Source organism: Microbacterium sp. ZW T5_45, from assembly GCF_044987415.1.
Classification (GTDB): Bacteria; Actinomycetota; Actinomycetes; order Actinomycetales; family Microbacteriaceae; genus Microbacterium.
Genome location: NZ_JBJDRJ010000012.1, coordinates 55833 through 113503, shown reverse-complemented (window position 1 = coordinate 113503; position 57671 = coordinate 55833). Strand labels below are relative to the sequence as shown.

The 57671-nt window shown below is 67.1% G+C and carries 48 protein-coding genes (2 of these 48 cut by a window edge); 27 read left to right on the top strand and 21 right to left on the bottom strand.

Annotated features, from left to right (window positions below; genetic code table 11):
• From ACI3KS_RS08710 to dnaA, 12 genes are all read right to left on the bottom strand, one after another.
• On the bottom strand, positions 1-150 hold the 5' portion of the coding sequence (locus tag ACI3KS_RS08710; protein ID WP_404917269.1) for a DUF4097 family beta strand repeat-containing protein. 729 nt of this gene lie to the left of the window's left edge; 150 of the gene's 879 nt are visible here — the first part of the coding sequence; its start codon is at positions 148-150; the stop codon falls past the left edge of the window.
• On the bottom strand, positions 147-836 hold the full coding sequence (locus ACI3KS_RS08705) for a LuxR C-terminal-related transcriptional regulator (RefSeq protein WP_404917267.1): 690 nt from the start codon (positions 834-836) through the stop codon (positions 147-149). The genes ACI3KS_RS08710 and ACI3KS_RS08705 overlap by 4 nt, the downstream gene beginning before the upstream one ends.
• Positions 837-876: 40 nt before the next feature.
• Positions 877-2154 carry a sensor histidine kinase gene (locus ACI3KS_RS08700; RefSeq protein ID WP_404917266.1) on the bottom strand — a complete coding sequence of 426 codons (1278 nt, stop codon included), beginning with the start codon at positions 2152-2154 and terminating at the stop codon, positions 877-879.
• A gap of 177 nt (positions 2155-2331) precedes the next feature.
• Positions 2332-2736 carry a DUF3566 domain-containing protein gene (locus tag ACI3KS_RS08695; RefSeq protein ID WP_404917264.1) on the bottom strand — a complete coding sequence of 135 codons (405 nt, stop codon included), beginning with the start codon at positions 2734-2736 and terminating at the stop codon, positions 2332-2334.
• Positions 2733-5285 carry a DNA gyrase subunit A gene (gene gyrA, locus ACI3KS_RS08690; RefSeq protein WP_404917262.1) on the bottom strand — a complete coding sequence of 851 codons (2553 nt, stop codon included), beginning with the start codon at positions 5283-5285 and terminating at the stop codon, positions 2733-2735. The genes ACI3KS_RS08695 and gyrA overlap by 4 nt, the downstream gene beginning before the upstream one ends.
• 123 nt (positions 5286-5408) lie before the next feature.
• Positions 5409-7484, bottom strand: coding sequence for a DNA topoisomerase (ATP-hydrolyzing) subunit B (gene gyrB, locus ACI3KS_RS08685; protein ID WP_404917260.1), 2076 nt, complete (start codon positions 7482-7484; stop codon positions 5409-5411).
• A gap of 116 nt (positions 7485-7600) precedes the next feature.
• Positions 7601-8113, bottom strand: a complete 513-nt coding sequence (locus tag ACI3KS_RS08680) for a DUF721 domain-containing protein (RefSeq protein ID WP_404917258.1) — start codon at positions 8111-8113, stop codon at positions 7601-7603.
• Positions 8106-9320 (bottom strand): DNA replication/repair protein RecF, encoded by a 1215-nt coding sequence (gene recF / locus ACI3KS_RS08675; protein ID WP_404917256.1) that lies wholly within the window; start codon positions 9318-9320, stop codon positions 8106-8108. The genes ACI3KS_RS08680 and recF overlap by 8 nt, the downstream gene beginning before the upstream one ends.
• Before the next feature lie 202 nt (positions 9321-9522).
• A complete protein-coding gene (locus ACI3KS_RS08670) occupies positions 9523-11334 on the bottom strand; it encodes an amidase family protein (RefSeq protein WP_404917254.1) in 1812 nt (603 codons plus the stop codon).
• 50 nt (positions 11335-11384) lie between these two features.
• Positions 11385-12131: a cohesin domain-containing protein gene (locus tag ACI3KS_RS08665; protein ID WP_404917252.1), complete on the bottom strand. Its 747-nt coding sequence runs from the start codon at positions 12129-12131 to the stop codon at positions 11385-11387.
• 369 nt (positions 12132-12500) lie between these two features.
• Positions 12501-13643 (bottom strand): DNA polymerase III subunit beta, encoded by a 1143-nt coding sequence (gene dnaN / locus ACI3KS_RS08660; RefSeq protein WP_404917250.1) that lies wholly within the window; start codon positions 13641-13643, stop codon positions 12501-12503.
• Positions 13644-14171: 528 nt separating this feature from the next.
• Positions 14172-15443, bottom strand: a complete 1272-nt coding sequence (dnaA, locus tag ACI3KS_RS08655) for a chromosomal replication initiator protein DnaA (RefSeq protein ID WP_404917275.1) — start codon at positions 15441-15443, stop codon at positions 14172-14174.
• A gap of 461 nt (positions 15444-15904) precedes the next feature.
• Between dnaA and rpmH the strand changes: the two genes are divergently transcribed.
• Genes rpmH through rsmG form a run of 6 tightly spaced genes read left to right on the top strand, consistent with a single transcriptional unit; the run spans position 15905 to position 18935 of the window.
• A complete protein-coding gene (rpmH, locus tag ACI3KS_RS08650) occupies positions 15905-16042 on the top strand; it encodes a 50S ribosomal protein L34 (protein ID WP_067196091.1) in 138 nt (45 codons plus the stop codon).
• 6 nt (positions 16043-16048) lie between these two features.
• Positions 16049-16393, top strand: a complete 345-nt coding sequence (gene rnpA / locus ACI3KS_RS08645) for a ribonuclease P protein component (RefSeq protein WP_404917247.1) — start codon at positions 16049-16051, stop codon at positions 16391-16393.
• Positions 16390-16740 (top strand): membrane protein insertion efficiency factor YidD, encoded by a 351-nt coding sequence (gene yidD / locus ACI3KS_RS08640; protein ID WP_404917245.1) that lies wholly within the window; start codon positions 16390-16392, stop codon positions 16738-16740. The genes rnpA and yidD overlap by 4 nt, the downstream gene beginning before the upstream one ends.
• 3 nt (positions 16741-16743) lie before the next feature.
• Entirely contained in the window at positions 16744-17814 is a 1071-nt protein-coding gene (gene yidC, locus ACI3KS_RS08635; RefSeq protein WP_404917243.1) for a membrane protein insertase YidC, read from the top strand.
• On the top strand, positions 17811-18302 hold the full coding sequence (locus ACI3KS_RS08630) for a protein jag (RefSeq protein ID WP_404917241.1): 492 nt from the start codon (positions 17811-17813) through the stop codon (positions 18300-18302). The genes yidC and ACI3KS_RS08630 overlap by 4 nt, the downstream gene beginning before the upstream one ends.
• Before the next feature lie 9 nt (positions 18303-18311).
• A complete protein-coding gene (gene rsmG / locus ACI3KS_RS08625; RefSeq protein WP_404917239.1) occupies positions 18312-18935 on the top strand; it encodes a 16S rRNA (guanine(527)-N(7))-methyltransferase RsmG in 624 nt (207 codons plus the stop codon).
• Between the two features lie 3786 nt (positions 18936-22721).
• Here rsmG and ACI3KS_RS08620 read toward each other — a convergent pair.
• On the bottom strand, positions 22722-23240 hold the full coding sequence (locus ACI3KS_RS08620) for a hypothetical protein (RefSeq protein ID WP_404917237.1): 519 nt from the start codon (positions 23238-23240) through the stop codon (positions 22722-22724).
• Between the two features lie 477 nt (positions 23241-23717).
• On the opposite strand from ACI3KS_RS08620, the gene ACI3KS_RS08615 reads away from it, so the two are divergent.
• The 5 genes from ACI3KS_RS08615 to ACI3KS_RS08595 all read left to right on the top strand — a co-directional run bounded on the left by ACI3KS_RS08615 (position 23718) and on the right by ACI3KS_RS08595 (position 27991).
• Positions 23718-24638: a ParA family protein gene (locus ACI3KS_RS08615; protein WP_404917235.1), complete on the top strand. Its 921-nt coding sequence runs from the start codon at positions 23718-23720 to the stop codon at positions 24636-24638.
• A complete protein-coding gene (locus ACI3KS_RS08610; protein ID WP_404917233.1) occupies positions 24638-25612 on the top strand; it encodes a ParB/RepB/Spo0J family partition protein in 975 nt (324 codons plus the stop codon). The genes ACI3KS_RS08615 and ACI3KS_RS08610 overlap by 1 nt, the downstream gene beginning before the upstream one ends.
• Before the next feature lie 69 nt (positions 25613-25681).
• Positions 25682-27127, top strand: a complete 1446-nt coding sequence (locus ACI3KS_RS08605) for a sugar porter family MFS transporter (protein ID WP_404917231.1) — start codon at positions 25682-25684, stop codon at positions 27125-27127.
• A 10-nt stretch (positions 27128-27137) separates the two neighbouring features.
• A complete protein-coding gene (locus ACI3KS_RS08600) occupies positions 27138-27464 on the top strand; it encodes a tryptophan synthase subunit alpha (protein ID WP_404917229.1) in 327 nt (108 codons plus the stop codon).
• Positions 27464-27991, top strand: a complete 528-nt coding sequence (locus ACI3KS_RS08595; protein ID WP_404917227.1) for a GrpB family protein — start codon at positions 27464-27466, stop codon at positions 27989-27991. Before ACI3KS_RS08600 ends, ACI3KS_RS08595 begins: the two co-directional genes overlap by 1 nt.
• Before the next feature lie 7 nt (positions 27992-27998).
• On the opposite strand, the gene ACI3KS_RS08590 is transcribed toward ACI3KS_RS08595, so the two are convergent.
• The gene (locus ACI3KS_RS08590) at positions 27999-28586 is read right to left on the bottom strand and encodes a TetR/AcrR family transcriptional regulator (RefSeq protein ID WP_404917225.1); all 588 of its coding nucleotides are present in this window, start codon (positions 28584-28586) and stop codon (positions 27999-28001) included.
• A 57-nt stretch (positions 28587-28643) separates the two neighbouring features.
• Here ACI3KS_RS08590 and ACI3KS_RS08585 point away from each other — a divergent pair, with 57 nt between their 5' ends.
• Positions 28644-29414, top strand: a complete 771-nt coding sequence (locus ACI3KS_RS08585; protein ID WP_404917223.1) for an SDR family NAD(P)-dependent oxidoreductase — start codon at positions 28644-28646, stop codon at positions 29412-29414.
• Between the two features lie 67 nt (positions 29415-29481).
• On the opposite strand, the gene trxA is transcribed toward ACI3KS_RS08585, so the two are convergent.
• The 4 genes from trxA to ACI3KS_RS08565 form a co-directional block, all read right to left on the bottom strand.
• Positions 29482-29805, bottom strand: coding sequence for a thioredoxin (gene trxA, locus ACI3KS_RS08580; RefSeq protein WP_404917221.1), 324 nt, complete (start codon positions 29803-29805; stop codon positions 29482-29484).
• Between the two features lie 69 nt (positions 29806-29874).
• Complete coding sequence (gene trxB / locus ACI3KS_RS08575; protein WP_404917218.1) at positions 29875-30849, bottom strand: thioredoxin-disulfide reductase; 975 nt, start codon at positions 30847-30849, stop codon at positions 29875-29877.
• 242 nt (positions 30850-31091) lie between these two features.
• On the bottom strand, positions 31092-32708 hold the full coding sequence (gene murJ / locus ACI3KS_RS08570) for a murein biosynthesis integral membrane protein MurJ (RefSeq protein ID WP_404917216.1): 1617 nt from the start codon (positions 32706-32708) through the stop codon (positions 31092-31094).
• The gene (locus tag ACI3KS_RS08565) at positions 32705-34864 is read right to left on the bottom strand and encodes a DUF6049 family protein (protein WP_404917214.1); all 2160 of its coding nucleotides are present in this window, start codon (positions 34862-34864) and stop codon (positions 32705-32707) included. The genes murJ and ACI3KS_RS08565 overlap by 4 nt, the downstream gene beginning before the upstream one ends.
• Positions 34865-34961: 97 nt before the next feature.
• Between ACI3KS_RS08565 and ACI3KS_RS08560 the strand changes: the two genes are divergently transcribed.
• The gene (locus tag ACI3KS_RS08560; protein ID WP_404917212.1) at positions 34962-36488 is read left to right on the top strand and encodes a methyltransferase; all 1527 of its coding nucleotides are present in this window, start codon (positions 34962-34964) and stop codon (positions 36486-36488) included.
• Between the two features lie 21 nt (positions 36489-36509).
• Here the strand turns inward: ACI3KS_RS08560 and ACI3KS_RS08555 are convergent, their stop codons facing one another.
• The gene (locus tag ACI3KS_RS08555) at positions 36510-40841 is read right to left on the bottom strand and encodes a beta strand repeat-containing protein (RefSeq protein WP_404917210.1); all 4332 of its coding nucleotides are present in this window, start codon (positions 40839-40841) and stop codon (positions 36510-36512) included.
• Positions 40842-41001: 160 nt separating this feature from the next.
• Here ACI3KS_RS08555 and ACI3KS_RS08550 point away from each other — a divergent pair, with 160 nt between their 5' ends.
• From ACI3KS_RS08550 to ACI3KS_RS08525, 6 genes are read left to right on the top strand one after another with little or no spacing between them, the layout of a single operon-like run.
• Entirely contained in the window at positions 41002-41463 is a 462-nt protein-coding gene (locus ACI3KS_RS08550) for a hypothetical protein (RefSeq protein ID WP_404917208.1), read from the top strand.
• Entirely contained in the window at positions 41460-41972 is a 513-nt protein-coding gene (locus tag ACI3KS_RS08545; RefSeq protein WP_404917206.1) for a phage tail protein, read from the top strand. Before ACI3KS_RS08550 ends, ACI3KS_RS08545 begins: the two co-directional genes overlap by 4 nt.
• Before the next feature lie 9 nt (positions 41973-41981).
• On the top strand, positions 41982-42476 hold the full coding sequence (locus ACI3KS_RS08540) for a phage tail protein (protein WP_404917204.1): 495 nt from the start codon (positions 41982-41984) through the stop codon (positions 42474-42476).
• A 19-nt stretch (positions 42477-42495) separates the two neighbouring features.
• The gene (locus ACI3KS_RS08535) at positions 42496-43023 is read left to right on the top strand and encodes a phage tail protein (RefSeq protein WP_404917202.1); all 528 of its coding nucleotides are present in this window, start codon (positions 42496-42498) and stop codon (positions 43021-43023) included.
• A 13-nt stretch (positions 43024-43036) separates the two neighbouring features.
• On the top strand, positions 43037-43492 hold the full coding sequence (locus tag ACI3KS_RS08530; RefSeq protein WP_404917200.1) for a GNAT family N-acetyltransferase: 456 nt from the start codon (positions 43037-43039) through the stop codon (positions 43490-43492).
• A 28-nt stretch (positions 43493-43520) separates the two neighbouring features.
• Positions 43521-44576 (top strand): LLM class flavin-dependent oxidoreductase, encoded by a 1056-nt coding sequence (locus ACI3KS_RS08525; RefSeq protein WP_404917198.1) that lies wholly within the window; start codon positions 43521-43523, stop codon positions 44574-44576.
• 26 nt (positions 44577-44602) lie between these two features.
• Here the strand turns inward: ACI3KS_RS08525 and ACI3KS_RS08520 are convergent, their stop codons facing one another.
• On the bottom strand, positions 44603-45070 hold the full coding sequence (locus ACI3KS_RS08520) for an ASCH domain-containing protein (RefSeq protein ID WP_404917196.1): 468 nt from the start codon (positions 45068-45070) through the stop codon (positions 44603-44605).
• Between the two features lie 135 nt (positions 45071-45205).
• Here ACI3KS_RS08520 and ACI3KS_RS08515 point away from each other — a divergent pair, with 135 nt between their 5' ends.
• The 3 genes from ACI3KS_RS08515 to ACI3KS_RS08505 all read left to right on the top strand — a co-directional run bounded on the left by ACI3KS_RS08515 (position 45206) and on the right by ACI3KS_RS08505 (position 48735).
• The gene (locus tag ACI3KS_RS08515) at positions 45206-45478 is read left to right on the top strand and encodes a helix-turn-helix domain-containing protein (protein WP_404917194.1); all 273 of its coding nucleotides are present in this window, start codon (positions 45206-45208) and stop codon (positions 45476-45478) included.
• Between the two features lie 330 nt (positions 45479-45808).
• Positions 45809-48118 carry an Ig-like domain-containing protein gene (locus tag ACI3KS_RS08510; protein WP_404917192.1) on the top strand — a complete coding sequence of 770 codons (2310 nt, stop codon included), beginning with the start codon at positions 45809-45811 and terminating at the stop codon, positions 48116-48118.
• Positions 48119-48300: 182 nt separating this feature from the next.
• On the top strand, positions 48301-48735 hold the full coding sequence (locus ACI3KS_RS08505) for a hypothetical protein (RefSeq protein WP_404917190.1): 435 nt from the start codon (positions 48301-48303) through the stop codon (positions 48733-48735).
• A gap of 167 nt (positions 48736-48902) precedes the next feature.
• On the opposite strand, the gene ACI3KS_RS08500 is transcribed toward ACI3KS_RS08505, so the two are convergent.
• Entirely contained in the window at positions 48903-50648 is a 1746-nt protein-coding gene (locus ACI3KS_RS08500) for an alkaline phosphatase family protein (protein WP_404917188.1), read from the bottom strand.
• A gap of 142 nt (positions 50649-50790) precedes the next feature.
• Here ACI3KS_RS08500 and ACI3KS_RS08495 point away from each other — a divergent pair, with 142 nt between their 5' ends.
• The 5 genes from ACI3KS_RS08495 to ACI3KS_RS08475 all read left to right on the top strand — a co-directional run.
• Positions 50791-52248, top strand: a complete 1458-nt coding sequence (locus ACI3KS_RS08495) for a CCA tRNA nucleotidyltransferase (RefSeq protein WP_404917186.1) — start codon at positions 50791-50793, stop codon at positions 52246-52248.
• Between the two features lie 404 nt (positions 52249-52652).
• Entirely contained in the window at positions 52653-54287 is a 1635-nt protein-coding gene (locus ACI3KS_RS08490; RefSeq protein ID WP_404917184.1) for an ABC transporter substrate-binding protein, read from the top strand.
• A 68-nt stretch (positions 54288-54355) separates the two neighbouring features.
• Positions 54356-55429, top strand: a complete 1074-nt coding sequence (locus ACI3KS_RS08485) for an ABC transporter permease (protein WP_404917182.1) — start codon at positions 54356-54358, stop codon at positions 55427-55429.
• Between the two features lies 1 nt (position 55430).
• A complete protein-coding gene (locus tag ACI3KS_RS08480; protein WP_404917180.1) occupies positions 55431-56417 on the top strand; it encodes an ABC transporter permease in 987 nt (328 codons plus the stop codon).
• Between the two features lie 11 nt (positions 56418-56428).
• Positions 56429-57671, top strand: the 5' portion of a protein-coding gene (locus ACI3KS_RS08475; protein WP_404917273.1) for a dipeptide ABC transporter ATP-binding protein. It continues 437 nt past the right edge of the window; the window shows 1243 of its 1680 coding nt (coding positions 1-1243); its start codon is at positions 56429-56431; the stop codon falls past the right edge of the window.

Below are 57671 nucleotides of genomic sequence, written 5' to 3'. Positions count from 1 at the left end.
CAGGCCGCCGATGACCGAGAGGACCACCGTGATCCATGTCCGCGTGCCGGTCTGCGCGCCTCCCGACGGCGCCAGCCCGGATGCCGCGGGAACGGTCCCCGCTGGAACGGATGCCGGTGGGGGAGTGAAGTCGTTCTGCTCTGTGCTCATCGTCCTGCTCCTGACTGACCGTTCGACGGAGTGGCCCCGCCGGTGTTCTCGATGTGGGCGAGGGCGGCGAGCACGCGTCGGTTGCCCGACTCGTCCTGCTCGAAGCCCAGCTTCTGGAAGATGGAGGTGATGTGCTTCTCGACGCTGGCCTCTGAGAGGAACAGCAGCCCTGCGATGGCCTGATTCGACTTGCCCTCGGCGATGAGTGCGAGCACCGTGCGCTCGCGCTCCGTGAGACGCAGCATCCGATCGTCACGATTGCGCCGCGTGAGCAGTTGCGCCACCACCTCGGGATCGAGCACCGTAGCCCCCTCAGCGATGCGCGCCACCGATTCGAGGAACTCGGCGACATCGGCCACCCTGTCCTTGAGCAGGTAGCCCAGCGGTCCCCCCTGCGCGGAGATCAGATCCGAGGCGTAGCGCTCTTCCACGTACTGCGAGAGCACGAGCAGCGGAAGCGCCGGATCCTGCGCTCGGATCGCCAGAGCGGCGCGGATTCCCTCGTCCGTGAACGTCGGGGGAAGCCGCACGTCGAGGATGCAGAGCTCGGGACGAGTCTCCACGACGGCTTCGGCGAGACCGGAGGTGTCGGCCAGTGCGGCGACGACCTCGTGACCGGAGTCCTCGAGCAGTCTGATGAGCCCCTCGCGGAGGAGGACGGAGTCTTCGCAGATCAGAATGCGCACGTCTGGCTCCTTCGTATTCCAAATCGGGAATGTACCGAGGTCAGAGCGCGCATGGCACGTCCACCTCCAGGCTGGTCGGACCGCCCGCCGGGCTGTCGAGACGGAAGGTGCCGCCGGCCGCGAGGATGCGGTTGGCGATACCGTCGAGGCCGCCACCGGGCTGCACCTGCGCACCGCCCACGCCGTTGTCCTCGACGCGCGCCCACAGCGTGCCGCCGTCGCGGACGCGGACCACGACCCGGGCTTCGCTCGCCCTGGAGTGCTTCGCCGCGTTGGTCAGCGACTCCGCGATCGAGAAGTACACGGCGGCCTCGGCATCCCGCGACGGCGTGCGGCCGCCGGCCGGCCCGTCCATGCGCACGTCGAGCGTCACCGGGATGTGCGACCGCGATGCGAGCGCCGACAGAGCGGCGTCGAGTCCCCTGTCGTCGAGAACCGAGGCGTGAATGCCCCGAGCCAGCTGGCGCAGCTCGGTGATGGCCGACTTCGTCGAGGTGTGCGCTTCGGCGATGAGCTCCTTGGCTGCCGCCGGGTCGTCATCGATCTTCTGGTGCGCCAGCCCGAGCGTCATGCCGACAGACACCAGCCGCGGCTGGACGCCGTCGTGAAGGTCGCGTTCGATGCGGGTGCGCTCGAGATCGGCGGCACGCACAGCGCCCTCGCGCTGAGCCGTCGTGGTGCGCACGCGCTCGGTGAGCTCGGCCTGCCTGCTCTGCGCGACGATCCCGAGGGCGATGATGCGGTGCAGCAGAGCGAGGCCGACGATACCGGCGAGGCACAGCAGCGCGCCCAGGAGGCCGACGATCGGCATCCACTCCGCCGCGACGTCGAGCCCGAAGACGCCGCCGTCCTCGCCCGAGAACAGCGGGGTGAAGGCTGACGTCGTCCACCAGCCGACGCCCCAGAACAGACGCAGCGTGATCGCACCGAGCACGCACGCGATCGCGAAGTTCGCCAGTGCACGCCACATCCGCCCATCGATGCTCTGCCGGGCGATCGAGCGGAGCCATCCGCCGAACCCCGGACGGTCGCTCCGGCGCAGCCGCAGGTCCGATAGCGGGATGCCGTAGAGGTTCGACACTCGTGCGACCTCGAACCATCCGATGCCGTAAAGGGCATATACAAGCCCGACGAGCAGGACGACGCCGATACCGAAGGCGAAGAGAAGTCCGACTCCTGCCCCGAAGACGCTGGACAGCACGCCGATGACGCCGCCGCCGAGCACGCCGAGTGCGGCCAGATGGAGGATGGTCGGGACTATGCGCAGCGGCGGCTTCGTGAGCGTCGGCGCCGCAGTGGTCGCGGTCTGTGTGGTCATGCTTCCACGGTACGGCTCGAGCCTGCTCCGTCGACACCGAGGAATCCGGACATACCGTTTCGGGTTTTCCCTACCCTCGCGACGCCTGAACGACGTCAGAGCGTCCGCTGAACGATGAAGAGCGGATGCCGCAGCATCCGCTCTTCATCATCCGCAGGGCCCGAGAGCCCGAGACGATCAGTTCGACATGAAGCCGACGAGCAGGCCGCCGGTGATCTTCACCGCGAGGTTGTAGATGCCGGCGACGACCGCGCCCAGCACCGTGAACACGATCAGGTTGAGGATCGACACCACCGCGGCGAACGCCATCACCTGCGGAAGACCCGCCACCTCGGTCAGCCGGATGCTGTTGTCGGTGAAGCTCGCGACGAACTCATCGGCGCCGGCGAGCAGGCCCGTCGCCTGCAGCACCATGTAGATCAGGAAGAACGACACCATCGTGACGATGGCGAGGGCGACGGCGCCCAGGAACGAGAGCTTCACCGCCGACCAGAAGTCGACGTACACCAGACGCAGGCGGACCTGCTTGCCGGTGGTCTTCCGCGTCGACTTCTTCGCCAGCTTGTCGGCTACTGTGCTCATGCGTTGTCCTCAGGGGTGTCAGTCGTCTCAGGGGCCGTGGGGTCGACCTCCGCCTCGGCATCCGCCTGGTCTTCTGCGAGCCCTCGCTCGCCGTTCCGGGCGATCGCCAGGATGCGATCCGCGTCGGTGGTCCGTGCGAAAAGCACCCCCATGGTGTCGCGGCCCTTGGCGGGTACCTCGGCCACGGCAGAGCGTACCACCTTGCCGCTGGACAGAACCACCAAGACCTCGTCGTCCTCGGAGACCATCAGACCACCCGCAAGAGTGCCCCGATCATCGTTGAGCTTGGCGACCTTGATGCCGAATCCGCCGCGTCCCTGCACCCGGTACTCATCGACCGCGGTGCGCTTCGCGTAGCCGCCGTCGGTGACGACGAAGACGAACTGATCAGCGGCGGCGACGGATGCCGAGAGCAGGCTGTCGCCCTCTCGGAACTTCATGCCCTTCACGCCGGCAGTGGCCCGTCCCATGGGGCGGAGGGCCTCGTCGGTCGCGCTGAAGCGCACCGACATGCCCTTGCGGCTGATGAGCAGGATGTCGTCCTCGGCGTTCACCATGAGCGCAGACACCAGTTCGTCCTCGTCGTTCAGACGGATCGCGATGACGCCGCCCTGACGGTTGGTGTCGTAGCTCGAAAGCGCCGTCTTCTTGACGAGGCCGTCGCGCGTCGCGAGCACCAGGTAGTCGGCGACCTCGTAGTCGCGGATGTCGAGGATCTGCGCGATCTTCTCTCCCGGCTGCAGGGCCAGCAGGTTCGCGACGTGCGTGCCCTTCGCGTCGCGACCGGACTCGGGAACCTCATAGGTCTTCGAGCGGTAGACACGACCCTTGTCGGTGAAGAACAGCAGCCAATGGTGGGTCGTGGTCACGAAGAAGTGCTCGACGATGTCGTCGGCACGCAGCTGCGCTCCCTTGATTCCCTTGCCGCCGCGGTGCTGTGAACGGTAGTTGTCGCTGCGGGTGCGCTTGATGTAGCCCTCGCGGGTGACGGTGACGACCATCTCCTCTTCCGCGATGAGGTCTTCCATCGACACGTCGCCGTCGAACCCGTGCAGGATGTGCGTGCGGCGCTCGTCGCCGAACTTGTCGACGATGCCGGTCAGCTCGGTGCGGATGATGTCGCGCTGCAGTCCTTCGTCGGCGATGATCGCCTTGAACTCGGCGATCATGGCCTCGAGCTCGTTGGCCTCGTCGATGATCTTCTGGCGCTCGAGTGCGGCCAGGCGGCGCAGCTGCATGTCGAGGATCGCCTGGGCCTGGATGTCGTCGATGTCGAGCAGTCGCTGCAGGCCCTCGTTCGCCTCCTGCACCGTGGGCGAACGGCGGATCAGGGCGATGACCTCGTCGAGGGCGTCGAGCGCCTTGAGGTATCCGCGCAGGATGTGCATCCGCGCCTCGGCCTTGGCCAAGCGGAAACGGGTGCGGCGGACGATGACCTCGAGCTGGTGGGTGATCCAGTTCGTGACGAACCCGTCGATCGCCAGCGTGCGGGGCACGCCGTCGACGATCGCGAGCATGTTCGCGCCGAAGTTCTCCTGCAGCTGCGTGTGCTTGTACAGGTTGTTCAGCACGACCTTGGCGACGGCATCCCGCTTGAGGACGACGACGAGGCGCTGACCGGTGCGGTCGGACGACTCGTCACGGATGTCGGCGATGCCGGTGATCTTGCCGTCGCGGGCCAGGTCGCCGATCTTCACCGCGACGTTGTCGGGATTCACCTGATACGGCAGCTCGGTGATGACGAGGCAGGTGCGGCCCTGGATCTCCTCGACGTTGACCACAGCTCGCATCGTGATGGAGCCACGCCCCGTGCGGTACGCCTCGTGGATGCCCTTCGTGCCGAGGATCTGCGCGCCGGTCGGGAAGTCCGGGCCAGGGATGCGCTGGATGAGGCCATCGAGCAGCTCCTCGCGCGAGATCCCGGGGTTGTCGAGCGCCCACAGCGCCGCCTCGGAGACCTCGCGCAGGTTGTGCGGCGGGATGTTCGTCGCCATGCCGACCGCGATGCCGACGGAGCCGTTGACCAGCAGATTCGGGAAGCGCGCGGGAAGGACGGTCGGCTCCTGGGTCTGACCGTCGTAGTTGTCCTGGAAGTCGACCGTATCCTCTTCGATGTCGCGCACCATCTCGAGCGCAAGAGGGGCCATCTTGGTCTCGGTGTACCGGGGGGCTGCGGCGCCCATGTTGCCGGGCGAGCCGAAGTTGCCCTGGCCCAGCGCCAGCGGGTAGCGCAGCGACCACGGCTGCACGAGGCGGACGAGGGCGTCGTAGATCGCCGAGTCGCCGTGCGGGTGGTACTGACCCATGACTTCGCCGACCACGCGGGCGCACTTCGAGAACGACTTGTCGGGCCGGAACCCGCCGTCGTACATGCCGTAGATGACGCGGCGGTGCACGGGCTTCAGTCCGTCGCGCACGTCGGGGAGGGCACGGCCCACGATGACGGCCATGGCGTAGTCGAGATAGCTGCGCTGCATCTCCGACTGCAGGTCGACCTGGTCGATCTTGCCGTGCTCGTGCTCGAGTTCGGGGCGTTCTTCGTCAGTCATAGTCGTTCTCTCGTTCAGGAGGAAGAGTCGTCGTCAGGCGTTTCGTCTCGTCGCTGCGCTCCTCGCTCAACGACCGGGAAAGGAACCCGGTCGTTGAGCGAGCGAAGCGAGACGAAACGCATCTCAGATGTCCAGGAAGCGGACGTCCTTGGCGTTGCGTTGGATGAACCCGCGACGCGACTCGACGTCCTCGCCCATCAGCACGCTGAAGATCTCGTCCGCAGCCGCGGCATCCTCGATCGTGATCTGGCGGAGCGTACGCGTGGTGTGGTCCATCGTCGTCTCCCACAGCTCCTTCGGGTTCATCTCGCCGAGGCCCTTGTAGCGCTGGATGCCGGCTTCCTTCGGGATGCGCTTGCCGTTCTCGAGACCGTGCTTGAGCAAGGCGTCGCGCTCGGCATCGCTGAAGACGTACTCGTGCGGCTGGTTGGTCCACTTCAGGCGGTACAGCGGCGGCATCGCGAGATAGACGAAGCCGGCCTCGATGAGCCCGCGCATGTAGCGGAACAGCATCGTGAGCAGCAGCGTCGTGATGTGCTGGCCGTCGACATCGGCATCCGCCATCAGCACGATCTTGTGATACCGCGCCTTCTCGATGTCGAAGTCCTCGCCGATGCCCGTGCCGAAGGCCTGGATCATCGCCTGGACCTCTTTGTTGCCCAGCGCCTTGTCGAGGCGGGCGCGCTCGACGTTGAGGATCTTGCCCCGGAGCGCGAGGATCGCCTGCGTGTGCGGGTCGCGACCCTGCACGGCCGAGCCGCCTGCCGAGTCACCCTCGACGAGGAAGATCTCGCTGATCGAGGGATCCTTGCTCGTGCAGTCCTTGAGCTTGTCCGGCATCGCCGCCGACTCGAAGACGCTCTTGCGGCGGGCGGTCTCCCTCGCCTTGCGGGCTGCGAGGCGGGCGGTCGCGGCGTCGATCGCCTTGCGGATCACGTTCTTCGCCTGCACGGGGTTGCGCTCGAACCAGTCGCCGAGCTGGTCGTTCACGATCTTCTGCACGAAGGGCTTCGCCTCGGAGTTGCCGAGCTTGGTCTTCGTCTGGCCCTCGAACTGCGGCTCGCCGAGCTTGATGGAGATCACGGCCGTCAGGCCCTCGCGGACATCGTCACCCGAGAGGTTGTCGTCCTTCTCCTTGAGCAGGTTGTTGGCGCGGGCGTAGCGGTTCACCAGGGTCGTCAGCGCCGCACGGAAGCCCTCCTCGTGCGTGCCGCCCTCATGCGTGTTGATCGTGTTCGCATAGGTGAATACGTTCTCGGTGTACGAGGTGGTCCACTGCATCGCCATCTCGAGCGAGATCTTGCGCTCGGTGTCCTCCGACTCGAACGAGATGATCTCCTCGTTCACGACCTCGGCGTGACGCACCTTGTTGAGGTACTCGACGTAGTCGACGAGACCGCGCTCGTAGAGGAAGACGTCGCGAGGCTGAGCCGTGATCGCCTCGCCGTTCTCCTCGGTCTCGTACGCCGACTGCGGACGCTCGTCGACGAGCTCGATACGCAGACCCTTGTTCAGGAATGCCATCTGCTGGAAGCGCGTGCGGAGCGTGTCGTACTCGAATTCGACGCTCTCCTTGAAGATCTCAGCATCCGGCCAGAAGCGGATCGTCGTTCCGGTCGCCGAGGTCTCCTCGCCCTTCTCGAGCTGCTGCTGCGGGATGCCGCCGTCGGCGAAGCTGTGCCGCCAGACGAAGCCCTTCTGCTTGACCTCGACCTCGAAGCGGGTGGAGAGAGCGTTGACGACCGACGAGCCGACACCGTGCAGACCACCGGAGACGGCATACGCCCCGCCGCCGAACTTGCCACCGGCGTGCAAGATCGTCAGCACGACCTCGACCGTCGACTTGTTCGGGTCGGAGGAGTGCGGATCGACCGGGATGCCGCGGCCGTTGTCGATGACCTCGACGCCGCCGTCGGCGCGGAGGGTGACGAGGATCGTGTCGGCGTACCCCGCCAGCGCCTCATCGACCGAGTTGTCGACGATCTCGTAGACGAGGTGGTGCAGACCACGCGGCCCCGTGGAGCCGATGTACATGCCGGGCCGCTTGCGGACGGCTTCGAGACCCTCGAGGATCTGGATCGAGTCGGCCCCGTACTCGGCCTGCTCCGGCGCGGAGAACGCCTCCGACGAAGCGGTCTGCGGGTCGGGGGTGTCCCCGTTGGTCGATTCCGTCTCGTCAGCTGGGGATTCCGGCGTCATCCTGGGCCTTCCACATCGGTGTAACGAAACTCCATTCTAGCGGGGTTTCGCGTCTTGATGTGGCCTGAGACGCCGTGTGAGGCCGTCTGAGCGGTTCGGACCCCTCCCCAGTGCCCCTACCCGTAGGTGTCTCGCGGACCCCGTCCAGGGACTACGCGCGGACCCCACTTCCACGACGGCACGTCCGGACCGATGAAGCGGAGGTTCTCGACACCGGCATCCGGATACCGGCGTCCGATCTCGGTGAGGATCGTGCCCCGCATGTACTGCAGGTTCTTCGCCCACGCCGTGGAGTCGCACTTCACGGTGAGTACGCCGCGTTCCATCGAGACGGGCTCGGAGTGCTTCGCGGTGTCTGCGCCGGCGAGTTCCGCCCACTGCAGCACGAGATCCTCGCGGGCCAGCGTCGCCTGCCATCCGGAATCCCGGGTGAGCTTGTCGAGAATATCGCCCAGAGTGCCGGGATCGCGACCTTTCGAGAACGGTGCATTGTCGTCGTCGACGACAGTGCGGCGCTTGCGCTTCCAGTTCTTCGAACTGGGCTGCAACCCGCGCAGGCGCAGATAGGTCGCGACGGTCTCTGGAGTGTCGGATGCCGCGGCCGCGAGGTTGGCGGAGATGTCAGTCATGCGCGTCCTCCTCTGCGGTCCGTCGGTCGTCGCCCGCCAGCCCTTCGTCGCTGCCGGTGGCCCGCTCGTCGCTGATCGTGCCGTTGCTGATGCGCACCACGTGACGGTGCAGGATCTCGGGGATATCCTCCTCCACCGCCGCGGTCACCACCACCTGCTCGTAACCCGCCGTCAGCGAGGCCAGACGCCGGCGTCGATCGCCGTCGAGTTCGGCGAACACGTCGTCGAGGATGAGGACCGGATCTCCGGCCGGCGACTCGTTGCGCAGCAGTTCGGCAGAAGCGAGCCGCAGCGCGAGAGCGATCGACCAGGACTCGCCATGCGAGGCGTAGCCCTTTACCGGCAGGTCGCGCACCCGGAGCACGAGGTCGTCGCGGTGCGGTCCGGTCAAGGTGAGCCCACGCTCGAGCTCCTGGGCACGCTTCGCCGCGAGCGCGGCCCGGAACATCTCGGATACGTCACCGCTGGTGTCGGGGGCCGCGTCGTCGTCGCCGTCCTCGGGATCGGCGCCCCGCACCGACAGCGCCCATTCGAGGCGGGGTCGATGATCGGCGCCGGCTATCGCCGCGTAGGCATCGGCCACCGGCTGCTGGAGGTCGGCGGCGAGCCGCTGTCGAGCCGCGATGATCTCGGAACCCAGCGCCACGAGCTTGTCGTCCCACACGTCGAGGGTCGCGAGGCCCTCGCCGCGGATGCCGCGGGCCCTGGCCGACTTCAGTAGGGCGGTGCGCTGCTTGAGCACGCGGTCGTAATCGCCGAGCACGGCGGACATGCGGGGCGTCCGCTGGATCAGCAGCTGATCGGCGAAGCGTCGACGCGACGAAGGGTCGCCGCGCACGATCTGCAGATCCTCCGGAGCGAAGAGCACGACATGCGCGTAGCGGGGGAGTTCGCCTGTCTTGGCCGGGGAGCCGTTGATCCGCGCCTTGTTGGAGCCCTGGCGGTTCAGCTGCACCTCGAGAAGGACCTTGCGCTCCCCGTGCGACAGCCGCGCGCGGATCACGGCGAACTCCTGGCCGTCGCGCACCATGGGGGCGTCGGACGACACGCGGTGCGACCCGAGCGTCGCGAGGAAGACCACGGCCTCGGCGAGGTTCGTCTTACCCTGGCCGTTGCGGCCGACGAGCACATTGGGCCCCCGGTGCAGGGCGAGTTCCGCGGTCGCGTAATTGCGGAAATCGACCAGACTCAGGTGCTCCACAATCACGGGAGCCAGCTTATCCGGGGCCTCTGACAGAGGCCCCGCGGTGCGCTCAACTCCTCACTCTCGATCCGGTTCCTGCCTGTCCGCCTGCATTCCGGATCTGGAATGCGAAGTTGTGAGGTGTTGTGCGCGCGGGCCGGCCGCCGGCGAGGAGTGCTCGCACGGCGACCGGGCCGCGGCTGACCGTTTTCGGGTCAGCGAGCGATCAGGGCAACGGCCCGTACAGCGACGGTGAAGTGCGGGCCTCGGTCGCCTGCTCGAACGCATACGCCAGACCGAGCAGTGGTCCCTCGCCGAAGTCGCGGCCGAGGAACTCGAGGTTCACGCCGCTCCCCGGAAGGGTCTCGCCCTCGATCGTCTGCCCCATCGGCACGGTGACCGACGGCATCCCCGTGTTCGGGCTCAGCCGCATGTTCGTGCCCTGGGTGCCGTAGGCGTTGGTGCTCGGGTAGACGATCGCGTCGAGGTCGAGGTCGTCCATCATCTGGGTGACCAGGTCCTTTCCGGCAGCGAGCTGCAGGGTGTGGCTGCCGTTCTCGCCGGCCCATGCCTCGTACGTCGCGTCCGTCACCGCGTTGCGGGACTCGTAGATGGACCTGCGCGAGGTGACGAAGTTGCCGGTCGCGAGGATGTCGGGCAGCGTCCGCGCCTCGACGTCCGGTCCGAGGTGCGTGGCGATGTACTCGTTCAGGTCGTGCAGGAACTCGTTCGTCGATCCCGATCCCTCGTTGAGCACGGCCGAGAAGGCCGCCGGGGGAGTGACCTGGACCACGGTCGCGCCCTGCGCCGTCAGATCGGCGGTCGCCTCGGTGAAGAGCCGGACGGTGCCGGCGTTGGAGCCGACCATCGACGAGATGTAGCCGATCCGCGCGCCGTCGAGTGCACCGGAGTCGAGGTACGACGTGTACGACTCGGGCACGAGCCCCTCCTGGCGGGAGGTCACCGGGTCCGCCTCGTCGACACCCACGACGGCGTCGAGCGCCACCGCGGCGTCGAGCACGGACCGTGCCATGGGGCCGCCCGTGTCCTGCGACAGCGCGAGCGGGATGATCCCGTCGCGGCTGGCGAGACCGACGGTCGGACGGATGCCGACCAACTGGTTGTACGACGAGGGGACGCGGATCGAGCCACCGGTGTCGGTGCCGAAGCCGATGCCTGCGAGGTTCGCGGCGATAGCTGCTCCGGTTCCTCCGCTCGAACCGCCCGCGGTGCGGGTCGTGTCGTAGGGGCTGGCGACGAGGAGCGTCGATCCGGGTGCCTGGAACGACGAGAACTCCGAGACGAAGCCGTAGGCGAACTCGTCGAGGCTGGTCTTCGCGAGGATCACGGCGCCGTCGGCCCGCAGACCCTCGACCATCGCGGCATCCGTCGCGGTCTGGTTCTCGTTCCAGCAGCCGCAGCCGCCGGTGGTGACCATGTCGTCGGTGTCGTAGTTGTCCTTCAGCGCGATCGGCACACCGAGGAGCATGCTCGTCATGCCCTCGGAGGCACGGATGCCGTCGGCCTCGGCCGCTGCGCTCAGCGCCGCATCGTTCACCGTGATGACCGAGTTCAGCGGACGACTGCCCCCGGCGACCGTGGTGCGGTCATACGCGGCGATCCGGTCGATGTATTCCTGTGTGATGCTCACCGATGTGGCCACTCCGGCGTTCATCGCGGCCTGCATGTCGATGACGCTCGCCTCGACGAGTTCGAAGGGTCCGTCGTCGTAGATGATGCGGTGCGAGAGGTCGCTCAGATCGGTCACGGTCAGCGTGCCGTCGCCGTCGGTGTCGAGCAGCGCGAATTCCTCCCACTCGGGCGAGGCCTCGGTCAGACCGAGGGCTCCGGCAGCGACCGCGAGGTCGTCGACCGTCACCTGGTCGTCGCCGGTCACATCGAGCTGCGTGTAGTAGGGCGCCAGGATCGGAGCCTCGACGGTCGCGGCCGTCGCGGCGCTGCCGATGGATCCGGTCAACGCGACGACGCCGGTGATGACGGTGGCCGCGGAACCGATGCGGAGGATGGTGGTCTTCACGTTCTCGTCTCCCACGTCTCGAGTCGTATTCTCAGTGCGGAATATGTTTCTCATCGGGTCTTCCTCCGCACGACGACGACCGATCCGGCAGCGACGGCGACAAGGGCTGCGGCGCCGACCAGCATCCAGACCGTGGAGTCGGTACCGGTGGACGCGAGCGAACCGTCACCGGCCGATGGCGTCTGCTCGGCGACAGGAGTGGGGGTGGATCCGTCTGCACCGGTGCCCTCTCCGGGTCCGGATGCTCCTGCAGCGCCTTCGTCCTCACGAGCCGCGATCGTGATCGAAGCCGAGAGAGTGTCGGATTCGGTGTCGACCGCGGTCGTGGATCCTTCGGAGTCGACAATCTCGCCCGCGGTGAGGGTGAAGGTCGCGTCTCCTGCCGCGATCGCAGTGAACGTCAGGGTCACGAGATCATGATCGCCGGTGAGGCCCGGCGACGTTCCGAGGCGGGTCGCGACGGCCGAGACGGAGTCGCCGTCGTCTGTCGACGTACCGAAGCCTCCTTCCGGAACGACCTCGCTGTCGGCGACGAAGCTCAGCAGGGCGGGGTCGTAGGCGATGTCGAGATCGTAGGCATAGGCGTCGGCGAGGGCGGAAGCGGATGCCGTGACCGTCACGGTGTCGCCGACCGACACGGCCTCGGGCTGGGCGGCGAGCACCAGGGTCCCGTACGCGGGTTCGACGACCACGGCCGCCGCGGGGCCGGCGGTACCGAGGATCAGAAGTCCGGACGCTGCGAGCGTCGCGCTCAGCGGGACGATGCGGGATCTCCGGGGAGGGGGCGTTTCGGGCATGCGAAGGCCTCTTTCGTCTGGGGGAAGACGAGCTCGGCCGCACGGCTATGCGGAGCAGCCGTGCTCTTCGGGTACGGCTGACTCTCGCAGGGCCATGTTTCGCGCTGTCGGCACACGGATTTCGGGCAGGTAACGCCGGTTCGCGGACATCGCGGAACTCACCGAATCATCGCCGTCGCCGGATTCCGGCTGGCAGCGGGCGTGGAGCACCTCGGAGATCGCTCGGGAGAAACCGTTTTCTGGGTCTATTTCCGAGCTTTTCCGCTGGGCTTCCCGTCGCAGAGGCGAGAAACAGACGTCAGGACGCATCGAGAGACGCGCGGGACGAGGCTCCGGACGGGGAGATCGGCGCAGATCGCGCCGCCCGACTCAGCGCAGCAGCAGGTTCGGCTGCAGCAGATACTTGAACGAGTCGAGCCCGGCCTGCTCCACGGAGGTCTGGCTCGTGATCAGCACCGGGCTGAGCTTGTTCGCGTTGTCGCTGGAGGTGAACGTGATCCGCACGAATTCGCTCTTCACGGCGCCGAGGGCCTCGGTCAGGTACTGCGGGTTGAGACCGAGGGTCACGTCGTCGCCACCGTGCAGAATCGCGTCGACGGACTCGGATGCTCGCGCGTGCTCGCTGCCGGAGGCATCCATCGTCACGCTGTCGCTGGTGAAGGTGAAGCGCAGGGGAGCGGCACGGTCGAGAACGAGCGCGACGCGACGCACGGCTTCGACGAGATCTGCGGTGTTCACGACCGCGTAATGGTCGGTCTGCTCGGGGAAGAGCCGACGCACGGGCGGGAAGTTGCCCTTGATCAGGAGCGAGGTCACGGTCTTGTTGCCCGCGGTGAACGCGATGATCTCTCGGTCACCAGCCCCGGAGAACGCGACCTGGATGGTTCCAGCGTGACCGAAGGTCTTCCCGACCTCGACCAGAGTGCGCGCCGGCACGAGTGCCGTGTTCTCCACGGCTTCGCCGTCCCACGGCACGTCGCGCAGCGAGACCCGATAGCGGTCGGTCGCGACGAGGCTGAGGTTCTGTCCGGACACTTCGAGCTGCACGCCGGTGAGCACCGGGGTCACGTCATCACGAGAGGCCGCGAAACCGACCTGGGAGATCGCCGTGCCGAAATCGTCGGCGGGTACGACGCCGGAGGTGCCCGAGACCTCGGGAATCGACGGGTACTCCTCGACCGGCATGGCCGCAAGGGTGAATCGCGCCGAACCACACGTGACGGCGATGCCTCCGTCGTCTTCAACGGCGATCTCGATCGGTGCGTTCGGAAGTCGGCTTGCGATGTCGGACAGCAGTCGTCCGTGGACGAGGATCGTGCCAGGAGTGTCGACAGTGGCCTCGATCGTCGTCCGAGCCGATGCTTCGTAGTCGAACGCCGAGAGCGTCAGACCCGATCCGTCCGCTTCGATCAGCACTCCGGCGAGGATCGGCTGAGGGTTGCGTTGTGGCAGCAGCTTGACCACGAAGGAGACCGCTTCGCTGAAGACATCGCGGTTGACCTGAAACCTCACGGGTTCTCCCTCGTCGTTTGTGAAAGTCCAGACCGTCGAATGACACGAATGAACGCCTCTGCCTGTGCAGGGCTTCCCATGCTAGCCGGAGAGTCCGGCTCTTCCCTACGACTTGTCATTCGCATCGGGGTCGCGGACCCCGCGTCGGGTTTTCACACCGTCTGGTGATCGGATCGCGCCTGAATCGGATTAACTTCTTAACGGTGTTAACAGCTGTGGAAACTGTGGATAAGTCGGTGGAAAGCAGTCGCGAGTAGGGAACTACATCCTTGTCACTTGTGGAATCCCTGAGGAATCCGCGGTTTGACGGCATCCGCTCGTCGTCCCGTCCCCTCGGAGTTATCCACAACTCGGCCGGTTAACCCCACAGTCGTCCCGATGTTCGAGAGATTCATCCACAAGTTATCCACATGTGGGAAATCGTCGGAATCCGTCCGAAAATCTCCTGCTGCGAGGACGGGAAAGGGGCACACAGCGTCCGAACGGACGCCGCATGCCCCTTTTTGAGGTGTGGAACGAGATCGCGCGTCAGCGTCGACCGAGCTGCGTGGTGATCTCGGTGACCTGGTTGTAGATCGACCGGCGCTCCTTCATCAGCTCGCTGATCTTCTTGTACGCGTACATCACCGTCGTGTGGTCGCGGTTGCCGAAGAGCTGTCCGATCTTGGGCAGCGAGAGGTTCGTGCGCTCCCGGCACAGATACATGGCGATCTGTCGAGCGGTGGCGATCTGCTGCGAGCGGCTCGACCCGTAGAGGTCGTCGACCGTGAGCTTGAAGTACTGCGCCGTGGCCGTGATGATGTCGGTCGGCGAGATGATGTTGTCCTCGGCGGTGTCGACGATGTCGCGCAGCACGGTCTGCGCGAGGGAGATGTCGAGCGCTGAGCGGTTCAGGCTCGCGAACGCGGAGACGCGGATGAGTGCGCCTTCGAGTTCGCGGATGTTGGAGGACACGACCGTCGCGATGTACTCGAGCACGTCGTCGGGGATGTGCAGGGATTCGCTCTGCGCCTTCTTGCGCAGGATGGCGATGCGCGTTTCGAGGTCGGGGGCCTGCACATCGGTGATGAGGCCCCACTCGAAGCGGCTGCGCATCCGGTCCTCGAATCCGGTGAGGAGCTTCGGGGCGACATCACTGGTGATCACGACCTGCTTGTTGTGGTCGTGAAGGGTGTTGAAGGTGTGGAAGAAGGCCTCCTGGGTCTCGGCGCGACCCTGCAGGAACTGGATGTCGTCGATGAGGAGGATGTCGACCTCGCGGTAGCGGGCCTGGAATGCGGCGCCACGGTTGTTCGCGATCGAGTTGATGAAATCGTTGGTGAACTCCTCGCTGGAGACGTACCTCACCTTGACTCCGGTGTAGAGCGACTGCGCGTAGTCGCCGATCGCGTGCAGGAGGTGTGTCTTGCCGAGTCCGGAATCGCCGTAGATGAACAGCGGGTTGTACGCCTTGGCGGGAGCCTCGGCGACAGCGACCGCCGCGGCGTGCGAGAAGCGATTGGACTGTCCGATGACGAAGTTGTCGAACGTGTACTTCGGGTTCAGCCGCGATTCGTGGCGGATCGGAGTCGGCTGCTGCTCCATCGGCGACTCGGGACGCGGCGACTCCTGGCGTCCGTAATCGGCCACCGCGATCGGCGCGGTCGGCTGTTCGGCGAGTTCGTGGTTCACCACCACCCGGTATGAGGTGACCTCGTCGCCGATGTGGGCGAGCGCCTCCATGATGGGCAGCCGCAGCCGCTTGTTGATCTGCGCGGCGGTGAGGTCGTTCGGGACCTCGAGGTAGAGGGTCGCGGCCATGACTCCGGCCGGCACGGCCAGGCTCAGGAAGCCCTGGAGCTGCGGGGTCACCCGATCGTCGGCCTCCAGAAGATCCTGCACCGTGGTCCAGATCGGAACGTCGGGCTGGGCAGGTGAGGACATGACGCTCCGGACGGGGATAGGTCAGGGATGCTGTGGGTCGCGATCCCCTGTGGATAACTTCGGTTGCCACGGTAGTCACCCCCGCTCTGAACGGCAACCTGCCCTTGAAAATACGCGGGCGTGTTGCGTCTGCAGAGTTGTGCACAGTTGTGGATAATGGGTGTGGGTTCTCCGCCGCCGATGGATGGCGGGCGCCCGGTTGACCACCTGATGAGCGCGCAGATTTGCTCTGCGCGCCGCCAGGACGTACCCTTAATCGGTTGACTTATGCCTGAACGGCAGTTCCCTATGTCTCCGGTCGAAATGGTTCCGGTGGCAGCATTTTCCGGAGTGATTCCATGAGCAAGCGCACCTTCCAGCCCAACAACCGTCGTCGCGCCAAGAAGCACGGCTTCCGCGCCCGCATGCGTACCCGCGCCGGCCGCGCGATCCTGTCGGCCCGCCGCGCGAAGGGCCGCGTCGAGCTCTCCGCTTAAGCCGCTGTGCTCGCCCGCCCGTATCGCTTGACCCGCGGGAGCGACTATCGACTGGTCGTTCGACGGGGGTCCCGTTGTGGCGGGGCACGCGTCGTGACGTCGATGCTGTCGACGGGCGAGAGCAGAGCCGCGAGATTCGGCTTCATCATCAGCAAGCAGGTGGGCACCGCTGTGGTCCGCAACTCCGTTCGTCGACGGCTCAAGGCCGTGTGTGCGGAAGCGTTGGCCGGTGTCCCCGAGGGCACGGATGTCGTCATCCGTGCCCTTCCTGCATCCGCCACCGCCTCCTACTCCGAGCTGAGTGCTGATGTGCGCCGGTGTCTCGGACGGTTGAGCCGGGTGTCGGCATGAGCGCACTCCCGGCGTCGTCGATCGGGACGGGCCACCTGCACGCGGACGGCCTGGTGCGCAGCATCCCATTGATCCCCCGGAATCTGGTGCTGGGCTTTCTCGCCGGCTACCGCAAGGTGATCTCTCCCCTCTACGGGGATGTATGCGCCTATTACCCATCGTGTTCGGCTTACGCTGTAGGTGCGGTGCAGCAGCACGGCGCCGTGAGGGGCACCCTCCTCTCGACGTGGCGCATCCTCCGCTGCAATCCATGGACTCGCGGAGGCGTCGACGACGTCCGTCCGCACCACCACTTCCGCTACGACCTGACCGCTCGGGGTTTCGTCGTTCCTGCCCGAAAGGACTGAACAGTGGGTCTTGACCTTCTGCTCGCGGCGGCTTCGCCGTCATCTGCCCCGTCTTCAGGCGGATTCGACCTGATCGGAACGATCCTCTGGCCGCTGAAGTGGCTCGTCGAGCTCGTCCTCGTCGCGTGGCACTGGCTGCTGACGGCCGTCGGACTGGCGGCGGATTCCGGTCTGACCTGGGTTCTCTCGATCGTCGGTCTCGTGATCGTCGTGCGTGCGGCTCTCATCCCGCTGTTCGTCAGGCAGATCAAGAGCCAGCGCAAGATGATGGAGATCGCCCCTGAACTGCGCAAGGTGCAGGAGAAGTACCGCGGTAAGAAGGACCAGCTGTCCCGCGAGGCGATGAGCCGCGAGACGATGGCGCTGTACAAGAAGCATGGCACGACGCCGATGTCGAGCTGTCTGCCTCTGCTCGTTCAGATGCCGGTATTCTTCTCGCTGTACAGCGTGCTCAGCGATGTGAGCAAGCACGCCAAGGACCAGATCGGTGGAGTAGGTCTTCTGGACGCCGAACTGACCCAGGAGTTCTACAACGCGAAGCTCTTCGGCGTCGCCTCGCTGCACGAGACGCTGGGCAACGCGGTGGATGCTCAGAACACTACGGCGATCATCATCCTCGTCACGCTCGTCGTGCTCATGATCGCGTCGCAGTTCTTCACCCAGCTGCAGATCATCTCGAAGAACCTGTCGCCCGAGGCCAAGACCGGCCAGGCGTACCAGATGCAGAAGATCATGCTCTACGTGCTGCCGCTGGGCTTCATCTTCTCGGGTGTGTTCTTCCCGCTCGGCGTCGTCGTCTACTGGTTCATCTCGAACATCTGGACCATGGGGCAGCAGTTCCTCGTCATCCGCGAGATGCCCACCCCGGGTTCCGAGGCCGCCAAGGCCCGCGAGGAGCGCCTGGCCCGTAAGGGCAAGGCCATCGACTCCTCTGGCAAGGTCGTCCCGATGGCTGTGTACGAGGCCGAGCAGCAGCGCCTCGTCGACGAGGTCGAGCGTGCGAAGGCCGAGGCGCCCAAGCGTCAGCAGCCCGTGGGCAAGAAGCGTGCGAAGAAGAAGGGGTCCGGCTCATGACCGACAACCTGACCGAGACCGTCGAGCCCACGGTGGCTCAGCTCGAAGCCGAGGGCGACATCGCCGCGGACTACCTCGAGGAGCTCCTGGACATCGCGGACATCGATGGCGATCTGAACCTCGACGTCCGTCAGGGTCGGGCGTACGTGTCGGTCGAGGCGGAAGGTGGCGCACTGTCGCTGCTTTCGGCTCCCGACACCGTGCAAGCGCTGCAGGAGCTCACGCGGCTGGCCGTGCAGAGCAAGACCGGCGGCTTCTCGCGTCTGATCCTCGACATCGGGGGATCGCGGGACGCCCGGCGTCGTCAACTCGAGACGCTGGTGAAGGCCGCGGCCGAGAAGCTCGAGGGCGGTGCGTCCCAGGCGTCGCTGCCATCGATGTCGAGCTACGAGCGCAAGCTCGTGCACGACATCGCCGCCGAGCACGGCCTCGTCTCGGAGTCGTACGGTGAGGGCGCGGACCGCCACACCGTGCTTCGCCGGCACTGATCCGACGCCGTGAGTGATCTCGAGGTCGAGCCGGCAGTTGCGGCCGAGCTCTTCGGCGATCGACTGCCCGTGGCGCGTGCGTTCACAGAGGCGCTGGCCCGCGAAGGGGAGGAGCGCGGACTCATCGGTCCGCTGGAGCTGCCCCGGCTGTGGACGCGACACATCCTCAACAGCGCGATCGCTGCTCCGCTGTTCCACGGATCCGTGGCGGACATCGGATCGGGCGCGGGGCTGCCGGGGCTGGTGCTGGCGATCGCGCGGCCCGAGGTGCAGTGGACACTCATCGAGCCGATGGAGCGACGGGTCACCTGGCTGAATGAGCAGGTCGCCGCGCTCGGACTGTCGAATGTCACGGTTCTGCGTGCCCGCGCCGAGGAGGTGCCGGCTACCGAGCGGTTCGACATCGTCACAGCTCGTGCGGTGAGCGCGTTGCGCACGCTCATCCCGCTGACCGTACCGCTGGTGCGGGACGGGGGAGAGCTCGCACTGCTCAAGGGCGTGAATGCGGCGAACGAGATCGACGCGGCGCAGAAGCAGATCAAGAAGCACAAGCTGAGTGACGTGCGGGTCGAGGTGCTCGGCGAGGGCGTGCTGTCGGAGATCACAAGAGTGATCCAGGCTCGTGTTCGGTGATTTAGATTCTGATCTGGTATTTTCTTCGCTTTTACTGTCCTTCGTCTGATCGTCGGATGCCGGGCGTCCGAGGTCTGATCCTCATCGACTCGTCGTCGACCTTCGGTGTGATGTTTCACGTGAAACATGGATCGCTCGTGTGTGGCTGAAGGGTCCCGAACGCGGGGCGCCCGCCTTGGGTGGGTTCGAGACGGGCTTGTCCGTTGGCTCTGCGGGTAGCCGGACACTCGGGTGCGGGTCTGTGGGAGGACGTTCGGGGGTAGAGTGCCCCCTCCTGAGACATCGGTCGCACTCGGGAGTTCTCGCGACCCGGACGTACCCCGTTCGATTGCGGGGTGTCAGGGCTCTCCGCACCGCGTTCATCGTGCGCGCGTACCGAGTCTGGTCGTTGGGCACCGTCATCGTTGTCACCTGCGAGTAAGGGAGCCACCGATGAGGGACAGGCATCTTCTGCGGAGCTCGAGGAGGCAATGCTGGGGTTCGAGGTTGAGGCGTGAGCCGGATGCTCTCGCCGGAGGGCATCCGGCGTGGCCGATGTTCTTGCCGATGAGGCAACGGCGGACGTCTGTGGAGTGCCCCTGAGCACCGGGCGATGTGCATCTCCCAGAGCGGTGGGTCTTCCGTCTGCAGGTCTCGCCCACGTCTATGGCAGCTTGGGGCCTTCGCGCTCGAGCTGGCGGGCAGCGGTCTCCTCATGGAGCCACGCTGTTGAAGTACATCATCGGCAAGTGGGGGATTAGCTGGTTCATGTGGTTCCTCGGCCGGACCGAGGCGCATTGACGTAGGTCCCACCTTCGCTGGCGCTCGCTTGGTCGCGCACGATCAGACCTCGCGTGGATGTTTCACGTGAAACATCCACGCGACACCAATGGTAGTGAGGGTCAATGTGGGGTCCACTCGCCCCTCAGCCCGGTTGGGGGCATTGATGCAGTACACGCCCGCGCGTAGCGAGGTGGCATGCCGCGAAGGGTGCCATCGAGGGGATGTTCCACGTGAAACATCCTCTGCACAGCTCTCATCAGGGCGCCTGCTGCTGCCTTGCTCAGTTTTGGTCGTGTATGTGGGAGCTGTGAAGACATCCTGTTGCCCGGATGCGTCTGAGACGCGGTGAGCACGTCCACGTGGACGTCTCCGTGTACGTACGATGTTTCACGTGAAACATCGTACGCGCGATATTTGCTCGTTTGGGTGCTTCCCTCCACTTCGATTCTTGGTCACCCCGTGCGTCGGAAGTGGCGCCACGGCTTCTCGCGTGCAAAGCCACTCTGCGGTCGCGTGCCTGGAGGTTCTCTCTGTCAACGGCACGCTTACGTCGCGATGCCCGTCGGTCAGTACTCTTCGTTCTTGGAATGATCGGCCAGACTGTCGATTGCTGAGATCTGAACGGCGGTGGTTGTCCCGTCATCGGCGGACCTTCGATGGAGCCGTGCTTTCATCTGCGGTTGCTGCTTTGCCCCGCTCGAGGGCGTCGTCGGCGACGTACTGACGACCTCGTTGCGCGTGATCGGTACCAGTGCGGATGACCATCGATATGACAAGCCAGTAGAAGAGGGGTAGTCGGGATCCGCGAACCCCGCGCTGGACGCGTGACCTATGGCAGCAACCTAGGTGAGCGCCCATTGCCTCGGCGCGTGGCCGAGTCTGTGAGCGTGCCGGCACGAGGGTGGCCCCGGGCAGGGCGGAGATGCAAAGGGACCAGGTGTCGATCAAGGCGGGGTCAGGGCAGATGATCCTGGGCGCAAGCGCTCGTCGTGTGAGCAGGGAGCGGCGTTTCACGTGAAACATCGCACCGATACTGGTTGACGGTGCCGCGTGTGGCGGTGCGATCCAAGAAGGACCCGGGGGTGCACGATCGCGAACGCGGGATGGTCATGGCCCGAGTATGGATATACGGGGCTTCCGCACAAGCCGTGAGCGCTGGATCACATCGTGTCGGCCAGAGTACGATCCGGCAGACTCGCGCTACTGGCGCAGACGGCCGTGGGCTCAAGTCGCAGGGCGGGTGTGTTGATCGAGTTCCATCTGATCCACACTGTGCCGGGTAGAGCGCTGCCGGCTTCAGTGGCAGCGGGACATGGAGCAGTGGGCAGCGAGGCGATGACGCCGTACCTCTGCGCTCAGAGGAACGTGTGCGGCATCGAGGTTGGACGTCACGCAGTTCCGCGCCCCTTCGTACCTTGCCCTTTGAGGGGTGGTTGGGCCACCTTGCCCTGATCGCATCCCTTGCGCTGTTTTTCCCAGATCAAGAGGCGATTCGATATCGACGAATCGTTCTCGACATCGTCTCGGAGCCGCGAGAGCGGCGGTGTTTCACGTGAAACATGCCAGCCCGGCACATGTGGCATGGTCCCGCAGGGCTCGTGCTTCGCACGCCGCCTTCCGATGCGCGTGAGCCGGCGTGAGTGAATACCGGACTTATCGTCCGCGTATCTGATCCCACCATCATGGACACCTGCTTCGGCGGTTCGACGCTTACGAAACACGTTCGACGCTTATGAAACACAAGGAACACCGATGGACTGGGCCCGTCGTCATGGTGTTGTGCTCTCGTATTGCTCCGGCCAGTTCACACTCTTGTCACACGTATCTGTGAACGGAAGGTTGATTAACGACAGGAGGACAACCCGTACACCGGACCGAAGTGATGTTTCACGTGAAACATCCATCGTTGACGCCATGTGGATCGAGGGAGGTCCACCTGATCCGTGCATCTTGGGCGTGCAGAAGGCCCAGGCAGACAGGCGTCCGATCAAGCCCGACGCAGTATCGATCAGTGCTGCGTGCCGCGTGTTGGACACCGAATGCGGCGTGTGTGGCTGGGTGTCGAGTGCCTGGTGCAGAGTGCAGAGTGCAGAGTGCAGAGTGCAGAGTGCAGAGTGCAGAGTGCAGAGTGCAGAGTGCAGAGTGCAGTGCCTGTTGCCTGTTGCCTGTTGCCTGGTGTCTGGTGTCTGGCGCCCAGTGTGACTGCCGGGTGTCGGGTGAGTGTGTCAGACGTCGTGGACCTTGTGCCGTGTGCCGCGCGGTGTGTGACGTGTCGAGTCACCGAGTCAGCGAGTCAGCGAGTCAGCCGGGCTGCGGCGTGCGGGGTGCGCGGTGTCGAGTGTCTGAGATCCGGTTGGGGACTACGGCCGCATCCGCTGGCCACGAAGCGTTGGGGGCGAGGGAGAAGGTCCCTATGGCCCAAGGGGTCGTGGCGATGTGACTCAGAGGGCGGGGGAGCTGCTCCCGTGGGACCAGAGATGGGTGGGCGAGTGAGTGAGCTTCGGACATCTGACCTCGGTACTCGCGTGCGAGGCTTCTTCTCGACTCGCTTGGAGAACGAGCAGCGGTGACGAACAGGTGAGAAGCGCGACGCGTGGACTGCGGCGCAAATCGAAGGAACTCATGTTTCGCGCACTCCGATGTTTCACGTGAAACGCACGATAGGGGCGAGGAAGTCATCGGGCGTAGGATCGATGCGTCCGAGACTCCGATCTTGAAGGTGAGGTGCCCTGCGATGAATACGACCGTGTGCGCGCATCACCAGAGCGGATGCAACTCGCTGACCGGAGCGCGGTGCACAGAACTCCTACCGAGGGACGCACCATGACCATGAACTTCACTCATTCAGCCTTGCCCCTGTCCGACGGTGCCGGTCAGCCGGCCACGTCGGAACAGAGGTTCACACTCGACGGAGTACCCGGAGTACCCGGAGTGCTCTGGCAACCATCGTCGTCCGCCACGCCGACGCCTCTGATCCTCATGGGGCACCCCGGAGACGTGGACGGTATGCTGCCTCGACTCCGTTCACGCGCCCGGGCCGCAGCCGCCCTTGGATGCGCCTCCGCCACGATCGAATTGCCGGGAGCGGGCAGCCGTGATCGCCTCGTGGAGGTCGATCGCGCGCGAGCCGAGCTCCGTGCCGCGCTCCGAGAGAGGAGGGCGGTGTCCCCTGAGACCGTGAACCGATTGATCATGCCACTGGTCGAGCATGCCGTACCCGAGTGGCAACGCTTGATCGACGAACTGCAGCAGATTCGGGGCATTGCGCCAGCCGTCGCGATCTCCGGTGGCGTCGCGGCTATCGCCGTTCATCTCCTCGCTACGGACTCGCGGATCTCCGCGGCCGTGATATTCGCGGGCAGCTACATCCCGAAGGAGACCATGCAGGTGGCGCGTACCATCACCGCGCCTGTCCACATGCTGCTGCAGTGGGACGACCGGGGGAACGATCGGCAGATGGCGCTGGACCTCTTTGACGCGTTCGGATCGGCGGAGAAGACGCTCGAGGCGAATCTCGGGGGTCACACCGGAGTGCCCGCTCATGCGGGGAGGGGGCAGCGAGGTTCCTCGCTCGACATATCCACCCGTCGGAGGGCGCATAAGCGCCGCGCCAGACAAGGCTTGAAACGCACAGTCGGCGCCCGACGCGATCATGTTCCACGTGAAACGGGGGCACCGTATGGGCTCTACACAGATAGGCCGGCTCCGACGTAGCTGCGACGGGGCTGCGGCCCCTTCCGCTGAGCCGAGTGCGGCAGCCCACAATCGGCGCAGCCGGCCCGGGCTCGGGCCAGCTGCGCCGACGACTTCGCCGAGCGATCAGTAGGTCATGGCGTCGCGAACGGGGAGACCTGTAGAGATCGATCGAATCGTCGGCACCAGGCTCTATCCATGGAGGCGAGCAGTCGCTGACTGACTCTCCACAGCCGGGCGACCCGCGGATTCCTCCCCGAACCTTGCCGAACAACGCGTATCGATAGACGAGTCGAATAGAGTGGAACACGGCCCCGAAAGGAGTGGATGTTTCACGTGAAACAGTCCGAAAAGGCAACACCGAACACCTTCGGGATCGACACGCCGCTCGCGCGGGAGATCGCCGACCTCTCCGCACGACGCAAAGCCCTCGAAGCGGTCTCCCTCGAGTTCACCGGAGACACCCGCATCCTCACGGTCTCGAACCAGAAGGGTGGCGTCGGCAAGACCACGACGGCGGTCAACATCTCCTCGGCCCTCGCAGGTCTCGGCGCACGCGTGCTCGTCATCGACCTCGATCCGCAGGGCAACGCGTCGACGGCGCTGGGCGTTCCGCATAATGCCGAGACGCCGAGCATCTACGACGTCCTCATCGGCGATGTGCCACTCTCCGACATCGTGCAGCAGAGCCCAGAGGACGAGAACCTCTTCTGCGCCCCCAGCACGATCCACCTGGCCGGAGCCGAGATCGAACTCGTATCCCAGGTCGCACGAGAGCATCGCCTGCGCCGAGCCCTCCTCGAGCTCCTCGACGAGACGCCCTTCGATTACGTCGTCATCGACTGCCCGCCCTCGCTCGGACTGCTGACCATCAACGCGTTCACCGCGGCATCCGAGGTCTTCATCCCGATCCAGTGCGAGTACTACGCACTCGAGGGGCTGAGCCAGTTGCTCGGCAGCATCCAGATGATCCAGAAGCATCTGAACCCCGACCTGCACCTGTCGACCATCCTCCTCACGATGTTCGACGGCAGAACCCGTCTCGCCCATCAGGTCGCTGAAGAGGTTCGTGAGCACTTCCCGACGCAGGTGCTCGAGACGGTGATTCCACGGTCCGTACGGGTATCCGAGGCACCGAGTTTCGGGCAGACGGTCATCGCTTACGATGGGCAGTCGGCCGGCGCGATCGCGTACCGCGAGGCCGCCGTCGAGATCGCGTCGCGCGCGACGCAGAGCAAGGAGAAATGATGGCGAAGCGCACTGGACTGGGTCGGGGCATCAGCGCCCTCATCCCCACCGCTGATCAGGCAGAGCGGCCCGTGGACGTGTTCTTCCCCGGAGCATCGATCCAGAAGGTGGAGGAAGCCGAGCAGGCGAAGGCGGCGGATGCCGCGGCACAGCTCGCATCGATCCCCGGCATCCATCTGATCCAGGTCGACCCGAACGAGATCGTCCCCAATCCGCGCCAGCCGCGCACGCACTTCGACCCGGAGCACCTCGCAGAGCTCGTGCACAGCGTGCGCGAGTTCGGTGTCATGCAGCCGGTCGTCGTTCGCAAGAACAGCGATGGCGAGTACGAGCTCATCATGGGCGAGCGTCGCACCCGCGCGGCGCGTGAGGCCGGTCTGACGTCGATCCCCGCCGTCGTACGCGAGACCGCGGATGAGGATCTGCTCCGCGACGCGCTGCTCGAGAACCTGCACCGCTCGGAGCTGAACCCGCTGGAAGAGGCATCCGCCTACCAGCAGCTTCTCGAGGACTTTGGTATCACGCAGGAAGAGCTCGCGACGCGCATCGGTCGCTCGCGTCCGCGCATCAGCAACACGATCCGCCTGCTCAAGCTGCCCGTTCCGGTGCAGCAGCGCGTCGCCGCGGGCGTCATCTCCGCAGGCCATGCCAGGGCCATTCTCAGCCTGGACGACCCCGAGGCCATGCAGCGTCTCGCAGACAAGGTCGTCAACCAGGATCTCTCCGTGCGAGCCACGGAGGAGGCTGCGAAGGCCATGCCGACGACGGGCGGCAGCCGAGCCTCCAAGCCGACGCCCGGTGCGCGTCGGGCCTACCTCGACGAGGTCGCCGGCAAGCTGGGCGACCGTCTGAACACCCGGGTGAAGGTCAATCTCGGTGCGCGCAAGGGCACCGTGACCATCGACTTCGCGTCGATCCAGGACCTGAACCGCATCCTCGATGAGATCGGCGAAGAAGGCTACGGCCGGAGCTGAATCGCCGCCCGAACGTCTCGGCACGGGCCTAGACTCGGCGTCAACAGGACGTCGGAGAGGGCATCCATCATGTCGAGTTCAGCAGGTTCATCCATCCGCGGTCGCGTGATCGCGATCAGCATCGCCGCCGCCCTGGGAGGATTCCTCTTCGGGTTCGACACCGCGGTCATCAACGGAGCCGTCGATGCCCTCGCCGGCTCCGCGTCGGGATTCGATCTCGGAGTCGGTCTCAAGGGGTTCGCCGTCTCGTCGGCGCTGATCGGCTGTGCGGTCGGCGCGTGGTTCGCAGGGCCCCTGGCCAACCGGTGGGGTCGCATCCCGATCATGGTGGCCGCGGCCGTGCTGTTCCTCGTCTCGTCGGTCGGGTCAGGTCTGGCGTTCAGCGTCGTCGACCTGATCATCTGGCGCGTCGTAGGTGGGCTCGGTGTGGGCGCAGCATCCGTCATCGCCCCCGCATACATCGCCGAGGTCTCACCCGCACACATGCGCGGCCGACTCGGATCCCTGCAGCAGCTCGCCATCGTGACGGGCATCTTCGTCGCACTGCTCTCCGACGCCCTTCTCGCGGACGTCGCCGGGGGAGCGGCGGAGTCGCTGTGGGGCCTGTACGCCTGGCGGTGGATGTTCATCGCCGAGGCGATCCCCGCGATCGTCTACGGCATCATGGCGCTGAAGCTGCCGGAATCACCGCGCTACCTGGTCGCCAAGGGCCGCATCGAGCAGGCCTCCGAGGTGCTCACGACCGTCACCGGAGCGATCGACGTCAAGGCGAAGATCGCCGAGATCACCGGCACGATCAACACCGAGCGCTCGGAATCGCTGCGTGACCTGCGCGGCAACCGGCTGGGCCTCAAGCCCATCGTCTGGGTCGGCATCCTGCTCTCGGTCTTCCAGCAGTTCGTCGGCATCAACGTGATCTTCTACTACTCGACGACGCTGTGGCAGTCGGTCGGATTCGGGGAGTCGCAGGCCCTCACGATCACCGTGATCACCTCGGTCACGAACATCGTCGTCACGATCGTCGCGATCCTGCTCGTCGACCGCGTCGGTCGCCGAATCATGCTCCTGGTCGGCTCGGTGGGGATGACACTGTCGCTCGGTCTCATGGCCCTGGCGTTCTCGTTCGGAACCCTCGATGCCGAGGGGGCCGTCACGCTCCCCGACCCGTGGGCGACGATCGCACTCATCTGCGCGAACGCTTTCGTCGTGTTCTTCGGGGCCACGTGGGGACCGTTGGTGTGGGTGCTGCTGGGGGAGATGTTCCCCAACTCGATCCGCGCCGGCGCCCTCGCCGTGGCGGCAGCTGCGCAGTGGGCGGCGAACTTCTTCATCTCGACGACGTTCCCGGCCTTCGCCCAGATCGGCCTGCCCTTCGCCTACGGCTTCTACGCGTTCTTCGCGCTGCTGTCGTTCTTCTTCGTGTACTTCAAGGTCGCCGAGACCAAGGGCAAAGAGCTCGAGGAGATGACCGAGGACATCCGGGTGGAGCGCCGCAGGCGTCCTGCGCGCGCGTAGGCTGGAAGGCATGAGCGAGTCCGTCCCCCGTCGCGCCAGCCTCGAAGTGCTGCGTGCCGAAGCGGCCGACGAGCTCGCCGTGCTCATCCAGGAGCGTCTGCTCGGGGGAGAGGACCCCTGGGAGTTCATGGAGGAGCTGCCCAGCGTCGACGAGCTCGTCGTGTACCTGCTTCGTGCCGACAACATCGCCGCGAACGACGGTGTGCGGCCCACCCAGGCCCGGCACTACCGCGTGCTGCGCCAGATCGCGCTGGAGTATCCCGAGCTCACCCCGGCCGTGTGGGGGCTCCTCGACGAGAAGCAGCGCTACCGGCGATGGGATCCGACGGTCGCCTGATGCCACGGATGCTCGTCGCCTACGATCCGTCGTGGCCGGAGCAGTTCCGCGTCGCGGCTGAACGACTCCGACGCTCGGGCAACCAGGGCTGGGTGATCGAGCACATCGGCTCCACGGCGGTCCCGGGCATGCGCGCCAAGCCCGTGATCGACATCGCGGTGCGTGTCGATGACGGCGAGGACTTCGAGCGGCACCGAGCAGGGCTGGAGCGCGACGGCTGGCGCCTGGGCAGCGCGGTGCGCACACATCCGGTGATGATCCTCGAGAGCGACGGCATCCGATCGCATATCGCACACTTCTTCCCGGCCGACGGATGGGATGCCGTGCACCAGCGTGTTCTGAGGGACTGGCTGATCGAGCATCCGGACGACGCCGAACGATACCGGCGAGCGAAGTGCGCTGCCGTGGCGGCCGCGGCGCGCGGCACGGAGAGCTACAACCGGGCCAAGGCGCCGATCATCCAGGAGATCGTCGATCGGGCGCGAAGCGCCCGCGGGTGGGTGCGCGTCGACGTCTCCGACAAGTGATCGGGTCTCAGTCCGCGTCGCTCTCGGGCTCGACCGGCCACCACGCCGGCATGAGCGCGAGCACACGGTCGGCGGCGGTCACCGCGTCTTCGTCATCGGATGCCGCCCACGAGGCGATCATCCCGACCAGAGCGCCGGTGAGGAACGCCACGGTCTCGGAGCGCCGATCGGGGATGCCGACGACATTCGAGGCCCGGAAAACGTCGAGCGCGATGAGGAATCGTTCGCGGAGCCGGCCGTCGATCGCGGCGCGCAGCGACCCGCCCCAACGAGAGTTCAGAAGGGGACGATACAGGGCGCGCTCGTCAGCGACGTGCTGGAGCAGCGTGATCAGCGCGGTGCGGTAGCGCGAGAAGTCGATGCCGGGCCCGGCCGTCGAGTCGACGGTGGCGACGAGGTCGAGATCCCGAGTGAGGTAGTCGACGGCGAACTCCTCGACGCCGCCGGCGTGGCCGTAGAACGTCGTGCGATGCACTCCGGCCTCGCGGCACAGCGACGCCACGCTGATGGAGTCGAGGGGAGCATTCGCGAGAAGGCGCATGAGCGCATCGCCGAGCGCGGCCCTCGTGCGCGTCTGCCGGGGGTCTTCGATCACAGGAGCCTTCCGAATCAATTCGACAAGTGTAGATTAGATGGGAGCAAGGAGAGAACAATGACATTCCCCGTACTGCAGGATAAGGTCGCGATCGTCACCGGAGCGGCCATGGGCATGGGCGAGGCGACTGCGCGCCTCTTCGCCGCGGCCGGCGCCAAGGTGGCGCTGGTCGACTTCAACGAGGAGAAGGGCCGAGCCGTCGCCGACGACATTGCGTCCTCCGGCGCGGAGACGCACTTCGTGAAGGCCGACATCTCCGATTCCGCCCAGGTCGAGGCCATGGTGGCCGCGACCGTCGAGCGCTTCGGCCGGCTCGACGTGGCCGTGAACAACGCGGCCCTGACGCCTGATGACAAGCCCGTCGCCGAGTTCGATGAGATGTACTGGGACCGCCTCATGAGCGTCGACCTCAAGGGCACGGCGCTGTGCATGAAGTACGAGATCCGTCAGCTGCTCGCTCAGGGCGACGGCGGATCGATCGTGAACATCTCGTCCGTGTCGGGCTTCCGCCCGCAGCCGAACAACATCGCCTACGTCGCGGCCAAGCACGGCGTGGTCGGTATGACGAAGGTCGCCGCTGTCGAATACGGCGCTCAGAACATCCGCGTCAACAGTGTCGCCCCCGGGGCGATCGACACCCCGATGCTCCGCGGTGCTCTGGAGCAGTTCGGTCACACGGCCGAGGAGTACGCGCCCCAACTGAGCCTGTTGAACCGCTTCGGGCGGGCCGAAGAGATCGCCCAGGCGAGCCTGTGGCTGGCCTCTGATGCCTCGTCGTACCTGACCGGCACGACGATCCACGCGGACGCCGGATACACCGCCCGCTGACGGCATCCGGAGACGCGAAGAAGGCGCGGACCTCGCGGTCCGCGCCTTCTGACGTCTCAGCGGGCGATCAGCCGATGAATGCGGCGAGATCCTGCTCGAGCGCAGGCTTCGGCTTGGCGCCGATGATGCTCTGCTTGACCTCCCCGCCGACGAAGACCTTCATCGCCGGGATCGAGGTGATCTGGTACTGCATCGCGAGCTGCGGGTTCTCGTCGACGTTCAGCTTGAGGATGGTGATCTTGTCGGGGTTGTCGGACTGGATCTGGTCCAGAACCGGCGCGACCATACGACAGGGACCGCACCACTCGGCCCAGAAGTCCACCAGCACGGGACCTTCGGCCTGCAGAACGTCCTGCTCCCAGGTCGCCTGGCTCGTAGCCTTTGCACTCATCAGAGTCTCTCCTTGATTCGAGGTATCACCCGTTGCAACAGCGGATGAGCCGATTGTGTTCCCGAGGTGTCAGGCGCTGAGGATCTCGGCGGCCTCCGCCGCCGGGAACTCGACGGAGGCGTCATCGAAATCCGCGAGGAAGTGCTCCGCGTCGAGGGCCGCGACCGTTCCCGATCCCGCAGCGGTGATCGCCTGGCGGTAGGTCGGGTCGATCACGTCTCCGGCGGCGAACACACCGGGAACCGAGGTCTTCGACGAACGGCCGTCGACCCAGATCGTGCCCTCGGCCGTGAGGTCGAGCTTGTCGTGCACGAGGTGCGTGCGAGGGTCGTTGCCAATGGCGATGAACAGGCCGTCGAGCTTGAGGTCGCTGAGCGTGCCGTCGACCGTGTTCCGCAGCTGGACGCCGCTGACAGCGTCACCGCCGAGGATCTCTGCGACCTCGCTGTTCCACACGAACTCGATCTTCTCGTTCGCGAACGCGCGTTCCTGCATGATCTTCGAGGCACGGAGCGAGTCCTTGCGGTGGATCACGTAGACCTTGTCGGCGAAGCGCGTGAGGAACGTCGCCTCCTCCATGGCCGAGTCACCGCCGCCCACGACCGCGATCGTCTTCTCGCGGAAGAAGAAGCCGTCGCAGGTGGCGCACCAGGAGACGCCGTAGCCGGAGAGGCGCTCTTCGCCCTCGATGCCGAGCTTGCGGTAGGCAGATCCGGTCGCGTAGATGAGGGCGCGGGTCTCGTGCACGGCGCCGCTGCCGAGCGTGACCGTCTTGACGGGGCCGTTCAGGTCGAGCGACGTGACGTCGTCGTAGACGACCTCGGTGCCGAACTTCTCGGCCTGCTCCTGCAGCTTCGCCATGAGCTCGGGACCCTGGATGCCCTCGGGGAAGCCGGGGTAGTTCTCGACCTCGGTGGTGTTCATCAGCTCGCCGCCGACCTCGACCGAGCTGGCGATCAGCAGCGGCTTGAGGCTCGCGCGCGCCGCGTAGATGGCGGCGGTGAATCCGGCGGGGCCGGAGCCGATGATGATGACCTGACGCATGTGCTCTCTCTCTTCCCTGAAAAGGGGTTCGGCTGCTTCAACCAATGGTAACCGCGGGGAATTCCCCGTGCCGGGGCGGTCATCGCCGCGCGAGCGTGGCGTCGACATCGCGTTCACTCGGCGACTGCACAGGATGCTGACGCGAAGAAGCCGTGCGCTCGGCGAGTGCACGTGAACTCGACGCCACGAGGGCGGATGCTGCGGACGAGGGCGGATGCTGCGGATGCTGCGGATGCGGCGGCTCAGCGGCCGGGCAGGAAGCGGCGGAGCATGCGGGTCGCGGCCGACAGTTCCGGAGCGCGCAGGATCAGGAGCACGATCACGTAGACGACCACTGCGGCGAGGCCGATCACTCCGGTGCCGACGGCTCCGAGGAGACGATCGACGAAGTTCGCGCCGGTGTTGCCCGCGATCCAGCCGCTCTCGGCGCCGAGCAACAGGTAGACACCCCACCCGGCGAAACCGGCGGGCACTGCGGCGACAGCGAACCGCACGAGCGAGAGCAACGTCGAGGGCAGCTCGAGGCCGCCGAGGCGCCATCTCAGAATGAGGATCGCGATGACGGTCTGGACGAGACCCGCCACCGACTGACCGAGGGCGATGGCCGCGGCCAGCTGCTCGACGGGCGCGATCGCCCCCGCCAGCAGCGAGAACCCGATGATGAGCGCGACCTGCACGAGAGTGAAGTAGAACGGCGTACGGGTGTCGCCGTAGGCGTAGAAGGCGCGCTGCACGATGAACAGCACGGCGAGCGGCAGCAGACCGACGAGGTAGCAGACGAGCACGGGAGCGGCCAGGACGGCCTGCTCGGAACTCGTCGTGAAGATACGCGTCGCCGGCACGGCGGCGACGGCGAGGGCGACGCCCGATCCGACCACGAACAGCGAGATGACCCGGATGCAGCGCGCGACGTCCGCACGTACGTCGAGGTCGCGCTTCTCGGCCGCGTGCTCGGCGATCTGCGTGAAGTAGGGAGTGCCGATCGAGATCGCGAAGATCGAGTACGGCAGCATGAAGACCAGCCAGGCGGCCTGCATGAAGAACACGGACGGGTGGCCGGTCGACTCGGAGACGATCGTGGTCTGGACCAGCCCGGCGAGCTGCCCGGCGATGACCATGAGGAACGTCCAGCCGGCCAATGTGCCCACATGGCGAAGGCCCACGCCGCGCCAGCGGAAGTCCGGGCGAAGGACCAGGCCGGTGCGCCGCCATGCGAAAAGGAGCAGAGCAGCCTGCAGGGCGATGCCCGCGGTGGCGGTCCCGGCGAGCACCGCGATCATCGTTGGATCCCACATGTCCACGCGGCTGCGGTCGTCGCCGAACAACGCGATGAAGATGAGGAAGCCGATGATCGAGACGATGTTGTTGGCGATCGGCGCCCATGTGTACGGTCCGAACACGCGCTTCGCGTTCAAGGTCTCGCCGATGAGCGCATACAGCCCGTAGAAGAAGATCTGCGGAAGGCACCAGTATGCGAACGCTGTCGCCAATGCCAGCTGATCGGGGGAGTAGCCCTTGGCGTAGACGTTGACGAGCACCGGCGCGAGCAGCATCGCGACACCTGTCGCGGCGAGGAAGACGACGGTGCCGAGGGTGAACAGCTTCGAGATATAGACTCGCCCGCCGTCCTTGTGCGAACCCGCCTTGACGATCTGAGGGATGATCACGGCGGTGAGGATGCCGGTCTGGATGATCGTGAAGACGTTGTTGGGCAGCTGGTTCGCGACGCCGAACGCATCCCCGGCCTTGCCGATGCTGCCGATCGCCGCGACGAGCACGATCGTGCGGACGAGGCCGGTGATGCGCGAGACGAGGGTGCCGGCGCCGAGGAGGGCGCTGGCGCGACCGAGACTGCTCACAGGGTGTCCTTCTGCTCTTCCAAATCGACGGAATCGGCGGAATCGACGGAATCGGCGGAACCGCTCGCCGCATCCGCCTTCTCGCGCCGCTTGCGGTGCACCGTCCGCAGCACGCCCAGCACGAGCAGCACGACGATGAGCGAACCGAAGATCGCGAGTCCGATGTTCTCCCACTCGGCCCGCACGGCGACCCGCACGGTCTGATCCTGAGCGACGCCGACGCCGGTCGGGCTCGACAGCGACAGCCGCAGGTTCAGCTCGCCGCTGCCGACGCGCGCCGATACCGGAACCTTGACCCGCGTCGTCGTGTTGCCGGGGATCTGCGCCGGCGTGACCGACTGCACCTCGAGTCGCGGGTCGCTCGGTGAGACCGTCAGGTTCACGTTCACGGGCCAGGGGAGCTCGTTGCGGATGCTGAAAGGCAGGTCCGCGTTGGCCGACAGGAGCTGGATCGTGCTCGACTCCGGGATGTGCACGGCATCCAGCGTCGCGCGCGTCTCCTGCCGATGCTCGGCGACCTTCTCGTCGAACTGGCTGTCGCCGCGACCCACCCGGATCGTCCGCAGGACGCGGATGCGCTCCGGGCTCAACAGCACCTGGGGATCGTCGAGGATCGTGGCGAACGAGACCAGCGTGGTCTCGTCGCCGAGCAGCAGCTGCAGTGATGCTCCGCGCTCGTCCGGCGTGGATTCGGCGAGAGCCGCGGACGTCGCGGGTGCCGACCGCAGCGCAGAGAGGTCGACGCCGGCCGAGTCGACGGTACCAACGGCGGCCCGCAGCGCGTCCGACGTGCGGTCCTCGTCGCGGTCGAGACCCACGGAGATCATCGTTCCCGGGGAACTCTGCGCCGTGAGGAAGAGGTACGCGTTCGCCGCCGCGAGCGACTCGGTTCTGGCGGCGGCATCCGACTCGGCGGCGGCATCCGAGAGCGCGTCGGATGCCGCGGCATCCGTCACCAGAACGTCTTGCTCGCCGACCGCCGCGTGTCCGACCGCACCGGGAACAGAGGTCGACGACAGGATCGTCGTGCTCTCACCGCCCAGATATGCACGGAATTGCGCGAGGTCGTCGACCGTCACCTCGGATCGCGGCCACAGGATGCCGGATTCCGCCGTGCCGATGCGCGTGAGAGCCGTGTCGTCGGGGAGCAGCACCTTACCGGGCGTGGCCGTGGGGGAGGGTGACGGCGTGAACTCGGCGTCAGGGGTGCCCGTGGGTTCCGGCAGCGAGGTGAAGTCGGCGGCGTTCAGATACGGGGCGAGTGTCGTCGGCGCGAGCAGCGCTGGAAGGTCGGCCTGCGCCTGCGTCGTGGCGTCCGCGTCGCCGAACTGCAGGGCGAAACGCTCGTTGGGAAGCTCTTCCAGACGCTGCAGCCAGTCGACGGCAGTGCTCGGTGCCGAGGTGCCCAGCACCCGGATCGCCGCGACGATCGCAGGATCGATGGCCAGCACCGCGGAGGTGCCGGCGACGCCGTCGAGCTGGGCCGTGAGGTCTCCGTCGGCGGCCGTGAGCTCGGTGAGTTCATCCCTCGTCAGCAGAGCGCCGTCGTCGGGGGTCGATGTGATCGGCACGAACACGGTCACCTGGGGCCGCTGCTCACCGGCGACCACGAGCACGCTGCTCGTCGAGGTGTTGCGCGAGACGCGGTCGTCGGCGGTCGCGCCCGTGCTGGCGCCCTCGAGGGCCGCGCGCACCGCGTAGACCCCGGGGGCGAGTCCTGCGAGGGACTCCGGTGTGATGACCATGCTCGTCGTGCCTGAGGACGTGGCGTCCACCCGTGCGGTGTCATCGGCCGCGATCGATTCGAAATCGCCGTCGACGTCGCCCGACTCGAGCCAGGCGCTGACCGCTGCCTGATCGGCCAGAGCGGTGCGGTTGAGCTCCACCTCGACGCGACCGGCCGACAGAGCACTGTCGGTGTCATTGCGCACCGTCACCGTGGCCGAGGTCGACAGGCCGGGCAGCACGGTGCCGTTGCCGCCCGTCGTCAGATGGATCTCGACCTGCGGAGCATCCTCTTCGGCGGCGACAGCGGGCGCAGGACGACCCACGGCGGCGAACCCGCACAGGCCCACAGCGATCGCGAAGACCGCGGTACCTCGCGCCGCACGCTGAACACGTGCACGCAAGCCGCTCTCGGGGATCGACACGGTCATTAGGGGGCTTCCTCGAACGCCCGTGACTGGGCTGATCGTGAGTGCTGACCTTGCGATTCTAGGCGTCGAGCGAAGGAGATCCCTGAAGACGCGTAGAGTGACGGCCGTGTCCGACACCCCTGCACCCGTCCCCGACCCCGCTCTCAGCGACGCTCTCGCCGTAGACCTCGACGCCGCCGACTTCCGCTCGGAGCCGCTGCGACGGCTGTGGGGCGAGGAGGCCGACGATGCCCTGGCCCGGGGTCTGCGCGAGCCGATCCTCCGCGCCGTCGCCGGCGACGAGGGCGTGCTCGCCACCCTCGGTCGACTCTTCGTGCTCGGGATGCCGCAGCCGGTGTCCGCCGTCGCAGCCGCGCTGCCGACGGCGGGCGTCGATGGGCTGGTGGCGCTGGGTATCGCGCGCAGCGAGGGTGAGAGCATCCGCCCCACGGCGCTGATCCGGCCGCAGTCGTTCGTGGATGCCGACGGCATCGGCGAATGGTGGATCGCCAGCGATCTCGATGAGGTGGCGCTCGACGGCGCTCTCCCCGCCGATCACGTGCTCGGAGTCGGCGGCGCCTCGCGCACGCTCGCCGAGATCGTCATGCCGATCCAGGTCGACCGTGCTCTCGACCTGGGTACCGGCTGCGGCATCCAGGCGCTGCTCGTCGCGCGACACGCGGCGTCGGTCGTCGCGACGGACATCTCGACCCGCGCACTCGCCTATGCCGAGCTGAACGCGAGGCTCAACGGCGCACGCAACATCGAGTTCCGGCTCGGCAGCATGTTCGAGCCGGTCGCCGGAGAGACGTTCGACCTGATCGTCTCAAATCCGCCGTTCGTGATCACCCCGCGGGCCGAGGGCGTTCCCGAGTACGAGTATCGCGACGGCGGACTCATCGGTGACGCGCTCGTCGAGCAGTTCGTGCGGACGGTGCCGTCGTTCCTCACTCCCGGCGGAGCCGCGCAGCTGCTCGGCAACTGGGAGTCGCACGCCCACGCTCCCGGCCTCGAACGGCTCGCCTCGTGGGTGCCCGCCGAGATCGACCTCTGGGCGATCCAGCGCGAGGAGCTCACACCGCTCGCCTACGCCGAGCTCTGGATCCGCGACGGAGGAACGACTCCGCGCGACCCGGCCTTCAGGTCGCTGCTCACCGCCTGGCTCGACGACTTCACGGCTCGCGGCGTCGAGGCCGTCGGCTTCGGGTACGTGCTGCTGCGGCTCCCGGACGCCGTGGGTTCAGCATCCGAAGATCGCACGCCGCTGCGCCGCATCGAGCGGATGCCGCAGCCGGTGTCGAACGTCGGCAGCGCCCTCCGCGACGGATTGGCCGCGCACGATCTTCTGGCTGACGGTCTCCCGGCCACTCTCTTCACGGCATCCGACGTCACCGAGGCCCGCCACCTGATGCCGGGCGATGACGACCCGAGCGTGATCGAGCTGCGCCAGGGCGGAGGCTTCGGTCGCACGATGGGCGTCGACACCGCGCTCGCCGCGTTCGTCGGCGCCTGCGACGGCGAACTGACGGTCATGCAGATCGTCTCGGCACTCGCGGATCTGTTCGAGGTGCCGCTGGTCGACCTGTGGGCCGACCTCGAGCCGCGCATCCGTCGCCTCGTCCTCGACGGACTGCTGCACGCCTGAGCGCACCGCAGCCCGTCGAGGTCAGACGGTGCGTCGGCGCGCGCCGCGCGCGATCACGAGCCCGCCGAGGGCGGCGAGCAGACCCAGCAGGGAGAGCGCGAGCACGCCCGCGGCATCCGATCCGGTCGCGGCGAGTCCGGTGCCGGCGGCCGTCCCAGTGCCGTTGCCAGTGCCGGAGCCCGTTCCTGTTCCTGTTCCGGTTCCGCTGTCATCGGTGCTCGGGGCGATCACGGTCGTGGCGGCCGTGAGCAGACGGGCGGTGCCGTCGGCTCCGACGCCCGCCGCGGCGACCGTGTGGGCGCCCAGAGACTGGTCGGCGGGGATCGTGATGACGGCCGAGAACGCTCCACCGGCATCCGCGACCGCGGTGCCCAGCGACGTCGGAACGGAGTAGATGCCGAGCTGCACGACGGCGCCGGGCAGGAAGCCGGTGCCGCCGATCGTGAGCTGCTGCCCCGGTGTGACGCTCGCCGGCACACCGGTCAGCGAGCCGTCACTCGTCGGCGGAAGCAGGATCGGCAGCGTCACGGTGTCGCCCACGCGGATCGCGATGGTGGTCTGCGCGGTGCCGTAGGGGTTGGTCGCCGTGATAACCACCTCGTACTCACCCGCATCGGCGAGGGTCGGCGTGCCGGTGAGGGTCGCCGTGCCGTCGGCGGCGGGCGTGAACGTCAGCCACGCCGGCACGTCCGCGGCCGTGAGGACGCTCGTCGGGTGACCGGTGCTCGAGAGGTCCACCGTCACGGCTGCCCCGGCGAGAACGTCGATCGGTTCGACGCCCGCGATCTCGGGCAGCTGCCCGACCGTCAGGGCGACCTCGTCCGAGGTCGTCACTCCCGCGGCGTTCGCGAACTCGGCGCGGAACAGCGCACCGTCATCGGCCACGGATGCCGGGAACGAGAGGGTGTTCGACGTCGCCCCCTCGATGTCGGTCCACGAGCCCTCGATGAGACGCTGCCACTGCACGGCGGGTGCCGGGTAGCCGGTGGAGGATGCCGTGAACTCGGCGTCCTCGCCGATGAGGACGGTCAGCGGCGCGGGCTGTGCCGACACGACGGGCGCCTCGTTCACCGTCAGGGTGAACTCCTGCACCACGGAGGTCTCGTCGATCGACAGCTCGAGGTCGTAGGTGCCGCCGGATCCCGCCGGTGGCGTGCCGATCAGCGACTGCGCACCCGGAGTGCCGTCGAGCACGAGCCATGTCGGCGCCCCGACGAGCGAGACGGAGTTCTTCACCGGGAACCCGGGGTCGACCGTGACCGCGAACGACCCCGCTGAGCCGACCGTGAAGGTCGCCTCGTCGTCGTTCGTGAACGCCGGGGGAGCGGTGATCGTGAGGGTGAACGTCTCGGTGTCCGTGCCGTGCACGTTGCTCGCCGTCAGGACGATCTCGTATTCGCCAGGCGCGACGGTGGGCGTGCCGTGCAGGCGCGCGGTGCCGTCGTCATCGGCGTCGAGTTCGAGACCGGCGGGAAGCGCGCCCGAGATGGTGATCGCGGGCGTCGGGGTGCCGGTGGCACTGAGTGCGACATAGACCTCGTCACCGCTCGCGACGGTGGCATCGAGCGGGCTCGTGAACTGCGGCAGTGTTCCGATGACCGTGATGTCGATCTCCGTATCGGCGGTGCCGAATCCGTTGTCGACCGTCACGGTGACGGTGTACTCACCCGCATCGGCGAGTGCAGGAGTGCCGGTGAGGGTCGCCGTGCCGTCGGCGGCATCCGTGAAGATCAGCCAGGCGGGCACATCCACGGCCGTGAGGGTCCCCGTCGGCAGCCCGCCGGTGGTCACGTCGATCTCGAGCGACTCGCCGACCGGAGCGGTGACGGGATCCACCGCATCGATCGTGGGGAGCTGGCCGACCGTGAGCACCGCCTCGTCGGACGTGACGCTGCCGGCGGCGCTCGTGAACACGGCGCGCACGGGAGCCCCGTCGTCGTCGATCGACGGCGACGCGATCGTGAGCGTGGTGTCGGTCTCGTCGTCGAGGTCGGTCCAGGAGCCGGCCGTGAAGCGCTGCCACTGGACGCCCGGCGCGGGGTAGCCGCTCACGGATGCCGAGAACACGGCATCCGTGCCCTCGAGCACGCTCGTCGACGCCGGCTGCGAGGTCACGACGGGTGCCTCGTGCACCGTGAGCGAGAACGCCTGGGTGATGCCGGTGCCGTCGATCGTCAGCGTGAGGTCATAGACGCCCCCCGAGCCGACCGGCGGCGTGCCGACGAGGCTCTGCGTGCCGGCTGTGCCGTCGAGGCTGAGCCAGGCGGGCTGCCCGGTGAGGGTGACGACGTCGTACGCGGGGAACCCGGGGTCGACCGTGATCGCGAAGGCGCCCGCCTCACCCACGACGAAGGTCGTGTGATCGGCACTCGTGAATGCCGGGTCAGCGGTGACGGTGAGCACGAAGGCGCCGGTCGCGGTGCCGATGCTGTTCTCGGCGGTCAGCGCGATCGAGTACTCGCCGGGTCCGTCGGTGGGCGTGCCGTGCAGACGAGCCGTGCCGTCGCCGTTGTCGTCGAGCTGCAGTCCGGCAGGCAGGGTGCCCGTCGCCTCGATGCCTGGTGCGGGCACGCCCGAGGTCGAGATCACGGCGTCGACCGCGTCGCCGTCTGCGACGGTCGCGGACAGCGTGCCGGTGAACGACGGAGCCTGGCCGATGTTCAGCGTGAGCGTCTGCGTGACCGGCGTTCCGCCGTTCGATGCCGTGAAGACGAGCGGGAAGGTGCCGGCCTGGGTGGGAACGCCCGACAGGGTGAGCGTGGATCCGGTGCCCGAGACGGCGATTCCCACGGGGAGGGCACCCGACGACAGCTGGACGGTCGGTGCCGGATAGCCCACTGCGGTGATCGCGAAGCCGAACGGCGCGCCGACCGTCGCCGTCGCGGTGTCGGCGCTCGTGAAGGACACCTGCTGACGCACATCCACGACGACGGGCGCAGCGATGCCGGCGTAGGTCGCCGTCGCCCCTCCGGGGCCGCCCGCACCTCCGGCGGTGAAGGTCGTGGTGGCGATTCCGTCGGCGATCTCCGAGGTGCTGGGTGAGACAGACGATCCGGCCGGGGCTGCGGCGGTCCAGGTGACCGTGTCGCCATCGAAGGCCGAGAGGTCGGATCCGGCGATGGCGTCACCGGCCGAGTTGGTGCGCAGCGAACCCGAGAGCGTCGTGGTGCCCGCGACGTCGACGGCGGCCGCAGCGGTCGTCGCCGTGAAGAGGAGGAACGGTGCCGCGGTTCCGGTCGCGATGGTCGCCGTGTCGCATCCGGCCGTCCCCGGCCCGCCGTTGCAGCCCCACCAGTTGTTCGTGAGAGTCGCGGCGGTCGATGCGGCCGTGCGCACGGAGGGGATGCCGGCGTTGCTGGTGATGGAGTTGAACTGCGCGGTGAATGCGCCGTTCGCGGCATCCACTGCGCTGCCCGCATTGCCTGCAGTGTTGCCCTGGAAGACGTTCTTCGAGATCGACGCCGGTCCGCGCACCTGCTGGATCGCCCCGCCGGAGGCGAGGCCGCCGGAGGCCGTGTTGCCGATGAAGACGTTGTCGGTGATCGCGGCCGTGCCGGTTCCGCCCGTGTCGTAGGCGACCGCGCCGCCGCCGACAGCGATGGTCGAGGTCTGCGCGACCGAGTTGTCGCGGAAGGTCGATCCGGTGATCTCGAGGTCGCCACCGGCTCCGGGGGCTCCGAAGTACACCGCTCCGCCGCTCGCCGCTCCGCTGCTGTTGCCCTCGAACACCGAGTTCTCGATCGTCAGGTCGCCACCCATGAACTGGATCGCGCCGCCGGGGTTCGCGGTACCACCGGTCGAGGTGTTGTCCGTGAACTCGGAGTCGCGGATGACGAGGGTGTCGGGGTTCGCACCGTCTGCGCTGCCGCCGATGATGGCGCCACCGCCGAACACGGTGTCGTGTCCGCCCGTGAAGCCGAAGCCTTCGATCTCGATGTCGACGTCGCCGACGAGGTTCGGATCGAGCGTGAGGATCTGCGAGGAGCCGTCACCGACGATCTCCGCGCGTCCACCGACCGACGTGAGAGTGACGTCGGTGCCCGGACCGGTGCCCAGCACAAGGGGCCCGTCCGTGAGCGTGTACGTGCCGGCGGGCACGGTGATGCTCGACTCTCCGCCGATGTTGTTGGCGACGCAGAGCGCGTTGCGCAGCGTCACGGGGCTTGCGGTCGTCACCACCGACGACGTCGAGCAGGCGCTGTTCGCGTCGTCATCGGCGGTCGAGGTCACGGTGATCGTCGTGGCGGCTGCGGCGGGATCTGCCACCACCAGACCCACCCCGACGAGCGCGAGGACTGCTCCACCGGCGACGACGCCGCGCAGAGACATACCGCGCAGAGGCAGAGGGGACATCCGTGCAGCAGACATCGAAGTCCTTCGGTCGGGCGTCGGGACGCCGAGACGAATCTGGAATATCGGAATGCTATCGGTAAGGGGCTCCCGGTGATAGCGTCAGTCCCGCACCTCGCCTGATCAGGCACAACACCGTGGTGCACCGACTGCAGGAGTGCCCATGACTGCTGTGTTCTCGCGCCGTGGCGTGCTCGGTGTCGGAGCCGTCGCGCTCGGCGTCGGAGCCGCCGCCGGAGCGCCGGCCGCCGCGTCCGGTTCGGTCGCAGCGATCGACCCGGTCGCTGCCGGTGCGGCATCCGCTTCGCCCGCGGCATCCGCCTCGACGCCGAGGGTCGATCCGGATCGACCCGTGCGTTCGCTCTTCGCAGGCCGAGAGGGTTCGACGTACACCGGGTCGTCGCAGTGGTCCGAGCATCGTCTCGTGCTCGTCGAGGTCGGCGACCTGATCGTCGGCGGTGACCCCGAGCACCGGTTCCGTGTGGAGTTCGAAGTCGACGCCGGAGCACGGGACGGCATCTACCGCCTCACGCAGGGTGGCGAGCACCTCGCGACCCTGTTCCTCGTCAGCGTCGAGAACGGTGCTCGGCTCGAAGGCATCGTCCACCGGGAGGAAGCGGCATGAGCGAACCCTTCATCGGTGAGATCCGCGTCTTCGCGGGGAACTACCCGCCCGCCGGCTGGGCGTTCTGCGACGGGTCGGTGCTGAGCATCTCCGAGAACGAGACGCTGTACGCGCTGATCGGCACCACCTACGGCGGTGATGGCGTGACGAACTTCAAACTCCCCGACCTTCAGGGCCGATCTCCCGTGGGTGTGGGCACCCCATCAGGCGGGACTCCCCACACCCTGGGTCAGCAGGGCGGGGTCGAGCAGGTGACGTTGACGACCGCGCAGCTGCCGGGGCACACACATCAGGCGAGCTTCGCGGCCGATGCGAACAGCACGTCGCCGTCGCAGGCGAAGTGGGCAGCGCAGGCGGTGAACGCCTATTCCGAAGGGGCGACGACGGCGAACCTCGCGCCTGATGCGATCCGCCCGGCAGGCGGCTCGCAGCCGCACGAGAACATGCCTCCTTACGTCGTCGTCTCGTACATCATCGCCCTCTGGGGCGTCTTCCCCACCCGGGCCTGAGGAGACATCATGGACCCTTTCCTCGGAGAGATCAGGCGCGTTGCGTTCCCCTTCACCCCGATAGGGTGGGCGCCGTGCAACGGGCAGATGCTGAACATCGCCCAGAACCAGGCACTGTACTCGTTGCTCGGCGTGCGCTACGGCGGCAACGGGACGACGACCTTCGCGCTCCCCGATCTGCGCGGCCGGGGGCCTGTGCACTCGGGTACGACGATCGCGCTGGGACAGACCGGCGGGGCGGAGAGCGTCACGCTGACGCAGATTCAGATCCCCGCCCACACGCATCAGGTGATCGCCGCAGCGGCGGGGGCGTCGGCCGCCTCTCCGCAGGGCGGATACTGGGCCACCACGGCGGATGCTGCGTACGGCACCGGTGCCGCCGGCACGCTCGCCGCCTCCGCCGTGTCGACGACGGGGGCATCGGCCCCTCACCAGAACGAGCCCCCCTTTCTCGTCCTGAACTACATCATCGCCCTCTCGGGTATCTACCCCAGCCGCGGCTGACCACCATCCCGGAGACACCATGTCCGATCAGTTCCTCGGCGAGATCCGCACCGTCGCATTCAGCTACGCCCCCCTCGGCTGGGCTCTCTGCAACGGTCAGATCCTGCCGATCGCGCAGAACACGGCGCTGTTCTCACTGCTCGGCGCCTCCTACGGCGGCGACGGTCGCTCCACGTTCGCGCTGCCGAATCTGAACGCCTCGTTCGCGATCGGACAGGGTCAGGGACCGGGCCTCTCCCCGCGTCACATCGGGGAGATCGGCGGGACATCGCGGGTCACGCTGCTCTCGACGGAGATGCCGACACACACGCACGCCGCGGTCGGGGTGGCGGGCGCGGGCACCACGGGAGATCCGCAAGGGCGACGCTGGGCGCAGCCGCGCTTCGGCCGGTCCACCCGGAATGCCTACGCTCCGGCGGCGGACACGGCCATGGCATGGGATGCCGTGGGACTCGCGGGAGGAGACCAGTCGCACGAGAACATGCCTCCGTACCTGGGCCTCAACTTCGTCATCGCGCTCGAGGGCATCTATCCGCCGCGTGGCTGAGGATCGCGAATCGATGGAACGGACCCTGCTCGATGATCCTCGAGTGGGGGCGATCGCCGCGGACGAGCTGCGGCAGCGTCTGCGCGGACTGCCGGATGCCGTGACCGATCCGCTTGTCGGAGCCCAGCTCGCCTCGAAGCTGCACAGCTTGATGGCGCAGCATCCGGATGCCGTCGTGGATCTGGTGTCGTCCGACGGGACGCCGGTCGCATACATCGTCACGGATGACGTCGACGGAGTGATCCGACTGTGCGACATCGCCGTCGTCGCTGCGGTGCGGGGCCGGGGATATGGGCAGGCATTGCTGGCGCGCCTGCTCGATCATGCGGATGCCGGAGCCGAGGCCGTGGAGTTGTCGGTGTGGCACGACGCGCCCGCCCGCGTCTGGTACGAGCGGCACGGCTTCCGCACGGTCGGTGGAGACGCGCACGGTCACGTCGAGATGCGCCGGGAACCCGCAGGGGAATAGCGCAGCTTCTATTCGGTTGAATAGAAGCATGAAGGCTTTCGGATTCCTCTCGTTCGGTCACTACGCCGACGTGCCAGGGTCGTCGACCCGTACGGCTGGCGACATGCTGAAGCAGACCATCGAGATCGCGGAGGGCGCCGACGAGATCGGCGTCAACGGGGCCTATGTGCGCGTGCACCACTGGGCGCGCCAGGCCGCGTCGCCCATGCCGCTGCTCAGCGCGATGGCTGCGCGGACGAAGCGCATCGAGGTCGGCACCGGTGTGATCGACATGCGGTACGAGAACCCGTTCCAGTTCGCCGAAGAGGCGGCCGCGCTCGACTACATCGCGGACGGCCGCATCGCGCTGGGCGTGAGCCGCGGGTCACCCGAGACCGCGCTCCGCGGTTACGAGACCTTCGGGTACGTCGATGAGGAGGACACAGAGCGCGGCAGCGTGCTCGCGCGGGAGAAGTTCGACATCTTCCTCGCGGCGATCGACGGAGAGCGGATCGCACCGGGCGACCCTCGCATGGTCGGCGCCGGTCAGTATCTTGCGATCGAGCCGCAGTCACCGACGCTGCGTGATCACATCTGGTGGGGCTCCGGGGCGCGGGCGACCGCGGAGGAGACCGGGCGCAAGGGTCTCAACATGATGAGCTCGACCCTGCTCACCGAGGCGACGGGCGTGCCGTTCCACCAGCTGCAGCGCGAGCAGATCGACCTGTTCCGTGCGGCATATAAAGAGGCAGGGCACACCGGTACGCCTCGGGTGTCGGTGAGCCGCAGTGTGTTCCCGCTCGTGTCCGACATGGACCGCGCCTACTTCGGATTGCGCAGCGAGGAGAACGCCGACCAGATCGGCATCATCGACGGCTACCGGTCGACGTTCGGCAAGACCTACGCCGCCGAGCCCGACGTGCTCGTGCGCCAGCTGCTGGCCGACGAGGCCGTGATGGCCGCCGACACACTGCTTCTCACGATCCCGAACCAGCTGGGCCCGGCGTACAACCTGCACGTGCTCGAGTCGTTCGCGAAGTACGTGGCTCCGGAGCTCGGGTGGAGGTCGAACACGGAAGGACCCGTGCAGGGCGAGCCCGTGTGATACGGATGCCGGGCGCGGGGTGCGTGTCAGGCCTGAGCGGCGTGCAGCAGACGGAGCTCTTCGCAGACCACGGGCATGTCAGGAGCGAAGCCGCGCGGGCTCTCGGAGTGCGTGCGCCAGTAGCGTTCGTGCACCTCGCGCCAGTGCGCGAGCGTGCGGTCTCCTTCGCCTTCCTTGAAGGCGTGTTCGGCGGTGACCTCGTCGAAAGGAACCACGGCGATCGCGGTCGTCTCGAGCAGCGCCCTGGGGGCTCCGCGCCCGTCGAGGATGATGTTGAGCAGGCCCACCGTGGGAAGCTCCTCGCCGGTGTGTTCGTAGTCCCAGAGCGATGACGCCGTCGCGGTCTTGGTGCCGGCGAGCACGAGCGCGAGCAGACCGTCGGCGTGCTCAGGGGTCGCGCCGAATGCCCACGCCTCCGGAGCGTCCTCCGGCAGGCCGTCGATGACGGTGCGGCACTCGCGCCAGAAGTCGTCCACGCTGGGGTCGTCGGTCACCCGGTCGAGCCTACTCGCGACGCCGAGTGTCGACGGGCCCGTGCCGATACGCCTGTGCCGCACGCGCCCTAGCATCGAAGCATGCTACTTATAAGTCTGTAGACCGAAGAGTAGCACCTGGCGAGGGTGGAACTCGTGGTCGGAGATCTGCAGCGAGTGGTGGGGTCGAACCTCCGCGCGCTCCGGGTCAAGATCGGCCTCAGCCAGGAGCAGTTCGCCGAGCACCTCGCCGTGCACCGCACTTATATGGGAGCGGTGGAGCGTGGCGAGCGGAACCTCACCCTGCAGACGGTCGAGCGCCTCGCCGAGCGGCTCGAGGTGCCCGTCCACAGCCTCTTCGAGGTGAACCCCTCCGCTGTGGGAGCGGCCGGGGCGGCGGGCTCGGGACCCGCGGCCGCCTCAGCCTGACGGGCGGTCGGCGGGGTTCGGGTTCGACGCGCCCTCGCGTATGTGAAAGGTCGGAGTTCCGGCGCGAGACCCTTCGCCGTCGTCCCGCCAGGGAGTCGGGCGCAGCGGTGTCCAATCTGCATTCAGGTGAATTTATTCATCGAGCAGGGATTTTCTACAGGTGTCATATACCGGTTTCCGATCATTGCGGCATATCTGGGAATAACCTGTGAGCCAACCTTTTAGTTTGCTGGGAGCAGCTAGGGTGCCATGTGGACGCCCCATCCGCTACGCAAATCACAGAGGACACGAATAGTGACATCTAAAAACCGTCGGTGGCTTACGGCCGCCGTGGCGACTGTCGGCGCAGGAGCGCTGACCTTCGGAGGTGCGGTTCTTCCCGCCGCCGCAGAGTCGTCCGACGCACCCATCGCCATCAACACCGATGCGGACAAGTACGAGCTCGCCGCTGGCTACACGAACAGCACGGTCAGCGAGGTCAAGGAGCTCGTCGAAGGCGAGGCAGCCGAGATCACGGACGACGGCCTCATCCTTCACGTCGACCCGGCCTTCGAGGGTGCCCCCTCTTCTGCATCGGACTCGCGGGTCGAGCTGAATGCTGCTGCCGTTCCCGGTGACGCAGCCGGTGGATCCCGTCCCGGTGCTCCTGTGACTGTGTACCTCGACTTCGATGGTGAGACCCTCGAAGGCACGCGCTGGAACGTCGACGCGAATAAGGCGGCTCTGCCCTTCGTGGCTGCATCCGCTGCCACACCGGCCGTGCAGGATCAGGTGTGGGCTGCCGTTGCTGAGGACTTCGCGCCGTTCAACATCAACGTCACCACCACGCGCCCGAGCGACGACAAGCTGTACAAGACCTCGACCGGGGACAACGAGTACGGCGTGCACGTCATCGTCACCGACTCCTACAGCGAGGTTCTCCCCAGCGCGGCGGGGACCTCAGGTCTCGCCTGGCACACCGGTGCCGGATCCGACTGGCTGACCGGAGCGCTCGTGTTCACGTCGGGCATGGCTCTCGACCCGAGTAACGCAACGGCCAAGGACATCGCTGACACGGCATCCCACGAGGCGGCCCACAACTTCGGCCTCATCCACGACGGCCTCGCCGGCTCTCCCGCGGTTGAGTACTACTCGCCCACCGACGGCGTCTGGGGCCCCATCATGGGATCGACCTATGACGTGCCGCTGACCCAGTGGTCGAACGGAAGCTACGCGAACTCGAGCAACAAGGAAGATGACCTCGCGGTCATCACCGACCGCGGCGCAGCGGGCTATCTGCCCGTGCGCGTGACGTACACGGACGGAACTCCGTTCACGGGCGAGTTCGTGTGCGGCGTCAACGGTGCGTCCATCAACAACCCGAAGCCCGGCGACCAGTTCTACGTGCCGAACGCCGAGAACCTGTGTGACGGAACCGGAGCACCGCTCGTCGTGGTGTTCACCTACAAGGACCGCGCAGACTTCGCCGCAGACGACTTCGGCAACGATGCAGCGGGTGCGCACGCTATCTCCACCCCGGCGGGCCCGTTCACCGAGACCGCGGGCGTCATCGGCCAGTCGGCTGACGTGGACGTCTTCAGCGTCTCCGCGGCAGCGGGACCCTTCTCCGCAGCCGTCGAGGTCGCGGACGTCGGCCCGAACCTCGATGCGAAGCTCACGCTGACCGACAGCTCCGGCGCAGTCCTCGCGACGAGCACCGAGGTCGGCACGCGCGTCTCTGCGGACACTGCCTCCGGTCTCGGTGCCACCGTCTCGACCACGGTCGACGGCGGCGTCTACTACCTGACCGTTCAGGGGCAGGGCCAGGGCAACCCGGAGACCGCCACCGCGCTGAACTCCAACGGCTACACGGCGTACGGCAGCCTCGGCAACTACACCATCTCGGGTGAGGCCGTTCCGGTTCAGCCGGTCGTCATCGACACCCCTGCTGACGGCGCCGCCGTTGCAGACGGTGAGGACGTCGAGGTCACCGGAACCGCATCCCCGGGTGCGACCGTCACGCTGACCGTCGACGGCACCGCCGTCGCCACGGCCGAGGCCGACGAAGACGGCAACTGGACCGCGACCGTCGCTTCGCACGAGTACGGCAACACCGTCATCGTCGCCTCGCAGACGCTCGGCTCCGACGTCCTGCCCGAGACCGACACGGTCACGGTCACGGCTCCGGTCGCAGCCCCCGTAGTCACGGCTCCGGCCGACGGCTCCACCACGGATGACAACACCCCGACCCTGTCGGGCACCGGCATCCCGGGCTCCACGGTCGCCATCACGCTGACCTCCGCCAGCGGCGGCACGATCGTCACCAGCGCGACGGTCAACGCCGAGGGCAACTGGTCGGTCGACGTCGCGGAGGCCATCGGCAACGGCGTCTACACCGTGAGCGCCACCCAGTCGATCAACGGTGTCACGTCTGCCGCATCCGAAGAGGTCTCGTTCACGGTCAACGCCGTGATCACGAACCCCGACACCGGTGCGAACGGCAACGGCACGGGAACCGGCAACAACACCGGCGAGCTTGCCACGACCGGTGGTGACTTCAGCTCGATGCTGATCGTCGCCCTCATCGCTGCGGCCCTCGTCGCCGGCGGTGGCGCCGCAGCCTTCGGTCTGCGTCGCAAGAAGGTCGCTTCAGAGAGCTGATAGCTGTATCAAGGCCGTGAGCACGGTCTGATCCAGGGGCGGGAATCACAACGTGGTTCCCGCCCCTGCTCATATCCAGGTACCTCGCCACGCTTTCCCGGGTGCTTCGGAGCGGGCACACATACCATGGCCGCATCCGAGCTTGTGACGGAGTCGGACGCGGCACGCAAAGGAGGACGACAATGACCGAGAACGTGCAGAACAGTCAGAACCCCGCCCGACTGGTCGTGCTGGGCATCGTCGCACTCGTCGTCGCGGGCGGCATCATTCTCGCGTTGATTCAGCGCAACGCCGACGATGCGGATTCCGCGGCGCCGACGAGCACGGCCACGAGCGAACCGACCGCGACGTCGGATGCGACAGCAGATGGAGAAGACAACGTGTCCGATGGCAACGCCACACCCGATCCCACTCCGGTCTTCGGGAAGTTCCTCGAGGAGGATCTGAACGGTCAGGAGGCGATCGACGCTCTTGGCGACCGCATCGATGTGGTCGCCGAGCGAAACGGCAAGACTGTAGAGGAGCTCACGAGCCTGCTCCAGCACGACAGCACCGTCTACATCACCACCGATGGTCTCATCATGTTCAAGGACGACTTCGGCAAGAACGACGGCTGACGCGCGGCATTGCTCGCGCCCCGGAATCGCATCCGCTCGTCCGTCTTCCGCCCTCGTACGAAAAGTCGGAGCCTCGCGCCGACACGCCGCCATCCGGACGCCGCGGCACGGCGTGTCGCGGCGAAGCTCCGACTTCTCACACGCGAAGAGAGACTCGAAGCCCGACCTTACTTCCCGCTCGGCACCCCGAACAGCTCCTCACCGTGCTCGTGCAGCAGGCGGTAGGCATCGGCGAAGGTCCGCGGTTCCGCCTCGCCCGGTGAACCGTACTTGGCGATCAGCAGACCGAGCAGGCCCCGCGCCGGCGGCGTGAGCGGCTTGTCGTGTCCGGGGTCGTCCGGCTTCGGCGCTGTCGCCTCGGGATTCGGCGGCGTGTAGGCCGGAGTCGTCACCGGCCAGTCCGACGGATGCCGCGGCTGCTCGAGGTTCACGACGTTCAGCAGCGTGTTCGCCGACGCATCGCGGTCGTTGAGCGGCTCGAGACCGTGCAGGCGCGAGAGCGTCGCCGTCACCGAACCGTGGTGCATCTCGTCGTGGACGATCGTGCCGCGCTTCGTATAAGCCGAGACGGCGATCGCCGGCACCCGGCATCCGAGCCGGTCGAACGTGAATCCCATCTCACCGGCATCCGTCTCCTTGGTGGGTTTCGTCGCGGCGGGAGGCGGCACGTGGTCGTAGCATCCGCCATGCTCGTCGAACGTGATGAGCAGCAGGGTGTTGACGGCGTTGGAGCCTTTCGGTGACGCGCTGGTGCGCACGGCCTCGTAGATATCGTGGATCAGGCGATCGCCCGCCCGCACATCGGAGATCGCGCTGTCGAACACCTCGCTCCCGTCGACAGGGCTCTCCCGCACAGCTCCGAACGGCGGGTGGAAGTCGTTGTGGTCGTAGACCATGCGCGGCTCGATGAACGCGTATGCCGGCAGCGTGCCGTTCTTCGCATCGGTGTAGAAGTCGGCCATCGTGCCGAAGTGCTCGGTGCGCCAGTACTTCTCGAGCACCGCGGCGTGCAGCATCCCGGTGAACGACACGAGCTGGAGCTCATCGATGTAGACCTTCCAGCGGACCTTCTTCTCTTCCAGCCGGTTGAACACCGTCGGGGCGGCGGGAGCAGAGAGCCACTTCTCGTATCCGCCGCCCGCCTGGTTCGTCACGAAGCCGTGCGACGTCGACGCGTGGAAGAACGAGCGGTTGCAGAACGTCTGCGAGGGTACCGCCGCATACCAGTGGTCGAACACCGCGAACTCGGCGGCGAGGGTCGATAGCACCGGCAGCATCTCGGGGGAGAACGAGCCCATGATGGTCGCGGCTTCCTCAGGCGTCGGATCCTCGCCGCGGAGCCTGCGGAAGTTGTTGATGTAGTCGTGCAGGAACCCCGACATGGTCGCCTTCTCGCCATGCGAGGGGGTGTTGAAGGGCGCGGTCATCTGCTCCGCCGAGAGGTCGGCGTTGCCCGCCGGATCGACCGTGCCGAAGAGCTGGGTGTTGACGTGCGGATACTCCTCGCCCGGGTCCGGATCGGGAAGGCTCATGATGCGATCGGTGTCGCCCGTGTAGATATGGGCGTCGACCACGGTGCCGTCGGGTGCGGTGTTGCGGTGCGTGCCGAATGCCAGCCCTTCGAACCGGTCGCCTTTCGGAAGGTTCTCGCTCGTGTAGAGATAGCCGAGCAGGTTGTCGAAGGAGCGGTTCTCGCCCATCACCACGACCAGGTGGTCGAAGCCGGGGGCGCTGCGCGGGGTCAGCGCCGCATACGGGTCGGGGGCGCTCGCGAAGCCGTCGTGCCCTCGGCCTGCGATCGATGCGCCGATGGCCGCGCCGCCTGCGCCGCCGACCACGGCACCGGCCAGCGCGGCGCCACCCATCTTGAGGAACCCCCGTCGCGAGGGGGTTCGTGCGTCGTCATTCGTCACGACGCCGATCCTACGGCTCGGGTCCGCGCGGGTCACGGCATCCGCCCGTGACCGCACGCCACGGCGGCCGGCACCGGCCCGCACGACCGCCTCAGCCCCGCCCCCGAGAAGCCCCGCCGAGCCGCCCGGTACGCTGGAACCCATGCTCAACATGGCCGACGGCCTCGCCCGTCTCGGCGCGCTCGCCGAGAATCCCGTCGTCCGCACCCTCGCCGAGGCCTTCGCGACGGCGGGCTTCGACCTCGCGGTCGTCGGCGGTCCCGTGCGAGACGCACTGCTGGGGCGGCCCACGCACGACCTCGACTTCACCACGAACGCGAAGCCCGACGAGATCCTCGCGGTCGTGAAGCCGATCTCGACCGCCCAGTGGGACATCGGTCGCGCGTTCGGCACGATCGGCGCCCGGGTGCAGGGCGAGCAGGTCGAGATCACGACCTACCGCGCCGACAGCTACGACGGCGTGACCCGCAAGCCCACCGTCGAGTTCGGCGACTCGATCGACGGCGACCTCGTGCGTCGCGACTTCACCGTCAACGCGATGGCGCTGCAGGTCTCGCCGCCGGCGCCACGGTCGGGATCAGCGCCGGCGGCCAAGCTCGTCGACCCGACGGGCGGCGTCGAGGACCTCGTCGCCGGCATGCTGCGCACCCCGACCGACCCGGCCGTCAGCTTCGGCGACGACCCGCTGCGGATGCTCCGCGGCGCGCGCTTCAGCGCCCAGCTCGGCTTCTCGATCGAGCAGGCGACAGAGCAGGCCATCACCGAGCTCCGCCAGACCCTGAGCATCGTGAGCCCAGAGCGCGTGCAGTCCGAACTCGTGCGCCTCATGCAGACCGACGACCCCGTGCGCGGCATCCGGGTCCTCGTCGACACCGGTCTGATCGAGGAATTCCTGCCCGAGGTCAGCGCGCTGCGCCTCGAAGTAGATGAGCACCACCACCACAAGGACGTCTACGAGCATTCGCTCACGGTGCTCAGCCAGGCCATCGCGCTCGAGAACGCGCGCCATCCGGGAGCCGATCCGGATGTGCCGTTGCGCATCGCGGCCCTGCTGCACGACATCGGCAAGCCGCGCACCCGCAAGCTCGAAGACGGCGGTGCGGTCACGTTCCACCACCACGACGTCGTCGGATCACGCATGGCGCGCAAGCGCCTGCAGGCCCTGCGTTTCGACACCGACACGACGGATGCCGTCGCGAAGCTCATCGAGCTGCACCTGCGCTTCTTCGGCTACGCCGAGGGCGCCTGGACGGATGCCGCCGTCCGCCGCTACGTACGCGATGCGGGTGACGTGCTCGAGCGCCTGCACATCCTCACCCGCGCCGACGTCACGACCCGCAACAAGCGCAAGGCCGCTCGACTCGCGGGCGCCTACGACGACATCGAGTCCCGCATCGCCGCCCTCCGCGAGCAGGAGGAGCTCGACGCGATCCGCCCGGAGCTCGACGGCAACCGCATCCAGGAGGTGCTCGGCATCCGTCCTGGCCGCGAGGTCGGCGAGGCGTACCGGTTCCTCCTCGATCTGCGTCTCGACGAGGGCGTGATCGGAGCGGATGCCGCCGAGCAGCGCCTGCGCGAGTGGTGGGCCGCCCGCGACTGAGGTCCGCCTGTTCTCGCGCTGACGACCCCGCGCAGCCGCATCCGCCGACGATGGATCAGAAGTGCAGCTCGGATGCCGTCGCCAGCGGCACTTCTGATCCATCATCACTCCGACGGAGAGGGCGGGACCGGACCCGCCCGAACGCACGCCCTTCCGGAAGATTTCCTGCTTTCGCGTCGTTCGAATGTTTCCAGTACGGAAAATCAGTGAGAAAACCGTTCAGGATCGACTCTGGTGTCCCTATGATGATGTGATCCGCGTCCGATCCCGCCGCAGCACAGCAAGGGGATCGCTCTCACTGTCGAGACGACCACCGCACCTCATCGTGCGTGGGCTGCAGGTGAGAGCAGAGGCGCAGGCCGCGTTCTACCGGCGCGGCTAACCGAGAGTACACAGGGGTAAACATGGCACTGCACATCACCCGCGGCCGACTCGGCCTCGCCATCGGAGCGCTCGGCGCCTCCGCACTCGTCCTCGCAGGCTGCGCGACCAGCAGCACCGACGGGGGAGGCGGCGACGGCGGCGACGGCGGCAGCGAGATCACGGTCGGCACCACCGACAAGATCACCTCGCTCGACCCGGCCGGCTCCTACGACAACGGCTCGTTCGCCGTCATGAACCAGGTCTATCCGTTCCTCCTCAACAGCGTCTACGACACCGCCGAGGTCACTCCCGACATCGCCGAGTCCGCCGAGTTCACCTCGCCGACCGAGTACACCGTGAAGCTCAAGTCGGGCCTGAAGTTCGCGAACGGCAACGATCTCACCTCGAGCGACGTGAAGTTCAGCTTCGAGCGCGTCGTCGCGATCAACGATCCCAACGGCCCTGCGTCGCTGCTCGGCAATCTCGACAGCATCGCGACCCCCGACGACACCACCGTGGTGTTCACGCTGAAGAACGGCGACGACCAGATCTGGCCGCTCATCCTCTCCAGCCCCGCAGCTCCTATCGTCGACGAGGACGTCTTCTCGCCCGACTCCGTCACCAGCGACGACGACATCGTCGAGGGCAAGCCGTTCGCCGGCCAGTACGAGATCAGCTCGTACAAGGTGAACGAACTCATCTCGTACACCCCCTACGACGGATATCAGGGCAACCTCGGCGCCGCCGAGAACAGCGGCGTCAACGTCACCTACTACGCCGACGCCTCGAACCTGAAGCTCGCGGTCGGCAACGGCGACATCGACGTCGCCTTCCGCAGCCTCTCGGCCACCGACATCGACGACCTCAGCGGCAACGACAAGGTCAAGGTCGTCGAGGGTCCCGGTGGCGAGACCCGCTACATCGTGTTCAACTTCAACACGCAGCCGTTCGGCGCGACCACGGCCGAGGCGGATGCCGCCAAGGCGCAGGCGGTGCGTCAGGCCGCGGCATCCCTCATCGACCGCGAGGCCATCGCGACCAACGTCTACAAGGACACCTACAGCCCGCTGTACTCGTTCGTCCCGCAGGGATTGCCGGGAGCCACCGAGCCGCTGAAGGACCTCTACGGCGACGGCGACGGCGGCCCCTCGCTCGACAAGGCGAAGGCGACCCTCGAGGCCGCAGGCGTCACGACCCCGGTCGCGCTCAGCCTGCAGTACAACGGCGACCACTACGGCCCCTCTTCGGGTGACGAGTACGCCGCGGTGAAGGCGCAGCTCGAGGAGGGCGGCCTGTTCACCGTCAACCTGCAGCAGACCGAGTGGGTGCAGTACGCCAAGGACCGCACCGCCGACGTCTACCCCGCGTACCAGCTGGGCTGGTTCCCGGACTACTCGGATGCCGACAACTACCTGTCGCCGTTCTTCGTCACCGAGAACTTCCTCGGCAACCACTACGACAACCCCGAGGTCAACGACATGATCGTCGCCTCGCAGACCGAGACCGACTCGGCGAAGCGTCTGGAGATGCTCGGACAGATCCAGGAGCTCGTCGCGAACGACCTCTCCACTCTGCCGCTGCTGCAGGGCAAGCAGGTCGCCGTCGTCGGCGCCGACGTCTCGGGCACGACGCTCGACGCCTCGTTCAAGTTCCGTTACGCGCCGCTGACCAAGTAAGCGCGACCCGGGGTGCGGCGCGCGATCCGCGCGCCGCACCCCGGACATGCTCGGAATGAGGTTCCTCTGTGTCCGTTGACGCCCTCGCCCCCGTGGCGACCCCCCGCCGCACGTCGAAGGGAGGTGGCCTCTGGCGTTACATCCTCATCCGGTTGGTGCTGATCATCCCGACGGTGCTGATCCTGGTGACGATGGTCTTCTTCCTCATGCGCCTGACCGGCGACCCCATCACCGCGGCCCTCGGCGGGCGCCTTCCCGCCGCACAGCTGGCCGAGCGCATCGCCGCCGCCGGCTACGACCAGCCGCTCATCCTCCAGTACTTCCAGTACCTCGGCGGTGTGCTGCGAGGTGATTTCGGCACGACGATCACCGATCGCCGACCGGTCATCGAGATCCTGCTGCAGTACGGCTCGGCCACTCTCGAGCTGGCGTTCTACGCCCTGATCGTCGCCTTCGCGGTCAGCATCCCGCTGGGCCTGATCGCCGCCTACCGTCGCGACCGCTGGCACGACGCCGTGCTGCGCATCATGGCGATCCTCGCCTACGCGACCCCCATCTTCTTCGTCGGGCTGCTGCTCAAGCTCATCTTCTCGGTGTGGCTGGGCTGGCTGCCGGTCTCGGGTCGCGGCAGCACCCGTACCGAACTGCTCATGAGCGGCGTCGACACCCCCACCGGCATCTACCTGCTCGACGCGATCCGCCTCGGCAACGGCGCCGCGATCGGCGACGTGCTCTGGCACGCCGTGCTCCCCGCCGTCGCGCTGGGGCTGCTCACCGCCGGTGTGTTCCTGCGGCTCATCCGCACGAACGTGATCGGCACGCTCGGCCAGCAGTACGTCACCTCCGGTCGGTCGCGCGGTGTGGGCGAGTTCCGCCTCGTCACGCGCCACGCATTCCGGCCCGCGCTCATCCCGATCATCACCGTGATGGGCATGCAGGTCGCCATGCTGCTCGCCGGCGCCGTGCTCACCGAGACGGTCTTCGAGTGGAAGGGGCTCGGCTTCATGCTCGCCGACTACCTCAAGGCCCGCGACTTCGTCGCCGTTCAGGGCATCGTCGTGATGATCGCGGTCGTCGTCGCGGTGACGAACTTCCTCGTCGACATCGTCGCCGCGGCCATCGACCCGAGGGTGAGGTACTGACATGTCGACCACCGACCTGCCCACCCCGTCCACCAGCGCGATGGCGCTGATCCCACCACCGCGCAAGCGTCTGGTCGACCGCCTGCCGGTCATCTCGCACCTGCGCCAGAGCGTCGGCCTGCAGCGCGGGATGCTCATCACCGGGCTCGTGATAACGATCGGTTTCCTGCTCATCGCGATCCTCGCGCCGCTGATCGCGCCCTACAGCTGGGCGCAGCAGGCGGTCGACGGCGTCGCCTTCGGCACCCAGCAGCCGCCGAGCGCCACGAACATCCTCGGCACCACGGTCAGCGGGTTCGACGTCTTTTCGCGGGTGATCTGGGGAGCGCAGACCGCGATCCTCGTGATCATCGCCGCGATCGTCTGCTCGATCTTCATCGGCATCGCGCTGGGACTGCTCGCCGGCTACTTCGGCGGGTGGCTCGACCGCGTCCTCGTGGTCATCTCCGACGCGATCTACGCGTTCCCGTCGCTGCTGCTCGCGATCGTCATGTCGATCGTCATCAGTCGGGGACAGTCGACCCTGCTCGGCGGCATCCTCGCCACCGCGCTGTCGATCACGGTGGTGTTCGTTCCGCAGTACTTCCGCGTCATCCGCTCCGAGGTCGTTCAGGTGCGCTCGGCGCCCTTCGTCGAATCCGCCAAGGTCATCGGCGTTCCGAACCGGCGCATCCTCATCCGTCACGTGCTGCGGAACTCCACGCGGTCGCTGCCGGTCGTCATCACGCTGAACGCGTCTGAGGCGCTGCTCACCCTCGCAGGCCTCGGCTTCCTCGGATTCGGCATCGAGGCGACGGCCGCGGCCGAGTGGGGCTACGACCTGAACCGCGCTGTCGCCGATGTCACGAGCGGCATCTGGTGGACGAGCACGTTCCCCGGTCTCGCGATCGTGCTCGTGGTGCTGGGCATCACGCTCGTGGGCGAGAGCCTCAACGACCTGAGTGATCCGCGACTGCGCACGCGCCGTCGCGCGGGAGGTGCGAAGTGACCGCGTCTGAAGTGATCGACGTCGCAGACATCAGAGACCTCCGGGTCACCTTCGCGACCGACGGCGAGCCCGTCGAGGCAGTGAAGGGCATCGACATCCAGGCGCACGCGGGCGAGGTGCTCGCGATCGTCGGGGAATCGGGCTCGGGCAAGACTGTGACGGCCAACGCGCTGCTCGGGCTGCTGCCCGAGACGGCGACACTGTCGGGCGCGGTCGTCGTCCGCGGCCGCGACGGCGGCGAGACCGACATCGTGCACGCCTCGCCTGCCCGCCTGCGCGAGATGCGGGGGCGTGATGCCGCGATGGTCTTCCAGGAACCGTCGACCGCACTGAACCCCGTCTACACGGTGGGGTGGCAGATCGCCGAGGGTCTGCGCGCGCATGGATCGCTCTCGAAGAAGGAGGCGAGGGCGCGGGCGATCGACATCATGCGCCGCGTCGGCATCCCCGACCCGGAGAAGCGTGTCGACGATTATCCGCACCAGTTCTCGGGTGGCCAGAAGCAGCGCATCGTCATCGCGATGGCGCTCGTGCTCGACGCCGGCCTCATCATCGCCGACGAGCCGACGACCGCTCTCGACGTGACGGTGCAGGCCGAGATCCTCGACCTGCTTCGCCGCTGCCGCGATGAGTTCGGGGCGACGATCGTGCTGATCACCCACAACATGGGCGTGGTCGCCGACCTCGCCGACCGGGTGGTGGTCATGTATCGCGGCGACATCATCGAGCAGGCTCCGGTGCGCGAGCTCTTCGCGGCGCCTCGAGAGGACTACACTCGCGAGCTCCTGGCGGCGGTTCCGCACGTCGGCCAGGGCAAGTCGGTGACGCAGGATGCCGCGGCCGTGGCTCCGGCATCCGCTCCGTCCGGCAGCCTGATCGTGGCGACCGCCGCTGAGATCGGCTATCCCGGCCGGTTCGGTCGTGGGGGAGTGGTCGCCGTGAAGGGCGTCGACTTCTGGGTCACTCCGAACGAGGTCGTGGGCCTCGTCGGAGAGTCCGGCTCGGGCAAGACGACAATCGGCCGGGCTGTCGTGGGGCTCACCTCGGTCGTCGGTGGATCGCTGACCGTGCTCGGGCAGGAGATGCGCGGGGTCAAGCCGCGGCAGTTGGCGCCGTTGCGGTCGGAGATCGGCTTCGTGTTCCAGGACCCGGCGACGAGCTTCAACCCGCTCCTGACGATCGCCGAGTGCATCGCCGAGCCGCTCGTCGTGCACGGACGGTTCCCGAACTCGGCTGCGGCGCGAGCCCGTGTGA

Excerpts from the sequence above, each read along its gene's own strand:
- ACI3KS_RS08545 (WP_404917206.1), top strand. The coding sequence starts at position 41,460 with ATGAGCGAACCCTTCATCGGTGAGATCCGCGTCTTCGCGGGGAACTAC.
- ACI3KS_RS08525 (WP_404917198.1), top strand. The coding sequence starts at position 43,521 with ATGAAGGCTTTCGGATTCCTCTCGTTCGGTCACTACGCCGACGTGCCA.
- ACI3KS_RS08480 (WP_404917180.1), top strand. The coding sequence starts at position 55,431 with ATGTCGACCACCGACCTGCCCACCCCGTCCACCAGCGCGATGGCGCTG.
- ACI3KS_RS08665 (WP_404917252.1), bottom strand. The coding sequence starts at position 12,131 with ATGCCCGAAACGCCCCCTCCCCGGAGATCCCGCATCGTCCCGCTGAGC.
- ACI3KS_RS08610 (WP_404917233.1), top strand. The coding sequence starts at position 24,638 with ATGGCGAAGCGCACTGGACTGGGTCGGGGCATCAGCGCCCTCATCCCC.
- ACI3KS_RS08490 (WP_404917184.1), top strand. The coding sequence starts at position 52,653 with ATGGCACTGCACATCACCCGCGGCCGACTCGGCCTCGCCATCGGAGCG.
- ACI3KS_RS08505 (WP_404917190.1), top strand. The coding sequence starts at position 48,301 with ATGACCGAGAACGTGCAGAACAGTCAGAACCCCGCCCGACTGGTCGTG.
- gyrB (WP_404917260.1), bottom strand. The coding sequence starts at position 7,484 with ATGACGCCGGAATCCCCAGCTGACGAGACGGAATCGACCAACGGGGAC.
- ACI3KS_RS08555 (WP_404917210.1), bottom strand. The coding sequence starts at position 40,841 with ATGTCCCCTCTGCCTCTGCGCGGTATGTCTCTGCGCGGCGTCGTCGCC.
- ACI3KS_RS08550 (WP_404917208.1), top strand. The coding sequence starts at position 41,002 with ATGACTGCTGTGTTCTCGCGCCGTGGCGTGCTCGGTGTCGGAGCCGTC.
- trxA (WP_404917221.1), bottom strand. The coding sequence starts at position 29,805 with ATGAGTGCAAAGGCTACGAGCCAGGCGACCTGGGAGCAGGACGTTCTG.
- yidD (WP_404917245.1), top strand. The coding sequence starts at position 16,390 with ATGAGCGCACTCCCGGCGTCGTCGATCGGGACGGGCCACCTGCACGCG.
- gyrA (WP_404917262.1), bottom strand. The coding sequence starts at position 5,285 with ATGACTGACGAAGAACGCCCCGAACTCGAGCACGAGCACGGCAAGATC.
- ACI3KS_RS08620 (WP_404917237.1), bottom strand. The coding sequence starts at position 23,240 with ATGAGCGGGCACTCCGGTGTGACCCCCGAGATTCGCCTCGAGCGTCTT.
- ACI3KS_RS08600 (WP_404917229.1), top strand. The coding sequence starts at position 27,138 with ATGAGCGAGTCCGTCCCCCGTCGCGCCAGCCTCGAAGTGCTGCGTGCC.
- ACI3KS_RS08700 (WP_404917266.1), bottom strand. The coding sequence starts at position 2,154 with ATGACCACACAGACCGCGACCACTGCGGCGCCGACGCTCACGAAGCCG.
- ACI3KS_RS08565 (WP_404917214.1), bottom strand. The coding sequence starts at position 34,864 with ATGACCGTGTCGATCCCCGAGAGCGGCTTGCGTGCACGTGTTCAGCGT.
- trxB (WP_404917218.1), bottom strand. The coding sequence starts at position 30,849 with ATGCGTCAGGTCATCATCATCGGCTCCGGCCCCGCCGGATTCACCGCC.
- dnaA (WP_404917275.1), bottom strand. The coding sequence starts at position 15,443 with ATGGCCGCGACCCTCTACCTCGAGGTCCCGAACGACCTCACCGCCGCG.
- ACI3KS_RS08595 (WP_404917227.1), top strand. The coding sequence starts at position 27,464 with ATGCCACGGATGCTCGTCGCCTACGATCCGTCGTGGCCGGAGCAGTTC.
- ACI3KS_RS08530 (WP_404917200.1), top strand. The coding sequence starts at position 43,037 with ATGGAACGGACCCTGCTCGATGATCCTCGAGTGGGGGCGATCGCCGCG.
- ACI3KS_RS08495 (WP_404917186.1), top strand. The coding sequence starts at position 50,791 with ATGCTCAACATGGCCGACGGCCTCGCCCGTCTCGGCGCGCTCGCCGAG.
- ACI3KS_RS08605 (WP_404917231.1), top strand. The coding sequence starts at position 25,682 with ATGTCGAGTTCAGCAGGTTCATCCATCCGCGGTCGCGTGATCGCGATC.
- ACI3KS_RS08585 (WP_404917223.1), top strand. The coding sequence starts at position 28,644 with ATGACATTCCCCGTACTGCAGGATAAGGTCGCGATCGTCACCGGAGCG.
- ACI3KS_RS08680 (WP_404917258.1), bottom strand. The coding sequence starts at position 8,113 with ATGACTGACATCTCCGCCAACCTCGCGGCCGCGGCATCCGACACTCCA.
- ACI3KS_RS08535 (WP_404917202.1), top strand. The coding sequence starts at position 42,496 with ATGTCCGATCAGTTCCTCGGCGAGATCCGCACCGTCGCATTCAGCTAC.
- ACI3KS_RS08630 (WP_404917241.1), top strand. The coding sequence starts at position 17,811 with ATGACCGACAACCTGACCGAGACCGTCGAGCCCACGGTGGCTCAGCTC.
- rpmH (WP_067196091.1), top strand. The coding sequence starts at position 15,905 with ATGAGCAAGCGCACCTTCCAGCCCAACAACCGTCGTCGCGCCAAGAAG.
- ACI3KS_RS08615 (WP_404917235.1), top strand. The coding sequence starts at position 23,718 with ATGTTTCACGTGAAACAGTCCGAAAAGGCAACACCGAACACCTTCGGG.
- ACI3KS_RS08695 (WP_404917264.1), bottom strand. The coding sequence starts at position 2,736 with ATGAGCACAGTAGCCGACAAGCTGGCGAAGAAGTCGACGCGGAAGACC.
- ACI3KS_RS08540 (WP_404917204.1), top strand. The coding sequence starts at position 41,982 with ATGGACCCTTTCCTCGGAGAGATCAGGCGCGTTGCGTTCCCCTTCACC.